The 57,671-nt window shown below is 60.3% G+C and carries 42 protein-coding genes (2 of these 42 only partly in view); 20 read left to right on the top strand and 22 right to left on the bottom strand.

Annotation, left to right across the window (positions count from 1 at the left end; genetic code table 11):
- The 3 genes from BUC36_RS14270 to glk form a co-directional block, all read right to left on the bottom strand.
- Positions 1-26 carry the 5' portion of a tryptophan halogenase family protein gene (locus BUC36_RS14270; RefSeq protein WP_073276605.1) on the bottom strand. Its footprint begins 1,483 nt before the window's first position, so only the first 26 of its 1,509 coding nucleotides appear in the window; its start codon is at positions 24-26; its stop codon lies off the left edge, out of view.
- Positions 27-162: 136 nt separating this feature from the next.
- A complete protein-coding gene (locus BUC36_RS14265) occupies positions 163-3,027 on the bottom strand; it encodes a TonB-dependent receptor (RefSeq protein ID WP_073276338.1) in 2,865 nt (954 codons plus the stop codon).
- 173 nt (positions 3,028-3,200) lie between these two features.
- Positions 3,201-4,163 carry a glucokinase gene (gene glk / locus BUC36_RS14260; protein WP_073276336.1) on the bottom strand — a complete coding sequence of 321 codons (963 nt, stop codon included), beginning with the start codon at positions 4,161-4,163 and terminating at the stop codon, positions 3,201-3,203.
- 547 nt (positions 4,164-4,710) lie between these two features.
- On the opposite strand from glk, the gene BUC36_RS14255 reads away from it, so the two are divergent.
- Complete coding sequence (locus BUC36_RS14255; RefSeq protein WP_200797286.1) at positions 4,711-6,831, top strand: TonB-dependent receptor; 2,121 nt, start codon at positions 4,711-4,713, stop codon at positions 6,829-6,831.
- 21 nt (positions 6,832-6,852) lie between these two features.
- Here the strand turns inward: BUC36_RS14255 and BUC36_RS14250 are convergent, their stop codons facing one another.
- The 4 genes from BUC36_RS14250 to BUC36_RS14230 form a co-directional block, all read right to left on the bottom strand.
- Positions 6,853-7,782 carry a sugar ABC transporter permease gene (locus BUC36_RS14250; RefSeq protein WP_084536116.1) on the bottom strand — a complete coding sequence of 310 codons (930 nt, stop codon included), beginning with the start codon at positions 7,780-7,782 and terminating at the stop codon, positions 6,853-6,855.
- 133 nt (positions 7,783-7,915) lie between these two features.
- The gene (locus tag BUC36_RS19060) at positions 7,916-10,126 is read right to left on the bottom strand and encodes an extracellular solute-binding protein (protein ID WP_200797285.1); all 2,211 of its coding nucleotides are present in this window, start codon (positions 10,124-10,126) and stop codon (positions 7,916-7,918) included.
- Between the two features lie 107 nt (positions 10,127-10,233).
- Positions 10,234-11,352, bottom strand: a complete 1,119-nt coding sequence (locus BUC36_RS14240; protein ID WP_200797284.1) for an ABC transporter ATP-binding protein — start codon at positions 11,350-11,352, stop codon at positions 10,234-10,236.
- Positions 11,353-11,548: 196 nt separating this feature from the next.
- Positions 11,549-11,878, bottom strand: a complete 330-nt coding sequence (locus BUC36_RS14230) for a tetratricopeptide repeat protein (RefSeq protein WP_073276332.1) — start codon at positions 11,876-11,878, stop codon at positions 11,549-11,551.
- A gap of 64 nt (positions 11,879-11,942) precedes the next feature.
- Here BUC36_RS14230 and BUC36_RS14225 point away from each other — a divergent pair, with 64 nt between their 5' ends.
- Positions 11,943-13,256, top strand: coding sequence for a M20 family metallopeptidase (locus tag BUC36_RS14225; RefSeq protein ID WP_073276330.1), 1,314 nt, complete (start codon positions 11,943-11,945; stop codon positions 13,254-13,256).
- Positions 13,257-13,346: 90 nt separating this feature from the next.
- Here BUC36_RS14225 and BUC36_RS14220 read toward each other — a convergent pair whose 3' ends face one another.
- The gene (locus BUC36_RS14220; protein WP_073276328.1) at positions 13,347-14,741 is read right to left on the bottom strand and encodes a DEAD/DEAH box helicase; all 1,395 of its coding nucleotides are present in this window, start codon (positions 14,739-14,741) and stop codon (positions 13,347-13,349) included.
- 489 nt (positions 14,742-15,230) lie between these two features.
- On the opposite strand from BUC36_RS14220, the gene BUC36_RS14215 reads away from it, so the two are divergent.
- The 4 genes from BUC36_RS14215 to BUC36_RS14200 all read left to right on the top strand — a co-directional run bounded on the left by BUC36_RS14215 (position 15,231) and on the right by BUC36_RS14200 (position 19,527).
- Positions 15,231-15,830 carry a GNAT family N-acetyltransferase gene (locus BUC36_RS14215; protein ID WP_159436025.1) on the top strand — a complete coding sequence of 200 codons (600 nt, stop codon included), beginning with the start codon at positions 15,231-15,233 and terminating at the stop codon, positions 15,828-15,830.
- 132 nt (positions 15,831-15,962) lie between these two features.
- Positions 15,963-17,474, top strand: a complete 1,512-nt coding sequence (locus BUC36_RS14210; protein WP_073276324.1) for a CoA-acylating methylmalonate-semialdehyde dehydrogenase — start codon at positions 15,963-15,965, stop codon at positions 17,472-17,474.
- 119 nt (positions 17,475-17,593) lie between these two features.
- Complete coding sequence (gene mmsB / locus BUC36_RS14205; protein ID WP_073276322.1) at positions 17,594-18,481, top strand: 3-hydroxyisobutyrate dehydrogenase; 888 nt, start codon at positions 17,594-17,596, stop codon at positions 18,479-18,481.
- A 269-nt stretch (positions 18,482-18,750) separates the two neighbouring features.
- The gene (locus BUC36_RS14200) at positions 18,751-19,527 is read left to right on the top strand and encodes a FadR/GntR family transcriptional regulator (RefSeq protein WP_073276320.1); all 777 of its coding nucleotides are present in this window, start codon (positions 18,751-18,753) and stop codon (positions 19,525-19,527) included.
- 295 nt (positions 19,528-19,822) lie between these two features.
- Here BUC36_RS14200 and BUC36_RS14195 read toward each other — a convergent pair whose 3' ends face one another.
- Positions 19,823-22,903, bottom strand: a complete 3,081-nt coding sequence (locus BUC36_RS14195) for a TonB-dependent receptor (protein ID WP_234995005.1) — start codon at positions 22,901-22,903, stop codon at positions 19,823-19,825.
- A gap of 434 nt (positions 22,904-23,337) precedes the next feature.
- On the opposite strand from BUC36_RS14195, the gene BUC36_RS14190 reads away from it, so the two are divergent.
- From BUC36_RS14190 to BUC36_RS14155, 8 genes are all read left to right on the top strand, one after another.
- The gene (locus BUC36_RS14190) at positions 23,338-25,608 is read left to right on the top strand and encodes a chondroitinase-B domain-containing protein (protein ID WP_084536084.1); all 2,271 of its coding nucleotides are present in this window, start codon (positions 23,338-23,340) and stop codon (positions 25,606-25,608) included.
- Positions 25,609-25,629: 21 nt separating this feature from the next.
- A complete protein-coding gene (locus BUC36_RS14185) occupies positions 25,630-27,873 on the top strand; it encodes an alginate lyase family protein (protein ID WP_084536082.1) in 2,244 nt (747 codons plus the stop codon).
- 20 nt (positions 27,874-27,893) lie between these two features.
- A complete protein-coding gene (locus BUC36_RS14180; protein WP_073276318.1) occupies positions 27,894-28,235 on the top strand; it encodes a cupin domain-containing protein in 342 nt (113 codons plus the stop codon).
- A 14-nt stretch (positions 28,236-28,249) separates the two neighbouring features.
- Entirely contained in the window at positions 28,250-29,548 is a 1,299-nt protein-coding gene (locus BUC36_RS14175) for an MFS transporter (protein ID WP_073276317.1), read from the top strand.
- 57 nt (positions 29,549-29,605) lie between these two features.
- Positions 29,606-30,355, top strand: coding sequence for an SDR family NAD(P)-dependent oxidoreductase (locus BUC36_RS14170; protein ID WP_073276315.1), 750 nt, complete (start codon positions 29,606-29,608; stop codon positions 30,353-30,355).
- A 37-nt stretch (positions 30,356-30,392) separates the two neighbouring features.
- Entirely contained in the window at positions 30,393-31,367 is a 975-nt protein-coding gene (locus BUC36_RS14165; protein ID WP_073276313.1) for a sugar kinase, read from the top strand.
- Positions 31,368-31,828: 461 nt separating this feature from the next.
- Positions 31,829-34,723 carry a TonB-dependent receptor gene (locus tag BUC36_RS14160; protein ID WP_073276311.1) on the top strand — a complete coding sequence of 965 codons (2,895 nt, stop codon included), beginning with the start codon at positions 31,829-31,831 and terminating at the stop codon, positions 34,721-34,723.
- Positions 34,724-34,935: 212 nt separating this feature from the next.
- Complete coding sequence (locus BUC36_RS14155) at positions 34,936-36,783, top strand: polysaccharide lyase family 7 protein (protein WP_234995004.1); 1,848 nt, start codon at positions 34,936-34,938, stop codon at positions 36,781-36,783.
- A gap of 372 nt (positions 36,784-37,155) precedes the next feature.
- On the opposite strand, the gene parE is transcribed toward BUC36_RS14155, so the two are convergent.
- The 6 genes from parE to BUC36_RS14125 form a co-directional block, all read right to left on the bottom strand.
- Positions 37,156-39,042 carry a DNA topoisomerase IV subunit B gene (gene parE / locus BUC36_RS14150; protein WP_073276307.1) on the bottom strand — a complete coding sequence of 629 codons (1,887 nt, stop codon included), beginning with the start codon at positions 39,040-39,042 and terminating at the stop codon, positions 37,156-37,158.
- A gap of 55 nt (positions 39,043-39,097) precedes the next feature.
- Positions 39,098-39,718 (bottom strand): YqiA/YcfP family alpha/beta fold hydrolase, encoded by a 621-nt coding sequence (locus BUC36_RS14145; protein ID WP_073276305.1) that lies wholly within the window; start codon positions 39,716-39,718, stop codon positions 39,098-39,100.
- 99 nt (positions 39,719-39,817) lie between these two features.
- Positions 39,818-40,519 carry a hypothetical protein gene (locus tag BUC36_RS14140; RefSeq protein ID WP_073276303.1) on the bottom strand — a complete coding sequence of 234 codons (702 nt, stop codon included), beginning with the start codon at positions 40,517-40,519 and terminating at the stop codon, positions 39,818-39,820.
- 132 nt (positions 40,520-40,651) lie between these two features.
- Complete coding sequence (locus BUC36_RS14135; RefSeq protein WP_234995003.1) at positions 40,652-41,479, bottom strand: phosphodiesterase; 828 nt, start codon at positions 41,477-41,479, stop codon at positions 40,652-40,654.
- Positions 41,480-41,520: 41 nt separating this feature from the next.
- Positions 41,521-42,042: a DUF1249 domain-containing protein gene (locus BUC36_RS14130; protein ID WP_073276301.1), complete on the bottom strand. Its 522-nt coding sequence runs from the start codon at positions 42,040-42,042 to the stop codon at positions 41,521-41,523.
- 87 nt (positions 42,043-42,129) lie between these two features.
- The gene (locus tag BUC36_RS14125) at positions 42,130-42,789 is read right to left on the bottom strand and encodes an NUDIX domain-containing protein (protein WP_073276299.1); all 660 of its coding nucleotides are present in this window, start codon (positions 42,787-42,789) and stop codon (positions 42,130-42,132) included.
- Positions 42,790-42,946: 157 nt separating this feature from the next.
- On the opposite strand from BUC36_RS14125, the gene BUC36_RS14120 reads away from it, so the two are divergent.
- Complete coding sequence (locus BUC36_RS14120) at positions 42,947-43,987, top strand: glycosyltransferase family protein (protein ID WP_073276297.1); 1,041 nt, start codon at positions 42,947-42,949, stop codon at positions 43,985-43,987.
- A gap of 36 nt (positions 43,988-44,023) precedes the next feature.
- A complete protein-coding gene (locus tag BUC36_RS14115; protein WP_073276295.1) occupies positions 44,024-45,076 on the top strand; it encodes a glycosyltransferase in 1,053 nt (350 codons plus the stop codon).
- Positions 45,077-45,138: 62 nt separating this feature from the next.
- On the opposite strand, the gene BUC36_RS14110 is transcribed toward BUC36_RS14115, so the two are convergent.
- From BUC36_RS14110 to BUC36_RS14090, 5 genes are all read right to left on the bottom strand, one after another.
- A complete protein-coding gene (locus tag BUC36_RS14110) occupies positions 45,139-45,609 on the bottom strand; it encodes a DUF4136 domain-containing protein (RefSeq protein WP_159436024.1) in 471 nt (156 codons plus the stop codon).
- A 227-nt stretch (positions 45,610-45,836) separates the two neighbouring features.
- Positions 45,837-46,385, bottom strand: a complete 549-nt coding sequence (locus tag BUC36_RS14105; protein WP_073276291.1) for a DUF4136 domain-containing protein — start codon at positions 46,383-46,385, stop codon at positions 45,837-45,839.
- A 24-nt stretch (positions 46,386-46,409) separates the two neighbouring features.
- A complete protein-coding gene (locus BUC36_RS14100; protein ID WP_084536076.1) occupies positions 46,410-48,794 on the bottom strand; it encodes a PqiB family protein in 2,385 nt (794 codons plus the stop codon).
- Complete coding sequence (locus BUC36_RS14095; RefSeq protein WP_234995002.1) at positions 48,787-49,395, bottom strand: paraquat-inducible protein A; 609 nt, start codon at positions 49,393-49,395, stop codon at positions 48,787-48,789. Before BUC36_RS14095 ends, BUC36_RS14100 begins: the two co-directional genes overlap by 8 nt.
- A 56-nt stretch (positions 49,396-49,451) precedes the next feature.
- A complete protein-coding gene (locus BUC36_RS14090; protein WP_073276289.1) occupies positions 49,452-50,120 on the bottom strand; it encodes a paraquat-inducible protein A in 669 nt (222 codons plus the stop codon).
- A gap of 629 nt (positions 50,121-50,749) precedes the next feature.
- Between BUC36_RS14090 and BUC36_RS14085 the strand changes: the two genes are divergently transcribed.
- Complete coding sequence (locus BUC36_RS14085) at positions 50,750-52,252, top strand: TolC family outer membrane protein (RefSeq protein ID WP_073276287.1); 1,503 nt, start codon at positions 50,750-50,752, stop codon at positions 52,250-52,252.
- Positions 52,253-52,297: 45 nt separating this feature from the next.
- Here BUC36_RS14085 and waaA read toward each other — a convergent pair whose 3' ends face one another.
- The gene (waaA, locus tag BUC36_RS14080; RefSeq protein ID WP_073276285.1) at positions 52,298-53,587 is read right to left on the bottom strand and encodes a lipid IV(A) 3-deoxy-D-manno-octulosonic acid transferase; all 1,290 of its coding nucleotides are present in this window, start codon (positions 53,585-53,587) and stop codon (positions 52,298-52,300) included.
- Between the two features lie 169 nt (positions 53,588-53,756).
- On the opposite strand from waaA, the gene BUC36_RS14075 reads away from it, so the two are divergent.
- Both BUC36_RS14075 and BUC36_RS14070 read left to right on the top strand, forming a co-directional pair.
- Positions 53,757-54,881, top strand: coding sequence for a glycosyltransferase family 4 protein (locus BUC36_RS14075; protein ID WP_234995017.1), 1,125 nt, complete (start codon positions 53,757-53,759; stop codon positions 54,879-54,881).
- Positions 54,874-55,545, top strand: a complete 672-nt coding sequence (locus BUC36_RS14070) for a YrbL family protein (RefSeq protein WP_073276584.1) — start codon at positions 54,874-54,876, stop codon at positions 55,543-55,545. The genes BUC36_RS14075 and BUC36_RS14070 overlap by 8 nt, the downstream gene beginning before the upstream one ends.
- A gap of 42 nt (positions 55,546-55,587) precedes the next feature.
- Here the strand turns inward: BUC36_RS14070 and BUC36_RS14065 are convergent, their stop codons facing one another.
- Positions 55,588-56,484, bottom strand: coding sequence for an ELM1/GtrOC1 family putative glycosyltransferase (locus BUC36_RS14065; protein ID WP_234995001.1), 897 nt, complete (start codon positions 56,482-56,484; stop codon positions 55,588-55,590).
- A 268-nt stretch (positions 56,485-56,752) separates the two neighbouring features.
- Between BUC36_RS14065 and BUC36_RS14060 the strand changes: the two genes are divergently transcribed.
- Positions 56,753-57,671 carry the 5' portion of a UDP-glucose dehydrogenase family protein gene (locus BUC36_RS14060; RefSeq protein ID WP_073276279.1) on the top strand. It continues 413 nt past the right edge of the window, so only the first 919 of its 1,332 coding nucleotides appear in the window; its start codon is at positions 56,753-56,755; the stop codon falls past the right edge of the window.

Raw genomic sequence — 57,671 nt, 5'->3', positions numbered from 1 at the left:
ACAACGCGTTTCTTATGATCGTTCATGGCACCTCGCAACATGTCTGCAGGCCGGAAATCCCAGCCAAAATATTTGTGCATCAAAAAAAACCGCCCGGCAAGCGGAGCTCGGCGGGCGGTTCCCTGTGAGACCCCGGGGAGCCCCGGGGAAAATCACTGACGCTTAGTACTTGTAGTTCACGCCCAGGTAGTACTGGCGGCCGAACTCGGTGTATTCGCCCAGGGTGCCATCGACACCATAGGCTTTTACGTCGCCCTCGTCCGTCAGGTTGTTGGCGGAGAAGACTACGTCGATACCGTTGTCGAAGCCGTAGGAAACCTGGGCATCAACCGTGGTGTAGTCCTGCGCCATAACCGGCGTGGAGCTGCCCGGAATCGGCATGTTCAGGATGAACTCATCGCGATAGCGGACGTTGATATGGGAGCTGAAGTTACCGATATCCCAGAATGCGGTGGTACTCCACACGTTCTCGGACAGGCCCGGCAGCGGCAGGCTTTGACCGTACAGGTTGCCGCCGGTTACTTCGGTCTCACTCTCGGTATAGGAGTAGCTGGCAGTCAGGCCCAGGCCGGCAAAGATGCCCGGCAGCTGGTCGAAAGTCTTGGTGCCGGCCAGTTCGATACCGCGGATGTAGCCACCCTTGTCGTTGTTGACGTAGGTCTCGAAGGCACCGGCCTCCAGGCCTGCCGGCAGTTCGATACCCAGCTGGTCAAACAGCGCGGTACGCTCGGCCTGGGTGTCGAGGTAGATGTACTGCTTCTCGACCAGGCTTTCGATGTCCTTCCAGAACAGCGCCGCGGTAACCGCACCACCGTCTTCGAAATAGTGCTCATAGGCCAGATCGATCTGGTTCGCGCGGAACGGATCCAGGTACGGAGAGCCCTTGGTCCATACGTTGTACTCGTCGTTGCCGTCGGAGTTCACGCTGTTCCAGGAACCGGCACCGCCTTTCAGCTGGCCGACCGGCGGGCGACCCAGGACCTTGGCGGCGGCGAAGCGGATGTAATCCTGCTCGGTCAGCTCAAAGTTCAGGTTCAGGGACGGCAGGGTATCGGTGAACTCAGGGCCGTAGGTTACGTAGTCGTAATTGTCCTGGGTCATACCCACGTCATCGGTGATCGAGATACCGTTGCCGCTGCCGACGTTCTGCAGGCCACTGGCCTTGATGTCGGTTTCGACAACGCGCACGCCGAAGTTACCGGTGACCGGAATGCCGCCCAGCTGGGTGTCGATGTTGGCCATCAGGTAGTAGGCGAACACGTCTTCGGTCACAGAACCGGACTCAACAAAGGTCCAGTCGCGGCTGAATACTTTCTTACCGTTATAGTTGCCGGCACCGAAAATGCTGGTGGCCAGGGCGTCCATATCGGTAATCACGAAGTGATCCGGCGCCCCGTCAACAGAACCAACCTTGACGAAACCATCCAGTTCCTGCGGCATACACTCGATATCGGACAGGTTGTCAGCGCAGTAACCGTTGTACTGGCCGTCGCGGCTGCCGTACAGGAAGGTTCCGCGGTCGGAATCGAAGGTGCGCTCGGAAGAACGGAAACCGGCTTCGATGGAGGCGATTGCACCCCATTCCAGGTCGAACTTGTAGTCAACCTTGAAGGCTTCCACTTCGTCGGTGTACTTGTGCGGGTACTCCTCGTAGCGGGACAGGCGCATGTTGCTCAGATCGGTGAAATCCACACCGTCGAACATCGCATTCGCAATACCGTCGCCATTGGCGGAGTAGGTGAAGCTCTGACCGGCGGCCTCTTCCCAGGCGACCAGGTTGCCATTGGCATCAGTCGTCAGGTCGTAGGCGTGCATGGACGCGATCTGGTCCTTGCGGGTCTTGGTGCCTTCACTGGTGGAGTAGTCGAATACCAGGGTGTTGCGGTCGTTGATATTCCACTCGAGGTTCAGGCCGATGCTGTCGGTGTCTGCCTGAGTGGACTGGTCTTCGGTACGGGCTTCGAACCAGGGGCTGGAATCCCACTCGGTCTTCGGATCGGTGATGCCGACGGTTGCGCCGGTGACCACGCCGCCGTTTACAGTGGCATCGGACAGGGCAAAGCTGCCGGTATTCTGAAGACCACCCACGGTGATGCCGTGGCGGGTGTCGATGCGCTCGAAATCGGACTTGAAGTAGTCCAGCTGCGCCTTCAGGTTGTCGGTGGGCTGGAACACCACGCTGGCCAGGTAGCCGTTGCGGGTATCGGTGCCGTTACCGGCCTGCCACTGGAAAGCGCGCGCGCGGGCATCGCTGGAACCGTCGCCATTGATATCGGCAGTGTTGTCGTAGCCGATCTGGCCGTCAGCGCCGGCGCGGTTCTTGGTGAAGCTGTTGGGCTGCTCCAGGTTGGAGTAGCCGAGAGATACGCCCAGTTTGTCGTCCATGAACTTGCCCATGTAGGACAGGGTCACGCGCTGGCCGAATTCGTCGGCACCGACGTCTTGTGCGCCGTCGTTATAGGACATGCGCACGTTGGCGTTGAAATTGTGCGGGTTGGCTGCGTCCAGCGGATTAGCGGTCTTCAGCTCGACAGAGCCGGCAACGCCACCCTCGATATGGGAAGCCTTCGGTGATTTGTACACTGCCGCCTGGCTGATCAGCTCGGCCGGGTACTGGTCGAAGGAGATCCAGCGGGTGCTCTCGGTGTAGCCGGCGGTGGACGCCTGCTCGCGACCATTCAGGGTGGTCTGCAGGAAATCGCCGTTCATACCGCGGATATTCAGCTGTGAGGACTGACCGGAATCGCGCACGGTGGTTACGCCGGGCAGTCGGCCCAGGGCGTCGGCGATGGACTGGTCGGGCAGCGATGCCAGGGCACCGGCGTCAACCACGTCGGCAACGACGTCGGCGTTGCGCTTGGCTTCTACGGAATCCAGCACACTGGTGCGGATGCCGGTAACGGTTACCTCTTCCAGTGCCTCCTGCTCCTGCGCGTACACCCCAAAAGAGGCGGTCACAGAAGCCGCGATGGCAGCTGACAGCAAAGTGGGCTTAAAGGCCCCTTTACCTTTGTTGGATAGACTCATCATCTTCTCCCTGGACTTATCGTTATGGTGAGACCTTGCATCCTAGGCCTGCCCCTCATCCATAACATCCTCCCCCGAGGGGGGAGGAGGCGGGAGAATCCGTGGCGCCCTGTGAGGGGGCACCGTAAAACACCTTAACTCTTTGTTTTACTTAAATTTTTTCGCGGACCGACTCAGCTTTCCAGATGCGCCGCGGCACCGATCAGGGCCTGATAGCCGGCGTTGAGGGCGTAGAGCGGAACCGTCTCCATCCACGTCTCCACCCTGCCCTTGTTGAGGAAGCGCTGTTCGAATTCACTTTCCGGCAGCAGCTCCGCAATGCGTGGCAGTATACCACCACCGAGGAAAACTCCGCCGCGCGCCCCGAGATAAAGGGCCGCATCGCCGGCGGCGCTGCCGAGGAAATTAAGGAAATCCAGCAACGTCTCGCGGCACATGGGATCCGAGCCCTCCAGTCCGCGGGCGCTGACATCCGGTGGGGTCAGGTCTTCCGGCTGGCGGCCGTTCAGTTCGCACACCGCGCGGTAGAGGTTGACCAGCCCGCTGCCGGACAATACCCACTCGTTGAACACCGGCTGGCGGGTCTTGATCAGTATTCGCAGCAGGTCCAGCTCGCGCTCGGTTGCCGCGGCCAGGTTGGCGTGGCCACCCTCGCCGGCCAGCACGTGGTAGCGGCCGTTGTCCACGGCGAGCCCCGCCACCCCCAGGCCGGTGCCCGGGCCGAGCACCGCCATGGCGGCATCCGGAGTACGCGGCGCATCGCGCAATACCTGGTAATCGTCCTCAGAAAGCCGCGGCAGCGACAGCGCCAGCGCGGCGAAGTCGTTGATCAGTTCCAGCCTGGGGAAAGCGAACTCTTTGCGCAGCGACTCGGTGGTAATGGTCCAGCCCAGGTTGGTCATATAGACACGCCCGCCCATAGCAGTTTTCTCCAGCGGGCCGGCCGCGGCGATACACACTTTCTCCGGCCGCGGCTGATCCAGCCCCTCCAGCCAGTGCTGCAGCGCCGCCTCGAATCCATCAAAGCGTTTGCAGTCGACCACCTTCAGCGATTCCAGCTTGTAACCGCCCGCCACCGGCCTGGCAATGGCGAAGCGCGCATTGGTGCCGCCGATATCCGCTACGATACTTGTCATCTTTGTCCCTGTTACATACCCCAAAAAACGGCGGTATAAGGTAAGGTGTTGAGCAAAATAAAACCAGTCCTCTACCACTTCCCAATCGTCCCCGCCCCGCGCCGAGGGGAGGACAAAGCGCCGACGCCGCGCATGGCAGCCGCTTGAAGCTCATGACATCCGGCTTACTCGCGCCGAACAGGTCTGTCGGACCGCAGCCCTGGAGTTCCTCCCCAATCCCAATTTGATTGCCGGTGGAACCCTCTCCCCCTCCACCACATCAGCTTCCTTGCTGCGGGAGACGTCAACTCTGCGGAAGCCGGACAGGATGGTGCCATTTGCCGCCCACTCATTACGCCATGGCGCGGCCGGCGGGCCCTGCTCCACATTGAGAACCGGCGGAAGTAGCCCGATCCCGGGTTGGTTTCACGGAAATTGGAGCAAATAGCGGTAAGACCGCAGCCAACACCATTTACAAAACTTAACGATAATCGTTATTATTCGCGCCGCGCGCGGCACCTCGCCCTGCACTCGAAAACTCCCTTTCACTATCAATCGGAAGAAAACCATGGAAATGCGCTCACTGGCACTGGCCGTGGCCGCGGTCGCCTGCACCGCCGCCCAGGCCCAGGAAACGGACAACCGGGAAATGGAGCAGGTGATCGTCACCGGCAGCCGCTTTGTCGAAAGCATCGACGAAGTTCCCGTCTCGGTCACCGTCATCGACCGGGAGACTATCGAGCGGCAGCTGCAGGTCAGCGCCGAACTGCAGAACCTGTTGGCCATCCAGGTGCCCGGACTGGCCACTGGCAACGGTTCCACCAGCAACTTCGGCACCACCCTGCGCGGCCGCGCTCCGCTGGTGATGATCGACGGCGTGCCCCAGTCCACCCCCCTGCGCAACGGCGGCCTGGGTATGCGCAGCCTGGATCCGGACGTGATCGAGCGCATCGAAGTGGTCAAGGGAGCCACCTCCATCTATGGCAATGGCGCCGCCGGCGGCATCATCAACTACATCACCAAGAGCGCGGCGGACAGCGAGTTTGCCGGCCAGGCCTCTGTGTCGAGCCGCTTCAGCGCGGTCAAATTCGAGGACAGCGCCGGCGTCCGCACCCAGGGCTCGGTCAGCGGCACCCGCGACCAGTTCAGCTTTGTCGCCGGCGCCTCCCGCGACGAGCGGGGCGTGGAGCGGGACGCGGAGGGCGACATCATGGGCACCATCTACGGCCTGTCCGAGAGCGTGACCCAGAACTTTTTCACCAAGCTGGGCTACCGACTGGACGGGGATAAGTCCCTGCAGTTCACCTACAACTACTTCGAAGGCCAGCAGAACGCCGACCTGGTGGATGTGCTTGGCTCGGTCAACGACGGCACCAAGACTTACGCGGTGAAGGATGACGGCGATAGCGGACACGGCGATCCCCAGGGCCCGCGGGGCAACCACAATTTTATGCTGAAGTATGTGGACAACAGCCTGACCGACAACACCGCGATGACCGTCGACGCCTACGGCCAGGTAATCGAGAACGTGTTTTTCTTCTCCCCCACCCTGTCGAATCCTGAGGAGGGTTACGACGGCGGCCAGTCGATGATCAAATCCGAGAAGCGCGGCCTGCGCTTCAACTTCAACACCCAACTGGACTGGGAAGATGTCGACGCCACCCTGACTTACGGCCTGGATGCGCTCAACGACGTCACCTCCCAGCCACTGCTGGACGGCCGCATGTGGGTGCCGGAGATGGATATGGACAGCCTGGCCGGCTACCTGCAGAGCAAGTGGATCATCGGCAACGACTGGATACTCAAGGCCGGCGTGCGCCACGAAAGCATCGACCTGCTGGTGGACGACTACCGCACCCTGAAACTGTGCCGCGACGCCGACACCTGTTCGGTGCCGATGGATGTGAAGGGGGATGAGCTCAGCTACGAGGCCACCACCTACAACCTGGCACTGCGCTACCATATCAACGACCATTTCAGCCCCTTTGCCAACTACTCGCAGGGCGCTGACATCTCCGACATGGGGCGCCTGCTGCGCACCGCCACGGTAAACGATATCGGGTTGATCCAGACAGAGGCATCCATTGTCGACAGCTACGAAATCGGCCTCGATACCCACTTCGACGACTTCGACTTCAGCATCGCCGCCTTCGAGAGCACTTCGGAGCTGGGCACCGCCAACGCCTACAACCCGGACACCGGCATCTACGAGCCGGTGCGCTCGCCGCACAAAATGTGGGGCTACGAGGCCGCGCTCACATACCGCTTCTCCGACCGCCTCAGCGCCGGTGCCAACTACAGCTGGGTGGAGGGCGAGGACGAGGACACGGGCGAGTACCTGGATGCGCGCATCATCTCGCCGCCCAAGTTCGTCGCCCAGCTGGACTGGCGCCCACTGGACAACGCCAGCCTGGCACTGACCTACTACCACGTGGGGGACAGGAAGCGCTTCGAACCGGACGCGGACGGCAACTGGAGCGGCGCCTATGCCCCGGTCAGCGCCTACGATGTGGTCAACCTCAGCGGCAATTACGCCATGGACAACTGGCGCTTCTTCGCCGGTATCGAGAACCTGCTGAACGAGGAATACTTCTCGGCCCGCGCCCAGGCCTTCACGTACAGCGGCGGCGCCTATCACAGCATGGGGCTCGGAACCACGGTCAACGCCGGGGTGAACTACACCTTCTAACGCCGTCGGCCAGGGATGGCCTCAGCCCTTGACCGCCCCGGCCGACAGGCCGGAGACCAGGAAGCGCTGCAGCGCGAGGAACAGCAGTATCACCGGAATGGAAACCAGTATCGAACCGGCGGCGAAGAAGCCCCACTCCGACGCGTAGTCACTGACGAAGAAGCGCAGCCCCACCGGCACCGTGTACCTGGATTCATCGTCCATAAAGATGGAGGCGAGTATGAATTCATTCCAGGCAGTCATAAACGAGAAGAGCCCGGTCACGGCGATGGCCGGGCGCGCCAGTGGCAGGATGATTTTGTAGAAGATGGTAAAGCGCGAGGCGCCCTCCAGCAGCGCGGACTCTTCGATCTCGTAAGGCAACGTGTCGAAGTAACCCTTCAACATCCACACACAGAACGGCAACGCGGTGATCGCATACACCAGCACCAGCCCCAGCCAGGTATTGCCGAGCCCCAGCCACTGCACGACGATCACGTACAGCGGGATCAGCATCAGTACCGCCGGGAACATCTGCGAGATCAGGAACAGCATCAGGCCGCGCTCGCGCCCGGGGAACTTGAAGCGCGAGAAGGCGTAGGCGGCGGTGCAGGACAGGCCCAACCCCACCACCGTAGTGCTGAGCGCGACCACCAGGCTGTTAAACAGCCAGCGCATAAACGGCTGCTCGGTGAGCACCGCGCGGAAGTTGTCCAGCGACCACTGCTGCGGCAGCGGTACCAGTGCGGCCAACTGCTGCCAGAAACCCGCGCCCTCCGGCAGTTCAACCAGCTGCAGCGCCTGCTGGCCGGAAAAGGCCAGGCTGACGACCCACAGCAGCGGGTAAATCACAATCAGGCCGGCAAACAGCAACAGCGCGAAGCGCCAGCTGCAGATATCCCGCAGTATTCTGCCGACACGGGTGGGCCTGATGGGCACGCTGCGCTTTGCCCATCCTACGATGGCATTCATGGCGTCACCCTTTGCGTAGGATGGGCACAAATCGGCAGGACTACCGATTTGGACGCCGAAGGCGCCCGCGAAGCGGGTGAGCGCCATGGACGGCGCGAGTCAAAGCGCAGCGTGCCCATCATTTGAGCCCCTCTCATCGCGCTGCCTCCATGGTTCTGGAGATTCGCGTCTGCAACAGCGCGTAGCAGAACAGCAGCGCCAGGATCACCACCGAGTAGGCGGCGGCGTAGGCGTACTGGTATTTCTCGAAGCCGATGCGGAAAGCCTTGGTGATCAGGATATCGTTGGCCCCCGCCGGCGCACCGCCGCTGACCAGGTAGATCACATTGAACATATTGAAGGTCCAGACCACCGACAGGATGATGGCCGGGATCAGCACCGGCTTCAGCAGCGGCAGGGTGATGGCGCGGAACTGGAACCAGCGCCCGGCGCCCTCGACCCGGGCCGCCTCGTACAATTCGCGCGGTATCGACTGCAGGCCGCCGAGGATCACCACCATCATGAACGGGATCGACAGCCACACATTGGTGACCAGGCCGGTAAAGAAACTCGCCCCGACCGAATCGAACCAGGCCACCGGCGCAAAACCGAAGATCTGCAGCGCCTGGTTGATCACGCCGAACTGCGGGTGAAACATGCCCTTCCACACCAGCGCGGTGATGTAGTTGGGGATCGCCCACGGCAGTATCAGCAGCACCCGGAACCAGGCGCGACCGAAGATCGGCTTGTTCAGTGCCAGTGCCAGCAGCAGCGCCAGGCCGACGGCGAGCAGCACATTGCTGGCGGTCCAGCAAACGGTGACCAGCAGCGTCCAGTAGAAGTTGTCGAAGTTGATGCTGCGCTCGACGCCCTCGCCGTACCAGAGATTCCAGTCGCCGAGAATGCCGACATAGTTGTCGAGCCCCAGCCAGCGGGACGCCAGCGGCGTGTTCTCGTTCAGCAGGGTCGTATCGGTAAAGGACAGCAGCAATCCGTACAGCAGCGGGAAGAACACCAGCAGCAGCATGCCGAGCATCGCCGGCAGGATATACAGGTACGCGGTTCTGTTGTCGCGCCAGGTTGCGGCGATACGCCGGCGCATCCTCAGCAGCGCCGTCGCGGCGGCCAGCACCAGCAACAGCGCCAGGCCCCACAGCCAGGCCGGTATCTGTGTCGGTGCGGCATCCCGGCTCCGCGACGCCTGCAATGCGGCGATATCCCGCTGCAGGTCGCGCTGCAGGCGCTGCAAGGCCGCCGCCGGCTGTGCAGCACCCTTCACCACTTTTTTCAGGGTGATTTCCAGCGGTTTCCACAGCAGCGTCATTTCCGGCAGGTTCGGAATCGGCACCGCGGTCTCCAGCTGCTCGCGGAAGGCCATGGCGACATCGTTGGTCGCGATCTGCGGGTGCTCGAAGGCGGCCAGGTTGGCCGGCAGCTGGCCGCCGGCGATGGCCATCTGCTCGGCGGATTCCCGCGCGGTCAGATACTCCATCAGCCCATAGGCAGCGGTCTTGCGCTTCGACCAGGGCGACAGGAACAGCCCCTCCACCGCCACCCAGGGGGACAGCGGTTTGCCCGAGGCGTTTAAACGCGGCAGCGGCGCCACGGCATAATCGATCTGCGGATCTATTTCACCGAGCATCCAGGGCCCGCTGATCACCATTGCCGCGCGGCCCTGGTTGAACAGGTTGGTGACCAGGGTGCTGTTGGGCTCCTCCGGCAGCACCCCATCCTTTCTGACCCAGTCCACCAGCAACTGCACGGACTGGATATTGGCATCGCTGTCCAGCGCCAGGCGGTTCTGGGTATCGAAAGGGCCGCTGCCCCAGGCGTTCATCAGGGCACCGTGAAAAAAGGGTTCCGTGTAGCTGTAGGCGAGGCCGAAGCGGCCGTGTTGCCGATCGGTGTGCGCCCGGGCCAGCGCGATCATTTCCTCGGCGCTATGCGGAGGTGTATCGACCAGGGCGCGGTTGAAGATCAGTGCGGTGCTTTTGAAGTTGAACGGCAGACCGTAGAGGCTGCCATGATAGCGCATGGCACTCAGCAGGTTGTGCGGGAAACGGCTCAACACCTGCGGCCGCACGAATTCGTCGATCGGTGCGATGGTGTGACCGGCACTGGCCCAGCCGCCGATGCGATCGTGGGCGAAGATAAACAGGTCCGGGCCCTGCCCGCGCGGCAGTGCCGCGGACAACTTGTCGGCATAGCTGCCGAACGGCACCGCCAGCGCACGCACACGCACCTGATCCTGGCTGCGGTTGTAATCGTCCAGCAGCCACTCCAAAGCCTGGCGCTCTGCGCCGCGGTAGCCGTGCCACAGCAGCAGCTCTTCCGCCGCGAAGGACCTGGCCGCGCCGAGGCACAACAGCAGAAAAAGGACACCCTGTAGGAGCCTGCTTGCAGGCGAAAACCACAGAGCTCGACGGCAATCCCGCTGTTCGCCTGCAAGCAGGCTCCTACAGGGTGAGGTTCTTAACACGGCTCCGCCACCGCAATGGGTTGCACGGCGCGAATGCGTCGCTGGTTCTGTGTGTCGAACAGGTAGATCGCGTCCGGATCCAGCGCCAGCTCGAGGGTCTGCCCTGGAGTGAGCAGTTGCAAACCCGGCAGCCGCGCAATCATGCGCTCGCGGCCGTCGCCCAGGTGTACCAGCATCTCGGCGCCGAGGGTCTCGACCATTTCGACGGCGGCGCGCAGACGCGGCCAGTGATCGGGCGCGCCGACCGCGGGGCACAGCTTCTCCGGGCGGATACCGAGCAACAGCTCGCCGGCCAGCCCATCGAGGTCGGTGCGCGGCAGATCGAGGAGAGAGTTCTTCAGGCCCACTCCTCGGTTCTGCACCGGCACTATGTTCATCGGTGGCGAACCCATAAAGCCGGCCACGAACACATTGTCGGGATCGTTGTACAGCTCCATCGGCGTGCCCACCTGCATCAGCTCGCCGCGGTTCAGGATCGCGATGCGCGCACCCAGGGTCATGGCCTCGACCTGGTCGTGAGTTACGTAGACGGAAGTGGTGGCGAATTCGCGGTGCAGGCGGCCGATATTGCCGCGCATCTGCACGCGCAATTCCGCGTCCAGATTGGAGAGAGGTTCGTCGAACAGGAATACCTGCGGGTCACGCACTATCGCGCGCCCCAGCGCCACCCGCTGGCACTGGCCGCCGGACAGCTGGCCAGGCTTGCGCCCGAGCAGATCGGCGAGACCGAGGGTCTCCGCCGCCTGTTCCACCTTGGATTTGATCAGGGATTCCGGCTGCTTGCGCACCCGCAGCCCAAACGCCATGTTGTCGAATACGGTCATGTGCGGGTAGAGGGCGTAATTCTGGAACACCATCGCCACGTCGCGGGCCGCCGGCGGCAGGTCATTGACCAGGCGGTCGCCGATCCACAGCTCGCCGCTGGTCACCGATTCCAGCCCGGCGATCATGCGCAGCGTGGTGGATTTGCCACAGCCGGACGGGCCCACCAGCACCATGAACTCGCCGTCGCGGATATGCAGATCGAGCCCCGGCACGGTGGGCGGGCTGTCGGCGTAGCGCTTCTCTACTCGCTTGAATTCAATGCTGGCCACGGCGGCACCCTTGGTCATTGCTGGCGCCGGGCGAACAGGTTCGGCTGGCTTCTGTCATCGACGCACTACTTGGCAATCTTGTTATTATCCGCACCACTGTAGGGGTGGAGTCGGGCAGCCTGGCATTCTCGCTCAGCCCCCGGCGCGCGGACATCAGCCCCGCGCAGGGCGTAGGCGAACAAGAATCGAACAATAATTGATCAACCCCGAAAGATCAATTGCCTGCCAGCTTGTCGAGCTTCTTGAGGAAGACCTCTATCTCCCGCTCCACCTGCTTGTCACCCCTGGCGCGGGCCACCTCCAAGCCGCTGGCAAAGGCCCGGCGCGCGCCGTCGTAGTCGCCCAGCGCCAGTAGGCTGCGGCCGAGCAGTTTCCAGGCCGCGGAGTGATCCGGCATCTGCTCGACGCACAGCTGCAGGTGCTCGGCCGCCTCTCCGTAGGATTTTTCATTAAACAATGCACTGCCGAGACCGAAACGCAGCAGCGGCGAATCCCGCCCCTGATCCAGCTGGGCGCGCAGGCGGGCGATGATCGGATTGGTCATGGGAGTCTCCGGCGGGCACGCGTTAGAATCGGCCGACGATAACGACAAACAAAGGAAATCAGCCGTGAAACGATTATTCCTGCCCCTCGCCATAGGCGCAACGCTGTTGGGCGGCATTCCGCTTGGCGCCAACCCGGCCACTGCCGCCGACCCGGACCAGCTGCTGAAGAACACCGAATCCAAAGTAATCGAGTGGCGCCGCCACCTGCACCAGAACCCGGAGCTGGGCAACCGCGAATTCGAAACGGCCAAATATATTGAACAGCACCTGAAAGCCCTCGGCATACAGGTGGAGACCGGTGTGGCCCACACCGGCGTGATCGGCCTGCTGAAGGGCGGCAAGCCGGGCCCGACCGTGGCGCTGCGCGCGGATATGGACGCACTGCCGGTCACCGAGCAGATGGACCTGCCGTTCGCTTCCAAGGTGAAAACCACCTACCAGGGCAAGGATGTGGGCGTGATGCACGCCTGTGGTCACGACACCCACGTAGCCATGCTGATGGGCGCCGCGGAAGTGCTGGCCGGCATGCGCGACGAGCTGGCCGGCAATGTGCTGTTTATCTTCCAGCCCGCCGAAGAGGGCGCGCCGGATGGCGAGGAAGGCGGTGCCGAGCTGATGCTGAAGGAGGGACTGTTCAAGAAATACAAGCCGGATGTGGCCTTCGGTCAGCACGTGACCTCCACCCTGCCCGTCGGCGTGATCGGTTACCGCTCGGGCCCACTGATGGCCAGCTCCGACGAATTCCGCATTACCGTGGATGGTCGCCAGACCCACGGCTCGCGCCCCTGGGGCGGCGTGGATCCGATCACCGCGGCCGCACAGATAGTGCTCGGCACCCAGACCATCGTCAGCCGCCAGATCGACATCACCAAGGAACCGGCGGTGGTGTCTTTCGGCAAGATCGACGGCGGCGTGCGCAACAATATCATTCCGGACAGCGTGTTTATGAACGGCACCATCCGCAATTTCGATATGGACAACCGCCAGCAGATCTTCGCCAAGCTGAAGACCACCGCGGAACTGATCGCCGAGAGCGCCGGTGCCAAGGCCAAGGTGGAGATCATCGAGGGTTACCCGGTCACCGTGAACAACCCGGCGCTGACGGATAAGGTCATACCGGTGATGAAGGCGGTCGCCGGCGACAAGAACGTCATCGTCGTACCGAAGATCACCGGTGCCGAGGACTTCTCCTACTTCGCCAACGAAGTACCCGGCTTTTACTATTTCCTCGGTGTAACTCCGAAGAGCAAAGACCCGGCAACGGCCGCCAGCAACCACTCGCCGCGCTTCTACGTGGACGAGAGCGCGCTGAAAGTGGGTACCGAGGCCATTACCCAGCTGACGCTGGACTACATGGCCAACAATCCCAAAAACTGATCGAAACGAAAAAGGGCGATCGTAATGATCGCCCTTTCCATTCGCCATCCCGGCGCAAGCCGGAATGGCCAACAGCATTTACGCAGAAAGTCAGGCAGTTTCGGTGCTGCGCGCCGGACGTCTGCGGCGGCGCGGACGCTGCGCGTCACTGCGCGGGGCCTGATCGCCGCGGCCTTCCCCGCGAGGCTGTCCATTGCGAGTCTGGCCATTCCGACTCTGGCCGCTGCTTCCCTGACCGTTGCCCTGGCCACCGCGACGCTGACTGTTTCCGCGGGAATTACCGCTCGGCTTCTGGCCTTCACCGCGGCGGGTCTGCAAGCCGCGCGACTGGCCGCCGGATTCCGGCAGCTGGTGTTCGGGCTCAAATCCCTCAATCTCTTCCCGCGGTACCGGCTTCTTGATCAGCCGTTCGATATCCCGCAGTTGTTTGATCTCGTCCGCACTTACCAGTGACACCGCCTGGCCGCGGGCGCCGGCGCGGCCGGTGCGGCCGATGCGGTGCACATAGTCTTCCGGCACATTGGGCAAATCGAAATTCACCACCTGCGGCAGCTGGTCGATATCGATACCGCGCGCGGCGATATCCGTTGCCACCAGTATCTGTACCTTGCCGTTCTTGAAATCTGCCAAAGCTTTTGTGCGCGCGTTCTGGCTCTTGTTGCCGTGAATCGCCGCCGCGCGGATCTTATCCGCCTCCAGCTGCTTCACCAGTTTGTTGGCGCCGTGCTTAGTGCGGCTGAAAACCAGTGCCTGGTGCCAGTCGTTCTCGCGGATCAGGTGGCTCAGCAGCTTCTGCTTGCGTGCCTTGTCCACCGGGTGCAGCTTCTGGAGCACGGTTTCCGTGGTGGTGTTGCGCGGGCTGACATCGATCTCCAGCGGATCCTTGACCAGCCCCTTGGCGAGGGCGCGGATCTCCGGCGAGAAGGTTGCCGAGAACAGCAGGTTCTGGCGCCGTGCCGGCAGGACTTTCAGGATGCGCTTGATATCGTGGATAAAGCCCATGTCCAGCATGCGGTCGGCTTCATCCAGTACCAGTGCCTCCAGTTTGTCGAAGCGGATGGCACGCTGGTTGTAGAGATCCAGCAGGCGACCGGGAGTCGCCACCAGAATGTCCGCACCGCCGCGCAGGCGCATCATCTGCGGATTGATTTTGACTCCGCCAAACACCACGGAGTGACGCAGCGGCAGGTATTTGCTGTAACCCTGCACATTGTCGAATACCTGCGCCGCCAGCTCGCGGGTCGGCGTCAATACCAGTGCGCGCACCTGGTTGTTGCGCGCGCGCTCGCCCTGGGACAGACGGTGCAGCAGCGGCAGGGTAAAGCCGGCGGTCTTGCCGGTGCCGGTCTGCGCGGCCGCCATAATATCGCCGCCTTTCATCACGGCGGGAATCGCCTGCGCCTGGATCGGCGTGGGTTGGCTGTAGCCCTGTTCCGCCACGGCGCGGGCAATTTCCTGGGCCAGGCCCAGATCTTCAAACAACATAGAAAAACCTCAGATTGAGCCTCGGGCACAATCGAAATACGTTCGCCCGTTGTGGACGAAGAAAAAAAATCGGAGTGGGTAAACCCGCGCTAGGACGCTCGGTTTGCACAGCCGTCAAGTAACCGGGAAACAACACCGGTATGGCGCGGCATTCAGTAGAGGGTTCCGGGAAGAATTCTGGGAAAAAATTCCGGGGAGGCTGCCGGCAATCGACCGGCCTACAGATGACGCAGCTGATAAGGATCAGCGGCGGCACTATAACACAAGGTTTCTGACTGTATAGTTTTATTTTGCAGATGCGATTCCGTTCTAGTGAGGCCACCTGTTAAACGAATTACATCAATGACCGGCACCGCATTGGGATCCACAGTCAGTCACCGTAGCATAGCAATACGGTTGCACAAGCGATCGCGGGCTCTGTGGAAATTAAATTTCTGTTGAGGAACTTTAAAGAAACAACTGCGAAAAGCAGTCAGGAGGTAGATGAATATGTCTACCTACAACAGTATCTGCAAAAATTACGAAGCGGAAACGGTAACCTTGGGCAACGGACGCAGGGTACTAATCCGTCCTGTGTGCCGGAATGACGGCCAGCTTGAAAAAGATTTGATTGAGGGGTTGTCACCCGAGACGCGCCGAGACCGTTTTATTGGCGGTAGCTGTAAGGCCAGCGAACAGCTGATCGAACTGTTGACCGACAACGATCACCAGCGACATGAGGCTTTTATTGCGGTGGCCAACAGCAACCATTCGCAGCGGGCAGTAGCGGTAGCCCACTATGCACGGGATGACGATGGACACGGCTGTGAATGTGCGGTGGTCGTCAGCGATGACTGGCAGGGACTGGGCCTTGGCAGCCTGATGCTGGAGCGGTTGATCGACTCCGCACGCGAGCATCATCTCGAACGGATCTACTCCATCGAATCCGCCGATAACGTGCGCGTGAAGAGCTTCGCCAAATCCATGGGCTTTACGTGCAAGGCGGATCCGCGCGACTACACGCTGCTGACTTATACACTCGACCTGCAGCGGCCGGCTTTCGGACCGACCAAGGCCGCAGCGCAGAGGGTCGCCGCCCGCGCCCATTAACCGGGCGCGTACAGCGGCACTAACTCCAGGGAGGCTACTCGCGGCGCGCCTGCGAAAACAGGCGCGCCACTTTGCTAGCCCGATTGCCACCTGCACCTAAACTGTTCATGCATCGCTATCCGGGTGAACCGCATGGACAAAACAATTCCCGCCAAGCTGCCGCTTTACCTGCACGGCAGCTGGGTGCAATCCCACAGTCACGAATGGCTGGATGTAACCAACCCCGCCACCGGTGAAGTGCTGACGCAGGCGCCCTATACCACCGAAGACGAACTGCAGCGCGCCATCGACTCGGCGAGTGAGGCCTTCCAGAGCTGGCGCCAGACGCCGGTGCCGGCCCGCGCGCGACTGATGCTCAGGTACCAGGAGCTGCTGAAGCAGCACCAGGAGGAACTGGCGCAGATTCTCTGTGAAGAGACCGGCAAGACCTTCGAGGATGCCAAGGGCGATATCTGGCGCGGCATCGAAGTGGTGGAGCAGGCGGCCAATATCGCCGCGCTGATGATGGGCGAGACGGTGGAGAATGTGGCAACCGCCATCGACTGCTATTCGTATCTGCAGCCGCTGGGTGTCTGCGCCGGCATTACCCCATTCAACTTCCCGGCGATGATTCCGCTGTGGATGTTTCCGATGGCAATCGCCTGCGGCAATACCTTTGTGCTGAAGCCCTCCGAACAGGACCCGATTACACCCTGCAAGCTGGCGGAACTGTTCGAGGAAGCCGGAGCGCCCAAGGGCCTGCTACAGGTGGTGCACGGCGGCAGGGACCAGGTGGACTTCCTGCTCAAGCACCCGGACATCAAGACCATTTCCTTTGTCGGCTCGGTACCGGTGGGCCAGCATATTTACCGCACCGGCACCGACCACCTGAAACGGGTTCAGGCATTTGCCGGCGCCAAGAATCATATGGTGGTGATGCCGGACGCCAACAAGCAGGCCGTGCTAAACAACGTCGTCGGCTCCTCGGTCGGCGCCGCCGGACAGCGCTGCATGGCCATCTCCGTGGTGGTGCTGGTGGGCGAGGCGCAGCAGTGGATTCCGGAGATTCGCGACACCATGGCGAAGGTACGCCCCGGCGTGTGGAAGGATCCGAAGGCGGACTTCGGCCCGCTGATTTCGCCCGCCGCGCGCGAGCGGGTGCAGAGCTATATCGCCAAGGGCAAGGCCGAGGGCGCCAACTGCCTGCTGGACGGCTCAGCGGTAACCGTGGACGGCTATCCCGATGGCAACTGGCTGGGCCCGACGCTGTTTGCCGACGTCACGCCTGAGATGTCGATCTATACGGACGAAATCTTTGGGCCGGTTTTGTGCCTGGTGAACGCCGACACACTCGACGATGCCATCCAACTGATCAACGACTGCCCCTACGGCAACGGCACCTCGATCTTTACCTCGAGCGGTGCCGCGGCGCGCAAATACCAGCACGACATTTTAGTCGGCCAGGTGGGCATCAACGTCCCCATTCCGGTGCCGCTGCCGTTCTTCAGCTTTACCGGCTGGCGCGCCTCCTTCTACGGCGACCAGCACGCCTACGGCAAACAGGCGGTGCGCTTCTATACCGAAACCAAGACGATCACCGCGCGCTGGTTCGATGCGGATATCGAACACGCGGAACACCCGAACATGACCATTCACCTGAAATAAATCGCAGCTGGATATCCATGTAGGATGGGCAAAGCGAAGCGTGCCCATCAACTCCGTGGAAGATGGGCACGTCGCTGCGCTCCTTTGCCCATCCTACGGCTTGAAGGCGGGAAAAAGATATGAGCAAGACAGTCGCATTCTTCGGCCTCGGCCATATGGGGGGACCCATGGCCGCCAACCTGGTCAAGGCGGGCTTTAAGGTAAAGGGCTTCGATCCGGTGGCCGCATTGCAGGATATCGCTACCAGCCGCGGGATCGGCAAGGCATCCTCACCCGTCGAAGCCGTAGCCGGCGCGGACTACGTATTGAGCATGCTGCCGAATGGTGAAGATGTCGAAGCGCTGTATATCGACCGGGAAAAACTGCTCGACCATATCGCCGACACGACACTGGTCATCGACTGTTCCACCGTCGCCGCCAGCAGCTCCAGGCGCCTGATCACAGAGGCGCAGCTGCGCGGGCTGAACGCCATCGAGGCACCGGTGTCCGGCGGCGTCGCCGGCGCTGCCGCCGGCACGCTCAGTTTTATGTGCGGTGGCGACGCCGCCAATGTCGAGCGCGCGCGGGAAGTGCTGCAGCATATGGGCAGCAATGTCTTCCACGCCGGCCCAGCCGGCGCCGGCCAGACCGCAAAGATGTGCAACAATATGCTGCTCGCCATCCACATGATCGGCACCGCCGAGGCACTGCAGCTGGGCGTCGACAACGGCCTCGACCCGAAAGTGCTGTCGGAAATCATGCTGAAAAGCTCCGGCGCCAACTGGTCCCTGGAGAAATACAATCCCTATCCAGGCGTCATGGAGAGTGTGCCAGCCAGTAACAACTATGAAGGCGGCTTTATGGTGAAGCTGATGTGCAAGGATCTGGGGCTGGCGCAGCAGGCGGCGACCGCAAGCAGGTCTTACACGCCCCTGGGTTCTCTGGCACGCAATCTGTACGGCTTGCACAGTTTGGCGGGAAATGAGGAGCTGGATTTTTCCAGTATCCAGAAACTGATCGGCAAATAGGCGGGGCGACCATCAGCGTGCGGCCCCGGCCAGGCACAGCCCCCGGCTTGCGATTCGCCCGATCCAGCAGGCTTCCCGGACGATAAAGGCCCCTCTAACCCCGGAACCCATCAGCCCCAGCCATCATACCAATACCTATTGCCTGTAAGACCAATTGTGATACCATCCCCCATTGCAAGTTCGGGCTTCCGACAGGTATTCCTGCGACTTCATGGAAGTCCGGAATAATAGACTTCTGGAGGCCTATATCTCGTAGCCGGAGAGATTTAATGAAGCTCGACCATACGCCTAGTGGCCGCCGTATATACCAGCAGGTTGTGGAAAAGATGCTGGCATTGCTGGATCGAGGTGAGTTCCCGCCCGGTGTAAGATTGCCCTCTGAGCGTGAGCTGTCGGAAATGTTCGAAGTGAGCCGCCCGAGCATCCGCGAAGCAATCATCGCCCTTGAAGTAATGGGAAGGGTAGCCGTGCGAACCGGGTCCGGTGTTTACGTCATCGAGCCGGTTAACGCCTATGCAGACAGCAAAGATTTCAGCCCGTTCGAACTCACCGAAGCCCGCGTGCTGGTAGAAGGTGAAGCGGCCGCGCTGGCCGCCACCATGATCACCGAGGAGCAGCTGGAAGACCTGCGCAATGCCTACCGGGATATGGTGCGCGAAAACGAGGAGGGCAACCTGACCTCCGAGCGCGCGGACCGGAAGTTTCACGAAGTGATATCCCGCGCGACCAACAATCGAGTTCTGATGAGCTCTATCAACAGGCTCTGGGATATTCAAGAACACTCTCCGGATATTCAGTCAGTGCACAAGTCCGTGTGCAAAAAAGATGGCCAGAAACGCCTCGCCGAACACAAGGCCATTTTGCAGGCGCTGGAAAATCGCGACGCCTGTGCGGCGCGCCGCGCTATGCGCCTGCACTTCAGCCGATCACTAAACGCCCTGCACGATGCTTCCGAGGCAAAGGCCGTTGAGGTCGTACGCAAGGAAGTTTCCGAGCGGCGCAAGCGCTTTTCCATCGACCGTCTGGGAGAAGGCGCCGGCATTTAATCTCCAGTCCGCCCCCTAAAAGACCATCCGGCTGTTTTTACAAATACAGCCCGATGGTTTTTTTATTGCCCTCACCACAACACACCGACGCAAAAAAGCCCGCATGGGGCGGGCATAAAGTTTCGGGCGGGGAAGCCCATCTCTGGAGAAGAGACAATCAAACAAACTGAGCTGGCAGGCCTTTGCAAACTCGCTTAGGCCCGCATTCATTGTGGGGAGGGGATTGCATACAACGCCCCTCCCCTGTTGAAACGCACTGACGGGCAGTACGCTTCAACAACCAGGCAGACGCTGTTTAGAACTTCGCTTTTAGCCCCAGGAAGACGCGCGGACCGTAGCTGTTCAGCTCACCCAGGTTATCGCGGGTAAAAAAGTACTGCTTCTTAGGCTCGTCAAACAGATTGATAGCTTCGAGACTCAACTTCACATTGTCGGTGAGCTGGTAGGATGCGCGCGCTTCCCAGACACCTACGTCACCCACGTAGCGCAGGCGGGTGCCATTGCCGGTGTAGGGCTGGAAGTACTCGCTGCGGTACTTGTAGATCAGGCTCGTGTCGAGATCGCCGATCTGGTAATACAGTTGACCGGAGAATACATTCTCGGAAAAGCCGGGGATATTGCCCGGAGCAATGATGCCGATTTTCTCGGACACCGCATTACCGCTTTCATCCAGCACTACAGAGTCGCCGTACAGGCTGTCTTCAAACTCGAAGTCCGAGTCGGCGTAGTTGTAGCTCGCTTTCACACCCAGGCCGCTCAGGTAACCCGGCAGATAGGAGAAACGGTGGGTGCCAGTTACTTCAAAGCCGGTCAACTTGCTAGTATCATCATCGGTGCGCGTGATGGCAAAATCAGCCGGAATGGTTTGGCCGTCTACCTGGAAAGTCTCGGTAACCAGCGCGGTTTCGAAGCCACCCTGGAAGCGCTTGTGGTACACGCCAAACGCCAGCATGGTGTCGTCATTCGGGTACCACTCGATGGCGGTATCGAAGTTCCATGAAGTCAGCGGCTGCATGTTTGGGTTGCCGTCACCATCCACACCATCCAGCAGATCGGCGATATCGACGATATCGTCGGAGCCATTGGTGTCGAATGCGCGCTTGTAGCCCAGGTCAGACGGATCCGGGCGGGACAGGCCGCGATAGACTGCGCCGCGCACCAATACGTCTTCCGCCACATCGGCGACCAGGTTCAAACTCGGCAGTACTTCGGTGTAGTCACCGCCGGCAGTTACACGCTCAAGATCCGCACCTTCGATCTCATCCATGGAGTAAGTGCCATCATCGTTGGTGGTGATGGTGTAGGGCGTACGGTAGCCCACGGACTCCACTTCGGTCTGCACCACGCGCACACCAACATTACCGTGTACCGGGGTACCAGCCAGGGAGCTGTCGAAGTCCGCCATTACATAGGCAGCTGTGGTGGTTTCGGTCACATCCGTGACGCCTGCACTCACGTCTTCCAGTTCCGGATATGCAAAACCTTCTCCCGCATAAGCCAGGATCATGTCGGTTACACACTGGGTATCGAAGGTGGCCCACTCGTTAGTTCTGCCGGTCACGTTACCATTCTCGTCCACCATGGTGACGAGGCTACCGCTGCTCTCGGCGCTCATGAAATCGCTTTCCGGGAAAGCAACCGCACAACTGTTGTTGATTTCGGCAATAGCAGCAGCACCCGCCTCGGAACCACGGCTGATGCTGAATTCATCACGTGCCGCACCCAGATCTACGTATTCCAGCTCGGAGAAACGCAGACCACCGCGAACGGCGGTAATCAAGTCGCCGTCCAGGCGCAGATCGAAATCGGTGCGGAAAGCTTCATTGCTATTGCGACGATCTACATCGTTATCGATACGAGTACGGTAAGAGTCGGAGAACAGGGTGCGATCGGTTACGTCAAAATCGGCAACCGTGTACTGGCGGATTCCGGAGTCCATATCCCACTGAACCATGGGACGGTAGTTGGAATCCTCACCGAAAATATCGTCGTTGTCAGACTGAGTACGCACTGAAATCTGCAGCTCTTCGCGTGTCGTCTCAGAGAAAGAGTAGTCCGCGGAAACGGTCAGGTTGTCGGTGAAAGCGTAGGAAACATTCAACCCGTAGCCCAGATAGTCCTCTGTGCGGGAATACAACTCACTGTTGGATTCGATCGCGGTCTCACCAGCCCAGTTCAGTACGGTACCGGTGTCGGACACCACCAAGGATTCAGCGGTAACACCCGGGGTCACGCGCTTCATATTGGCGAAGTTCAGATCGTGGCGCTGCTCCGCCTGCACACGCTCGGACTGCTGCAGGTCGAAATTGATATCGGTCCTGTCGTTGGGCTGGAATTGCAGCGCCACGAATATGGAATCGCGCTCGTCGGAAGTGTCGTTCTGGCGATAGCCATTGGAGCTAGGCGCAAACGCAAAGGCGGTGCCATCACTAACTGCTTTTCCAGTATCGGGATCTACGCTTGTGATGTAACCCTGATTGCTGGAGCCATCGATCTGATCCTCACAATCACCGCTGGAACCGCGGTAAAAACCTTCATTGGTATTGCTCGGATCATTCAAACACGCGTAGAGGGAAGTGCCACTGGGGCTGGAGGAACGCATCTCGGATTCCGGCTGGGAGATGTCGCTCTTCTGGTAACCCAGGGAGACACCGAACGCCATGCCATTATCAAACTCAAACTGGTCCACATAGCTGGCTGTGCCACGGAAACCGAGATCACCGGCCATGGGATCGTCGATATTAGACTGGTTCGGGTTGAAGTTGGCCTTGGTATCAATCTGGATGCGCTGCTGGCCATACTCCAGCGGCTTCAGGGTCTCCAGCTCGATCAAACCGGCCACACCTCCTTCAATCAGGCTGGCGTCCTGAGTCTTGCGGATAGCGACCTTGTTCATCAGCTCGGAGGGGAACTGGGAGAAGTTTACCGAGCGGTCGCCACTACCGTTGGTGGCGGAACGACCATTAAAAGTGGTTGCGCTCAGGTAGGGACCCATGCCGCGGATGGAGATTTCGGTAGCACCGCCATTTTCGCGATGGGATGAGGCACCGGTGACGGACTCCAAGGCTTCACCGATGGACAGCGCCGGCAGCTCACCAATTTCGCTGGCGGAAAGGCCGTCGACGATGGTAACGGAATTACGCTTGATATCGATGGTGGATTGAATGGTGGCGCGGGTACCGGTAACAACGACCTCTTCCACCCCCCCTGCAGCTTCGTTGCCGCCCGTTTCCTGTGCATGCGCGACACCCATATATGACACCGCCGCTATCGCACTTACCAGAAGTGACTTTTTGAAGCCTTTTTCGGCAAAGCCACCCTCTTTAGAGCTTCTCTCCAACGCCATTACATCTACGCCTTTATTATTATTACGCATGATTACCCCCAAGGAAGTCTGCGCATATTGATATTAACAAGGCGCACCCCCTTGTGGCGCACCTTTCTTTTCTCACATCGCGGTTTTTCTTATCAGCTATTTGACCAGTGACAACCGAATTGGCCGGCTGCCCGCGATCTGGCCAGCACAAACTCTCACCCACCAACCATACAGTCAACCAATTTTCAGAAAATCTTCACATTTTGGACTGACCCCTGATCACTTTTTGTGCATCACCGCAAGCCAACCCCCTTTTTGCACCAAATTGGAACATCTTTCACGACAACTGGTTAGTCAAATTGGTTGACACAGCCTTTTTACCAATTTACGCTGCCCCTACAATAAATCCTCGGCACCTTATATGCGCCTTTTTGGTGCTTTGAGTTGCACAAGCCGCGGCACAAAAAATCCCAGCGAGAACAGTCCAAGTGATCATGAGAGCTTCAGGAATCCACCGCCTACTGGCCGCAACTCTGCTCACATGCGGGCAGGCCTCCATTTTCTGTACCCAGGCCATGGCCGAGGAATACCTGGTCGGAGACCAAAAGGAATACGCCGAGGTGGCGAAAAGTCTCGAGGCTGGGGATACGGTGGTGCTGGCCAACGGGGTGTGGCGCGACTTTGAAATTTTGTTCGCTGGAAAAGGGGAAAAAGAAAACCCAATCACGCTGAAAGCGCAGGACAAAGGCAAAGTGATTCTGTCCGGCCAGTCAAACCTGCGGCTCGCCGGAGAGTATCTGATCGTTTCCGGACTGGTATTCAAAGATGGTTACTCGCCCAGTAGCGAGGTGGTGGCCTTCCGCCGCAACAAACAGCATCTGGCCAACAATTCCCGAGTGACCGAAATTGTTATCGAGGACTTCAGCAAGCCCGAACGTATGGAGTCCGACTACTGGGTGGGCATTTACGGCAAGAACAACCGCTTCGATCACAGCCATCTGTCCGGCAAGCGCAACAAGGGTGTGACCCTCGCCGTTCGCCTGGACAGCGAGGAAAGCCGCGAAAATCACCACCGCATCGATCACAACTATTTCGGTCCGCGCCCAACACTGGGTTCCAACGGTGGCGAATCACTGCGTATCGGCACCAGCCATTATTCCCTGACCGATTCCATGACCGTGGTCGAAAACAACTTCTTCGATCGCCGCGACGGTGAAGTGGAAATCATTTCCGTCAAGTCCGGCAAGAATATCCTGCGCAATAACACTTTCTATGAGTCCCGCGGCACCCTGACTCTGCGTCACGGCAACGGCAATCTGATTGAAGGCAACGTATTTCTGGGCAACGGTGTGGATCACACCGGCGGTATCCGCGTGATCAACGCAGACCAGATCGTGCGCAATAACTATCTCGAAGGTCTCACAGGCTATCGATTTGGGAGCGGGTTCACCGTAATGAATGGTGTCCCCAACTCTCCCATCAATCGCTACCACCGGGTGGTGAATGCGAGAATCGACAACAATAGTTTTATTAATGTGGACCATATCCACCTGGCCGCCGGTAGTGACCAGGAGCGCAGTGCCGTACCACAAGACTCCATCGTTTCCGGTAATATTTTCTATACCGAGAACGGCCAGTCTCCCTTTTCCGTGTTCGACGATATTTCCGGTATTACCTTCAAAGGCAACCTGTCCAATGGGTTTGTGGATCGGAAGATCCACGACGGAATCGACGAGGGTATCGGAAAGCTGCGCCGCGCCGAGAACGGCCTGCTCTACCCGGTCGATAAAGCGGCGGCGAAAAAAGGCGCAAGCAAGGATTTGCGTGTAACCACTAAGGAAATGACTGGCGTTTCCTGGTATCCCAAGTCCGAACTCACAACTCCGTTCAATAGCGGCGAAACCATAAACGTGCGGCCTGGTGAAGACGCCCTGTTCGACGCCATCGCCAGCGCTTCCGATGGCGATACCCTGGTTCTGGAGAAGGGTACCTACAACGCGCGCAAGCGCCTGCAAATCGACAAAACCCTGACCATCAAGGCGAAAAAAGCGGGCCAGGTTACCCTGACCGGTGAGCGCCCGGTGATGTTCGAAATTGTGGATGGCGGCAGCCTGTCCCTGGATGGCCTGGTGATTTCCGGGGCCAACAGCCCGGACAACGCGGGCAACACCCTGATCCGTACCGCGGTATGGGGCATGCTGAAAAACTACCGTTTTTCCATGACGAACAGCCGCGTGGAAAACCTGGATACCAATCACTCCTACCACTTTTTTGATTCCGGCAACCGTGCGTTCGCCGACGACATCACGATCAAAAGCAATACTTTTGAAAATATCACCGGCGATTTCCTGCGCCTCAATAAAGAGCAGGATGACCTGGGTATCTACAACGCGGAGTACGTGACCGTCTCCGGAAATAGCTTCAACAAGGTGCAGGGTGCACTGGTGGATCTTTACCGGGGCGGCACCGATGAAAGCACTTTCGGCCCGCATCTTGAATTCAGCCACAACAGTGTACATGCGTCCGGCGAAGGCAAGCGCAACAAGGCGCAGGCGCTGATCAAGCTGCACGGTGTACAGGTGACCGATATCCGAGACAATCGGATCGAAAACAGCGCAGGCATCGTGGTGGTGCATACCGTCGGCGAGCCGATTACCCGTATCGCCAGGAATCAGTTTTTCAAGACGCCGCTTCCGGGCGTCAAGGAGCTGGTAGCCGAAGGCCCGCACACCGCGGTGCTTGCCAACAACGAAGTCAAAAACTGATAAAAACGTAGAACCATTATCATGTTCGGCAATCCTGTCCCCCAAAAACGCAGCGCACTCGCGACATGTATAGCGCTGGCGGCCGGCGTATCGGCCGCCGCCCTGACCGTGAAGCCGCTGTCTGTATTCGCCGCAGAACACCCCAATCTGGTGATCAGTGCGGCAGATATCGACGCTATGCAGGGAGCGGTAGAAAAACCCGGGCGGTTTCGCGCAGCATTCCTGTCCACACAATCCTCCGTGGATCTGGCATTACAGGCGCCGATTGCAGTTCCCGTACCCGCGGATGCGGGTGGCGGCTACACGCACGAACAGCATAAGAAAAACTACCAGCTGATGTACAACGCCGGCGTGCTTTATCAAATTACCGAAAATCCGAAGTACGCCGAACGGGTGCGGGATATGCTGCTGGCCTATGCAGATTTATATCCCACCCTGCCACTGCATCCCAAGCGCCGCCCGGGAGCCAAAAACCCCGGAAAATTGTTCTGGCAAAGCCTGAACGAGGCAGTATGGCTGGTCTACACCATTCAAGCCTACGATCTGATCCGCCCCTCACTGACTGATGCGGAAGCGGAAAAAATTGAGCGGGGCGCGCTGCGTCCGGTGGTGAAGTTTCTCTCCGTTGAATCTCCGGAGACCTTCAACAAGGTACACAACCACGGCACCTGGCTCACCGCCGGCGTGGGTATGGCCGGTTACGTGCTGGACGAGCCGGAGTGGGTGGAGCAGGCGCTGCTGGATCTGGATAAATCCGGCAGGGGCGGTTTCCTGCGCCAGTTGAGCACGCTGTTCTCCCCGGACGGTTATTACAATGAAGGCCCCTATTACCAGCGCTACGCGCTGATGCCCTTTGTGACCTTTGCCAAGGCCATCGACAATAACGAGCCGGAGCGGGGGATTTTCGAGTACCGCGATAGCATAGTGATGAAGGCCATCGATACCACCATCCAGCTCAGCTACAACGGTCTGTTCTTCCCGATCAATGACGCAATAAAGAGCAAGGGCATCGATACCTCGGAGTTGGTTCTGGGTGTCGCCACTGCCTACGGGGAGTCGGGAAATGCCCAGCTGCTGGAAATCGCGGCACAGCAGGACCGGATTCTGCTGACAGGCGACGGTCTGAAAGTGGCCCAGGACCTGGACGCCGGCAAACAGCAGCCGTATCAGTTCAAGTCCATGGCCTTCCGCGACGGCAAGGACGGCAATGAAGGTGCGCTTGTGGTCATGCGACAGCAGCTGGATGGCGACCAGGCTCTGATATTCAAGCCCGCCGCCCAGGGCATGGGGCACGGCCATTTCGACAAACTCAGCTGGCAGTTTTACGACCGCGGTGCAGAGATCGTTACCGACTACGGCGCCGCGCGATTCCTGAACGTTGAATCCAAGAACGGTGGCCGTTATCTGCCGGAAAACGAGACCTGGGCAAAACAGACGGTAGCGCATAACACGGTAGTGGTCGATGAGACCTCTCACTTCGACAACGATTTGAAGTCCGCCAACAGGCATCACCCGAAACTGCAGTTTTTCCACGCTGATAACCAGGTGAAAATCAGTGCGGCGAACATTGATTCCGCCTACCCCGGCGTAACCCTGACCCGCACCATGGCACTGGTTAACAGTCCGGGCGATGGCAGCACTTTTGCCATTGACCTGTTTGATGTTAAGTCAGAAAAACCACACCAACTGGACCTGCCGGTACACTATAACGGGCAACTGGTAGACACCAGTTTTGACCTGCGCGGATTTACCGACAGTATTTCCGCCCTGGGCAAAGGCAACGGCTACCAGCACCTGTGGCTAAAGGCACGCAGCAAACCGGATTCCGGTCTTACCCAGATTACCTGGCTCAATGACAACGGCCGCTTCTACACCCAGTCCAGCCTGGTAGATGGCAACACCGAAATTCTGTTTACTGAACTCGGCGCCAACGACCCCCACTTCAACCTGCGCGCAGAGAAATCCTTTATCGCCCGACGCAACAAGGTGCGCGAGCACACCTTTGTCAGTGTCTTGGAGCCCCACGGCGAGTACAACCCCGCACAGGAATTCACACTTGAGGCGGAAAGTAAGGTGCGCGAGCTGGACCACAAAAAGATTGGCGATATCGAACTGGTGGCGATCGAAAGCAACGCTGGTGCCACGCAACTGCTGGCATTCAACCGCAATCCAGTTGCCTCAGCATCGACAGAAAGTTCGTTCGAATACCGCGGCATTAACTACGCCTTTAGCGGCCGGGCCAAACTTTTTCTAATTACCAATTAATTGATTCTGTGGAGTAATTCATGCCTGCAACCGATGCTTTTGTGCAGTCCCATGATATCGAGGTCGAGGATCTCGGCGGCGGCATAAAACGCCAGATCCTCGGCCACGATGACAACCTGATGGTTGTTCGTGTGTGGTTTGAAGAAGGCAGTATCGGCTATGTGCACCAACACCGGCACACCCAGGTAAGTTACGTGGAAAGCGGCGAGTTCGAAGTGCAGGTAGGCAACCGCAAAAAACTACTTAAAGCGGGAGATAGCTTTTACATAGCACCGCATGTAGAGCACGGTGCTGTGTGCAAAAAGTCCGGCGTATTGATCGACACTTTCAGCCCATACCGGGAAGATTTTCTAGAAGCCTGAGCAGGATAATAATAATGAGAAATTTACGTTGGACCATTGTGTCCCTGGTGGCGCTGGCCACCATTATCAACTACATCGACCGAACTGCACTTTCAGTGATGTGGCCGGGCATTGCCGATGATCTCGGCATGGACAGCCGCGACTACGCCGACATCATGAGTGTTTTCCTGATCGCCTATGCTATTGGCCAGGCGGTGTTCGGGCGAATTTTCGATGCGATCGGCACTCGTATCGGCTTTATGTTGTCTATTGTGGTCTGGTCGATCTCCATCGCGATGCACTCCCTGGCAACGTCCGTGGCGAGTTTCAGCATTTTCCGTACCCTGCTGGGATTCGGCGAGGCGGGTAACTGGCCCGGCGCCACCAAGGCGAATGCGGAATGGTTTCCGGCCAAAGAACGTGCCCTGGCGCAGGGAATCTTTGGCGCCGGCGCCTCCGCGGGCAGCATCATCGCGCCGCCGCTCGTGGCCTTTCTCTATGCATTCCTGGGCTGGCAGGCGACTTTCGTTGTGATTGCGCTGCTCGGATTTATCTGGCTGGTACCCTGGCTGATCATTTACAAAAGTGGTCCGGACGCACATCCGTGGATTACTCCGGAAGAGCGTGAGCTGATCCTTTCCGGGCAGATTACCGCCGAAAAAGATGAAGACGAATATGTCCCCTCCCTGCCGGAACTGCTTTCCCACCGCCAGAGCTGGAGCGTCATTTGTGCACGCTTCTTTATCGAGCCTATCTGGTGGTTGTTTGTGGCCTGGCTGCCGCTGTATCTCAATGACAAATTCGGCTTCGACGTAAAGGCGATTGGCGCATCCGCTTGGATCCCGTACTGCGGCGCCGCGGCGGGCGCCCTGTTCGGTGGCTGGCTGTCCGGTAAGCTGATCAGCAGTGGCTGGAGCGTCAATAAATCCCGAAAGTTTGCCGTAGTCTTAGGCGGAGCCTGTATGTTACCCGCGCTACTGGCAACGACCGTGGCAGCAACACCGGCGACGGCGCTGGCGTTGATTACCGTGATCCTGTTCGGCTTCCAGGCGGCCATCAACAATATCCAGACCCTGCCCAGTGACTATTTCTCGGGCAAGAGTGTGGCCAGCCTGGCGGGTATCAGTGGCGCCGTCGGAGTTATCAGCGTCATTACCGCCATCCAGCTGGTTCCCGTCATTACTAATGATGGCACCTATTACCCACCCTTCTTCATTCTCGGTGCTTCCCTGGTGCCGTTGATGTTGATCTCGGTCCTGTTTGTTGGGGGGCGTATCGCACCGGTGCGCAGCAAGCGGGAAAAAAAGCAATTCGCTGAAGCGGCAAACTCGTAAAACTTCAGAAGATACCTCGATAACAATTCGATTTTAAAAATATAGTTTGGAGTCAATATGAAACTGGCAAATAAAGTAGCAATCGTCAGCGGTGGGGCACGGGATATCGGCAAGGCGGTATCTCTGAAACTGGCGGCGGAAGGCGCAAAAGTGGTAGTGAACTACTACAGCAATATCCAGACTGCGGATGAAACGCTGGCGGAAATAGAAGCTGCCGGTGGCGAAGCCATCATCGTTCAGGGAGATATGACCAAGCAGGCGGACGTTGACCGCGTCGTGGCTGCAGCCCAGAAAGCTTACGGGTCCACCATTGATATTCTGGTCAACGTTGCTGGGGGCCTGGTTGAGCGCAAAACACTTGCTGAAATGGATGAAAATTTCTTCAACCAAGTAATCGCCCTGAACCTGAACAGCACCTTCCTGCTGACCAAGGCCGTCGTACCGTATATGGACGGCGGTGCCATCGTAAACCTGGCATCCCAGGCCGGTCGTGACGGCGGCGGCCCGGGCGCGTCCGCCTACGCCACTTCGAAAGGTGCAGTGATGACCTTTACCCGTGCCATGGCGAAAGAGCTTGGCCCGCAGAATATCCGCGTGAACTCCCTGTGTCCGGGTATGATCAGCACCACTTTCCACGATGTATTTACCAAAGACGCAGTGCGTGAGAATGTGGCCAACGCCACCCCGCTGAAGCGCGAGGGTAAGGCCTGTGAAGTAGCGGAAGCTGTTGCCTACCTGGCTTCTGATGAAGCGTCTTTTATTACCGGTACCAACATCGATATCAACGGCGGCCTGTTTTTCTCCTGATCATCAGGAAAATCCCGAGGTAGAAAGGCGGATCACCATGCACGAGCGCATCGCAATTATTGGCGAATGTATGCTGGAAATGAACCTGGACAGCGACTATCGCAATCACCACGACGAACCCCGCCTCGCGGCGGGACTGTCGTTCGGGGGCGACACGCTGAACACGGCACTTTATATGTCGCGCCTCGGAGCGGAGGTCGACTATGTGACGGCACTGGGCAATGACCATCTGAGCGACTGGATGATTCGCCAGTGGAAGGCCGAAGGAATCGGTTGCGATCTCGTAATGCGCGTGGAAAATTCAACCCCTGGACTTTACCTGATCGAAACCGATGACAGTGGCGAGCGCACCTTCCACTACTGGCGTGATCGCTCGCCGGCACGCCGGCTATTGGATAACGCGTCTGTGGCGCACGAGCTGTTCGAGAAGTTACGGGAAGTGCAAGCGATCTACCTTTCGGGTATATCCCTCGCCATTTTCTCTCCCTATGCGCGGGAGTGTCTGTTCAACTTCCTGGCAGAGTATCGTCGTACCGGGGGGAAGGTCATCTTCGATGGCAACTACCGTCCACGGCTATGGGGAAGTGAAACACTGACCCGCATAGCGTACGAAAAGGTCTACAGCCTCACGGATATCGCGCTGCCCACGCTGGAGGACGAGCTGGCACTATTCGGAAGCGAAGCCGACGACGACAGTGTTGCCGCGGATAAGATTATCGAGCGGCTACAGCACTGGGGCGTAGCCGAGGTGGTACTCAAAATGGGTGCGGACGGCTGCCTTGTGGCGGCCAGGAACAGCGATCCAAAACTGATTCCATCACACCAAGTGACGCCGGTGGATACTACTGCGGCAGGCGACTCATTCAATGCGGGCTTCCTCGCCAGCAAACTAGCCGGCGATTCCCTGGAGCAGGCAGCGGTGGAGGGACATCAATTGGCAGCTGCTGTCATCCAGCACCGGGGAGCCATTATTCCGCGCACCGCGATGCCCGCGCGGGAAGCTTCAAACTAATCCTCGGAGCTTTAGCTAATTTCCTATTCGATGCCGGTAGCTTCTAGAGAAAGCAGGCCGGCTGCTTGCTTCTACCTCCACTTTCCCCTGTCACGTCCCGTGGAAGTTCACGGCATGTTTTTCAATTCGCGTCCTGCACTTCATCGCCGGCTCCCCACATCTCTGATCACGACACCTAGCCCACACCCGCCCGGCATGGCAGCGCACAGTGTCATACCAATATAATTTACCAATTTTCGATAGCACGAATAAAAGCGCAAAAATATACCGTCAGTTGAAATAGCCGCCAAAATATTAACCAAGAATAAACCTTTAAAAACAACAACTTATTAGGATGCTCCAAACCTATCTTACCAGTTGATTAACCAGTATTGTTGACAGCTTTTCCGGGATTGGTTTAACTCCGTGTGCTTTTACCAATAAAAACAAAATCATTCTTACGATGAGAGGAAACCTAGCCGATGAACAACAAAAAGAAATTCACCCGGCAGTATGCGATGAGGGATCTTGGTGTATTGATGCTTTCCGCGTCCGCAACTCTGCTAGCACCCACAATTCTGGCCCAGAGCAGCTCCGAGCAGATGGAGGAAGTGGTCGCGATCGGAATTCGCCACAGCCTCGAAGCCGCCGCTGATGCCAAGCGCGATGACGCACGTGTCGTCGACGCGGTAGTAGCGGAAGATATTGGCAAATTGCCTGACAACAACATCGCCGAAGCCCTGCAGCGCGTTACCGGTGTTTCCATCAACCGCGATTTTGGTGTCGGCTCCGAGGTATCCATCCGCGGTCTCCCGCAGAACCGCGTAGAAGTGAATGGCCGCTCCACCCTGGGTGATGGCCGCAATGGGGTTAACTTCCAGGACTTCCCCGCAGACTTCCTGTCCAAAGTAGAAGTCATCAAGTCACCGACGCCGGAAATGATCGAAGGCGCCCTCGGCGGCACCATCAGCCTGGTTACCGCTCGCCCGCTGGACCTGAATGCGCCGCTAGCGTCCATTTCCGTCCAGGGCGAGTACGCGGATAAAGCGGACAACTGGGCGCCGATCATCAGCTCATCTGTGGGCGATAGTTGGGACCTGGGTGAAGCCGGTACCTTCGGCGCCATGGCATCCCTGTCCTACCAGGACCGCACACTGCGCCGCGATGAATCGCTGGTTCAGCTTCAAGTAGGCCCGGTGGACTTCAACAACGACGGCACCATTGATGCCGCCGACAATGCCAAGAACACGCCGAGCGGCAACTATGTATACGGCCGCGAGCACACCTATAACCCACGCACTGAAGAACGTGAGCGCACCGCGTTTAACGTTTCCTTCCAGTGGGCACCAGCTTCCGAACAGGGCCAGTTCTACCTGGACCTGAACGCCACCGAGCGCAGCGGCAGCCAGGGAACCTTCTCACTGCTGCACGTAGGCGGCACACCGGTAGCCACACCGGGAGTGACCTACGAAGACGGCAATGGTCAGCTGCAGAACTTCACCTACGATTCCATTCAGCCGCTACAAACCGCAGGTTCCAGCTTCCGCAATACCGAAGCCTACAGCCACGCATTCGGCGGCGAATGGAACTTCACCGATAAGCTGACCGTTAGCGGCGAATATTCCACAGCGGAATCCGACAGCTATACGCCCTTCTCCGAATTCCGCTTCCGCGGTACCGATCGCGCACTCGAAGGCGACGGTCATGCGGACGAAAACAAGTGGCTGATCCCGGTTAGATTTGTAAACAGCAACAGCGGTGCGCCGGTCGTCGACTTTGCCGATGGCTATGTGTTTACCGACCAGCAAAACCAGGCATTCCGCCGTTACGAAGATACCCGCACCTACATCGTCAACCAAGAAGACGCTCTGCGTTTTGACCTGGAATACGCCGAGCCCTTCGGGCTGGAGTGGTTATCCGCGGTCAAGACCGGCGTACGCGTAACCAGCCGTGAGTACGAGCAGAATCAGTACCAGTTCCGCATCACCAATATCTTCAAAAACCTCACCGATGCCGACGGCAACCCGGACATTATCTGGATGGAAGATATTGCCGCTCAGTTTCCGAATGCGATTACCGAGTACGACTTCTCCGGCGATGGGTTTGAGCACACCGGCATGAGCGGTGCTTACGATCTGGCGAAAGTTACTGGTTACGATGTCGGCCTGCTGCAAAACCAGCAGGCGACCTTTGACATCGTCAAGCAGCTGCTTGCCGGCACCAATATGCAGGTCGACGGAAGCCTCAGCGACAACCTCGAGTATCAGGAAGGCGCATACTCCGCAATTGGTGAAGACACCTCTGCCATGTATCTGCAGGCCAACCTGGACTTCGGCAATGTGCGCGCCGTAGTGGGTGGTCGCTATGTGTCAACCGATCTGGAAACCAGCGCCTACCAGAGCGTGGATGGTGTTTACGAAAAAGTGAGCGCCGACACCAGTTACAACGACTTTCTGCCCAGCCTGAATGTGACCTGGGATGTAACCGAAGACACCCTGATGCGCTTCGCCGCGGCCAAGGTAATGCGCCGCGCCGACTTCTCCGAGCTGAGTCCGGCGTACGCATTCCGCGATGCCTACATCGCCGCCAGCCGCGGCAACCCGGAGCTGGAACCCTACCGCGCCACCCAGTACGACATTTCCGCCGAGCACTACTGGGACGGCAATATGGTTTCCGCCACCCTCTTCTACAAGGATGTAGCCTCTTTCACGGAGCGCACCTACGAGTGTGAGAATCTGCCTGAGATCGTCGGCACACTAACCAACACCTCAGATTTCGACAAGATCTGCCTGTGGCAGGCGAATGGCATTCAGTACGCCAACGCCAGCACGCCGACTTCTGCCATGGGAATATTGACCGACAGGGTTACCAACGGCGAAGACGGCAAGGTTCAGGGGCTCGAACTGGGTTACCAGCAGGCCTTCGACTTCCTACCGGGCCGCTGGTCTGGCCTGGGTATCAGCGCCAATTACACCTACGCGGACAGTACGACACCCGATGGCGTGCCGATGGTAGATATCTCCAAAAACACCTTTAACACTCAGCTGTACTACGAGTACGAGGGTTTCGGCATTCGCCTGGCGTACACCTTCCGCGATCGCTTCCTGGACGAGGCGGAAACAAAGCGTGTACTCCCGCTGGGCGAGCTGGTGGAAGGTGCCGGTTCCGACGATCCGACACTGGGGAACGACTACCGCGAAGATCTGGCGCAACTGGACCTCTCTGCCAGCTACGACGTGACCGAAGACATTACCGTCATTGCCAACGTCACCAACCTGACCGCAGAGCCCACCATCAATACCGGCACCAACGGCACCGCCTTCCAGATCATGGAAAACGACCGTCGCTTTGTAATGGGCGTGCGCGCCAAGTTCTGATCCACACCGGGAGAGCCGGCGGTGTTGCACCGCCGGTTCTCCAATCCGGCGCCCGCTCATTTTTTCTTTCTTTTTCCAGCAGTACGGATAGCTCCGGATATTCCCGCGACCCAGTCGCGGGCAGCGTTTTCACGCAAAAGCAGCAGTCAGCGTTCGCTGCCCCCCCATGACCTACAACCCGACAAAAAAATGAGGGTCCAATGAAACGTTCGATGAAGACTTTAGCGATGAAAATCAGTTGCGCGGCAGCATTGTCTGCCTGCATGGCCAGTGCCAGCGCGGCCATTCAAAACCCCGGTTTCGAAAGCGACTGGGACAGCTGGAATGACACCGATCCCTCGGCCATTTCCGGCGTTGCCCACAGCGGCAGCAAGTCCGCGAAGATTTCCGGAAGCGGCAGCCGCGTGGAACAGCAGGTATCTGTGAACGCCGATACCAATTATCGACTCACTGCCTACGTGCGCGGTGCCGGCACCTTGGGTGCGCAGGTGGGTGATAGCACCATTAACGCCAGTGCGGAAAGTTCCGACTGGCAGCAGGTATCTGTTGAATTCAATTCCGGCAGCGCCAGCAGCATCACCGTGTTTGGTGCCTACAACGGCGACGAAGGGCGCTTCGACAGTTTCGCGCTGGAAAACCTGGGCTCCGGCTCCGGCAGTTCCTCCGGCGGCTCTTCAAGTTCCGGCGGCAGCGCCTGCACTCCCGACAGCAACCTGTCGGTAGCTTCAGCCTCCGACGACGGCAGCAACGATGGCCACGGCCCGGGCAATGTACTCGATGGCAGCCTGGCTGACGAATCCCGCTGGTCGTCCCAGGGTGTCAAATGGATCACCCTGGACCTCGGCAGTATACAGCCGGTAAAAGGCGTCGACATCGCCTGGTACAAAGGCGATCAGCGCAGCAGTTTTTTCACCATCGAATCCTCCGCGGATAGCAGCAACTGGATCACGGTACTGAGCGACGGTGAGTCCAGCGGCAATTCCGCGGACTTGGAGCGCTACGACGTTACCGATTCGGATGCACGCTATGTGCGCGTGACCGGCAGTGGCAATTCTGCCAATAACTGGAACAGCATCCTGGAAATCGATGTAATCGGTTGTGATGACGGCGACAGCTCTTCCGGCTCCAGCGGCGGTTCCGGCTCCGGCGGCTCCAGCAGTTCAGGCAGTTCCAGCTCCGGTGGTTCTAGTTCCGGCGGCAGCTCCGGCGGCGACCTCGACCCAGGCCTGCCCCCGTCCAGCAACTTCGACCTCGCCGACTGGTACCTGAGTGTACCCAGTGACAACGACGGTAACGGCAAAGCGGACGACATCAAGGAAGCGGAGTTGAACAGCGGCTACGCCAACAGCAGCTACTTCTATACCGCTGGTGACGGTGGCATGGTGTTCCGCTGCCCCATCGACGGCTACAAGACATCTTCCGGCACTTCCTATACCCGCACCGAGCTGCGTGAAATGCTGCGTCGCGGCGACACCAGCATCAGCACCCAGGGTGTGAACAAAAACAACTGGGTATTCGGTTCCGCGCCCGCTTCTGCACGCGAAGCCGCCGGCGGCGTAGATGGTGTGCTGCGCGCGACGCTTGCGGTAAACCACGTCACCACTACCGGTGACAGCAGTCAGGTAGGGCGCGTCATTGTCGGCCAGATTCACGCCAACAACGACGAACCACTGCGCCTCTACTACCGCAAACTGCCCGGCAACAGTAAAGGCTCCATCTACATCGCCCACGAGCCAAACGGAGGTAGCGACAGCTGGTATGAAATGATCGGTAGCCGCTCAAACACGGCCTCCGACCCGGCCGACGGCATCGTCTTGAACGAAGTGTTCGACTATGAGATCAAGGTAGTAGGCAATACTCTCACCGTCACTATCTCGCGTGACGGCAAACCGGATGTAGTTCAGTCAGTGGATATGAGTAACAGCGGCTACGACGTCAGCGATCAGTATCACTACTTTAAAGCCGGCGTGTACAACCAGAATAACACTGGTAACGATAGCGACTATGTGCAGGTAACTTTCTATTCACTGGTAAACAGTCACGATGGCTATAGTTACTAAGTGATTCCCGGTAGACAGGGCAGTCGAGAACCCCGACCGATGGTTGCGGGGTTCTCGACTGCCCTGTCGCTCAGCGTTTATCGTCCGCTCTTCAGCGATTACAACTGCCAAGCGGTCTTACACACCCATGGATTCTCTGGCACGCAATCTGTACGACTTACACAGTTTGGTGGGGAACGAGGAGCTGGATTTTTCCAGTATCCAGAAACTGCTTAGCGAGAGTGAAAGCTCATAAGCCTTGCAGAAAATACTGGCCAAAGCTTCTAACAAATTTACTAAACAATGAAGATCAATCTAAATCATGCCTGAAACGAATCGGGCAAAACAAAAAAAAGCCCCGCGATTGCGGGGCTCTTTGTTGAGTTCGGGCTGTTATCCGACTTCCGCCAGATTGCCTTTACTCTCCAGCCACTGCTTGCGATCACCGGCGCGCTTCTTCGCCAGCAGCATATCCAGCAGCTGGTTGCTGTCGTCGCCGGCATCGATGTAGAGCTGCACCAACCTGCGCGCATCCGGATCCATGGTGGTCTCGCGCAGCTGCAGCGGGTTCATTTCGCCGAGGCCCTTAAAGCGGGTGACCTGCACCTTGCCCTTTTTCTTCTCCGCGGTGATGCGGTCGAGGATGCCCTGTTTTTCCGCCTCATCCAGCGCGTAGTAGACATCCTTGCCGATATCGATACGGAACAGCGGCGGCATGGCGACGTAGACGTGGCCGTTGGTGACTAGCGGGCGGAAGTGGCGCAGGAACAGCGCGCACAGCAGGGTGGCGATGTGCAGGCCGTCGGAGTCGGCGTCGGCGAGGATGCAGATCTTGTTGTAGCGCAGCCCCTCCAGGTTGTCGCTGCCCGGATCAACGCCGAGAGCCACGGCAATATCGTGCACTTCCTGGCTGGCGAGAATCTCGGCCGAGTCCACCTCCCAGGTGTTCAGGATCTTGCCGCGCAGTGGCATGATGGCCTGAAATTCGCGGTCGCGGGCCTGTTTGGCGGAGCCGCCGGCAGAATCCCCTTCCACCAGGAAGAGTTCGGAACGGGACGTGTCGCCGCTGGAACAGTCCGCCAGTTTGCCCGGCAGCGCCGGCCCCTGGGTGACTTTCTTGCGCGCGACTTTTTTCGCCGAGCGCACGCGCTTCTGCGCATTGCTGATACACAATTCCGCGAGGCGATCGCCCTCTTCCGTGTGCTGGTTCAGCCACAGGCTGAACGCATCCTTGGCCACGCCGGAAATAAATGCGGTGGCCTCGCGGGAGGACAGCCGCTCCTTGGTCTGGCCGGAGAACTGCGGATCGGCCAGCTTGGCCGACAGCACGTAGGAACACTGAACCCAGATATCCTCCGGCCCGAGCTTGATACCGCGCGGCAGCAGGTTGCGGATTTCGCAGTAGTCGCGCATCGCCTCCAGCAGGCCGGAGCGCAGGCCGTTGACGTGGGTGCCGCCCTGCGCGGTCGGAATCAGGTTCACGTAGGATTCGGCGGTGATCTCACCGCCCTCCGGCAGCCACTGCACCGCCCAGTCGGCGGCTTCGGTCTGCGCGGAGAAGCTGCCGACAAACGGCTCGGCCGGCAGCACTTCCCAGCCCTGGTTGGCGGCCGCCAGATAGTCCTTCAGGCCATCTTCATAGAACCACTGATCGGATTCGCCGTCCTGCTCGTTGATAAAGGTCACGGTCAGGCCGGGGCAGAGTACGGCCTTGGCACGCAACAGGTGACGCAGGCGCGGCACGGAGAACTTGGCGGAGTCGAAGTATTTCGGATCCGGCATAAAGCGCACACTGGTGCCGGTGGTGCGCTTGGCGCAGTCGCCGATCACTTCCAGGTCCGAGGCCTTGTCACCGTTCTGGAAGCCGATACGGTGCACATGCCCGTCGCGCTGGATAGTGACTTCCAGCACCTTGGACAGGGCGTTCACCACCGATACACCGACACCGTGCAGGCCGCCGGAGAACTGGTAGTTCTTGTTGGAAAACTTGCCGCCGGCGTGCAGCGTGGACAGGATTACTTCCACCCCGGGGCGGCCCTGCTCCGGGTGGATGTCCACCGGCATGCCGCGGCCGTCGTCGCTGACCGACAGCGAGTGATCCTTGTGCAGCACCACTTCGATCTTCTTGGCGTGGCCGGCGAGGGCCTCGTCGACACTGTTGTCGATCACCTCCTGCGCCAGGTGGTTGGGGCGCGCGGTATCCGTGTACATGCCCGGGCGCTTGCGCACCGGATCCAGCCCCGTGAGTACCTCGATATCTTCGGCGGAATAGTTGGCCATATTCTTATTTACTACTCGTTAACAAAATCCGCAGACTTCGCCTGCAAGCAGGCTCCTACAGGTTAAAAAGAAATTCGACAATGGGCGCGCAGTAGCGCGCGAAGCCCTGGAAGCCGTGATCGCCCCCGTCCTCGATGGTCTGGCGCTGTCCGCGGTAGAACGCTTCCGCTTCGCGGTAATCGAGCGTCTCGTCGCCGCGCTGCGCCAGCAGCCAGTAACGGCCCCGCAATGGCTGTCGCAGCTCCGAGTCCAGTTGGCACATGGTATCAACGTCTGCCTGGGTTAGGCGATACTCCTGCGGCTCACCGCTGTAGGGCTTCAGTACCTGCCCGACGTAGGTCGGCATAAAACGCGACGGGTGCACCGCCGGGTTCACCAGCACCGCCGGCAGCCCGTAGCGCTCTGCCAGGTAACTGGACCAGAAACCGCCCATGGAGCTGCCCACCAGCCCGATGGGGCCGCACTCGCCGCTGTTCAGGAAGCGTTCCACCAGCGCGACCAGAGACTGTTGCGCGATGGCCGGATAGGGCGAAACCTGTGGCGCACAGAAGACGATACGCGGGTGTTCGGCGGCAACGCGCTCGCGCATCAGCTGGCACTTGTAGGATTGCGGCGAGGACAGAAAGCCGTGCAGGTAGATCAGCAACGGCCGCTTATTGTGTTCGATTGCAGACATGGGCGGGAATTATAACGCCCACAGCGGCGGGATTGGCGAGTTATGGCGGTAACCGCCGGCGGATCCCCTATTTACGGGGCGCCGCCTCAGCAGTTCTTCCTAGCGCAGGGATCTATCCAGGCTACTAAACGCGCGGCGCAGGTCCATGCGCATGTCCCCCCAGAATGCCGGCGGTGAGAAGCGCTGCAGGCGCTCGCCGCCGGAGCCGGTAAAGGTATCTCCGAACTCGCGGCGATCGCGGAACTGCAGCACGGCCTTGCCCCTGCGGTCATAAAGGGTACCGGCCAGGGTGCCGTAGGCAACACTCTCGGAGAACACCTGTCGCAGCCGGGTTGTCTGCTCCAGTGGGGCGGGAAGGTAAAAGTTGTCCAGACGCAGCCTCAGCGTGTAGTCGGCGGCACCGCTACTGGCAGCCAGCCGGCCGCCCCGCGGTGCGAGAAAGTTTTCGGCAAACGCCTGCGCCATCGTTTGTTGCAGGCGGGCGCGCTCACTGTCATTCAGTGTGCGGTTGCGAAATCCCAGTGGCTGGATACTGGAGGCATCCTGGCTGCGGTAGTCGATTTCGAGTGGCGCCACGTACACGGAGGCACCGCTGAGGTTCAGGGCCGGCGCGGCCGCCACTGCATCCAGGCCGCTGCGGCGCGGCACCAGGCCCTCCCCGCCGGCCTCAGAGCGAATCGCAGCGTGGGCACCGGCGCCGCTCGCGGACAATGCACTGCCTGAACTCCGCGGCTGCTGAGTGCACGCAGGCAAAAACAATAAGGCAATGCTCAGGATTACCGGCAGAGGACTTCTACTCATTTCGACACCACTTCCTGTCACCAGCTTCAACATTCATTGTAAGGCCGGCTGCCAGCAAAGACAGGTCAAAAAGAGGAGATGAGCCAGCGGCGGACTTGCGCTGACCAGATATTCACGGGAAAAGATCGATAACTAGTAGCCCGCGGAGGCCAGATCCACGCTGTATTCGGAGACGATAACCCGCTCAACACCGGTTTCGTAGCTGCCGTCATCGCGCAGCTCGAACCAGCGATAGCCCGGCATTTCTTCATCGACGGCGAAGGGCCCGCTGCCCGGCGTAAACTGCACCGAGGTCGAGGGTGTCGCGTGCAGGCCCACACTTCCAAGGCCGGGGCGGCCGAGCTGGCTGTCGAACTGCTGGTGCACATGGCCCCACACCAGCGCCTTCACTTGCGGTGCATCGCCGACCAGCTGCAGAAAGCGCTCGCCACCCTGGCGCAGCATATGGCCGTCGATCCAGTCACTGCCCACCGGCACCGGCTGGTGATGCATCAGGATCATCACCGGGTGTTCGCGACACTCCGCCAGCAGCTGCTGCAGGCGCTCGAGCTGCTCGTCGCTCAGCCCGCCGCAAATTTGACCTTCCAGACTGGTGTCGAGCAGCAGCAAGCGCCAATTGCCGAGCGCGACCAATTCCGCACAGCGGCCCGGGGCAAACTGCCGCATGCGCGCAGCGTCGTCGTGGTTGCCCGGCAGCCAGTACCAGGGCGTGCGCACGGGCTGCATTTTCTGCAGGAAGCGGCGGTACGCGGCCTCGGAGCCGTTCGCGCTGATATCACCGGTGGCGACCAGCAAATCTGCACCCGGCTGCTGGGCACCGATCGCCCGCAGCACCTCATCCAGGGTGTGGCCAGTGTCCAGCCCCAGCAACTGGTAGTCAGGCCGACCGCCGATATGGGGGTCGGTAAACTGAACCAGGCGCCGTACGGACCCGATTGACTCTTTGCGCTCGCGACTCACTTGTTCACCTTGTAATCACATCCCTGTGCGACCCGGCATCGCTAAAATCGCCGGCCATCCAGCACTAATTCAAATTCCACCTGACCGTTCGCGAGACAGTGGCCCAGCCATTCGCCGAGAAACCGATTGGCCTGCTCTCGTTCATCTGCCGGCTGCATACGCGGGTTCGGGTAGGCGTGATCAACTCCATTGCCACCCACCGGCCCGCGGCCATCCACGGCGACCACCTCCGCCATTCGCGCATCGTGGTAGAGCCGCACCCTGATCTGTGGCGGGGCCAACCAGCGGCGTTCGCTGTCGTCGGCCGCGGCACTCAGGCACACCTCGGTGGTGTACCTGGAGCGCTCCACTACCGACAGCTCCAGGTAACCGTGGGGCATCCTGTAGCGCCAGTGCTGCCTGCTGGCCAGCTCTGGCAGCAACTTGCACAGGCGCAGATAGTTGGCATCGCAGTCGGCGTGATAGGACGGCAAATCGACTCGATAAGTCGAATTGCGCTTGTCTTTTCGCGACAGACCCGCACCACTGCGCGCCTTTGCCCCGGTCTCGGTCAGTAGGGCCATTATCGACACTCCAATTCTATTGTCGCCGTGACTTAGATCTCAGTTTGCGCGCCGAGCGGGCAAATGAACGAATTCTACGGTGACTGGTTAGACCTCCGACGTTCCAGTCACCAGCTGTTCACGATTCAACTGCAGCCACTGCATGCAAATGATGGTCGCCGCATTGTCGATCGGACAGCCATCCGGGCCGCTCTCCGCCATCGCCTGCAGTACCTTCGAGCGCGGGAACACACGCAGGCGAATATCCTCGTTTTCGTGCTCCAGCCCGAAATGGCCCTCGGCCGCACTCAGGTCCACCTGGGCGCAGTAGAGGTGCAATCGCTCCGAACTGCCGCCGGGGCTGGGCATATAACTGCGAACGAAGTGCAGCGCCCCCACCGCCACACCGGCCTCTTCCAGCACTTCGCGCCTGGCCACTTCCTCCAGGGGCTCACCCTCTTCCACCATACCCGCGACCACCTCCAGGCACCAGGGGCCACCGGGTCGCTCGAGCGCACCGACCCGGAACTGCTCGGTGAGCCCCACCAGATCCCGCTCGGGGTCATACAGCAGCACGCCCACCGCCGGACCGCGCACGAAGAGTTCGCGCTCGAACTCTCCGCTCCAGCCACCGCGAAACAGCCGGTGACGCAGGCGCAGGCGCAGCATGGTGAAAAACCCCCGGAAAACCGCCGTGCGGGATATAACGTCCACCGCACCGCGGGTAAACATCGGGGACAAATCGTTTTTACTTTCGTCCGTTTCCATTATCGCATCTCTTCAGCGGGGCGACGCCGCGGCGCCCTCCCATTTGCGGGGCTATATCGCTGCCGGGCAGCTGTTATACTCTGCGCCCACTGAAATCGCCCCTGACTCAGCGGCCACACAATCACCTTCCCCCAGGATATCCAGAGAACGCACCGTTATGAGAGTGCTCAACATCGCATACCAGCAACTGCGGCGCTACGGCAAGACTCGGGTCAGCTGGGCACAGAAGCTGACCTTCGGACTGATCAAGAACGATCACTATACTCAGGTTTTCAGCGATCGCGACGTGGCCGCCTTCGAAGCGCCGCTCGGTATTCGCGATCTCGGGGTAAAAAAGGCCAATCGGCGCCTGCTGGAAACCGTCGAGGCATTCGAGCCCGACCTGGTGATCGCCGGTCACTGCGACATGATCAGTAACGAGACTCTGAAAGAGATCAAACAGCGGCAGCCGCACTGCGTGATCGCCCACTGCAACAACGATCCGCTGTTCGTACCCAGCAACGTCGAGCGCATCAAGTACCGCGCCGAAGTTGCCGATGCCGTGTTCGTGTCCACCGGTCGCCGCGAACTGAACATCTTTGAAGGCTTCGGGGCACGCGTCTACCACATGCCCAATCCGGTCGATCCGTCGATCGAGAACCTGGACAACTCCCAGCGTAGCGACCTGTCCATCGATTTGCTGTTCTGCAGCAACAGCAACAATTTCACCAAGCGCCTGCAGATGGTCAAAAACCTGAAGGATGCACTCGGCGACTCACTGAATTTCAAAACCTACGGCAGCTTCGGCGAGGCACCGGTGTGGGGGCGCGACTACGACCGCGCCCTGGCGCAGACCAAGATGGGGCTGAACTTCAATCGCCAGGACACGCACTACTGGTATTCGTCCGCGCGCATGGCGCAGCTCGCCGGCAACGGTATTCTGCAGTTCACCAGTGACAAACTGAATTTCGACGAACTGTTGCCGCCGGAAAGCGTGGTCTACTTCAATGAAGAGCAGGACCTGCTGGAAAAAATTCGCGAATTCCACGGCGACGACGCCAAGCGCCGCGCCTGGGCCGCGCGTGCGCGGGATTTCTTCCAGACGGAAATGAATTCGAAACTCTACGCGCAGTACATCGTCGAAGCCACGACGATGCAGCCCTTCAGCCACGACTACGTCTGGGCGCGCGATATCAATCTGGACGGCTCGCTCAGGTAGCGTGCCCCGGGCTATAGACACTGAATATTATTGCTTATGAGTAACAAGCCAATTCGAGTGGCACAGGTTCTGGCCGGCGCGGAACACGGCGGTGCGGAAAACTTTTTTGTGCGTCTGGTCAGCGGCCTCAACGAGCGCCCGCAACTGCTCGAGAAAGCCTTTATCCGCAATCACGATCATCGCGTGCAGGCACTGCGCAACAACGGCGTGGAAACCGAGGGTTTTAAATTCGGCGGCAAGCTGGATTTCCGCGGTCGCAAGATCTACCGACAGGCACTCAAAGAGTACCAACCGGACATCGTCATGACCTGGATGGGCCGCGCCACCATCATCACCCCCAATTCCAGCGACTACCTGCTGGTCAGCCGGCTGGGGCACTACTACAACCTGAAGTACTACCGCCACGCGGATTACTGGATCGGTATCAGCAAGGGTATCTGCCAGCACATGATCGACGGCGGCATCCCGAAAGAGCGGATTTTCCATATCCCCAACTTCGCCGATGAAACACCGGTGGAAGCGCTTCCCAGGGACAGTTTCAACACGCCGGAAGACAAGCCGCTGATCCTCGCGGCCGGCCGCCTGCATGTGAACAAGGCGTTCGATGTGCTGCTGCACTCCCTGGCGCAGATCCCAGATGCGGTTTTGTGGCTCGCCGGCACCGGGCCGGAAGAGAAAAAGCTCAAGGCCCTGTGCCACAAGCTCGGTCTCGACGAGCGGGTGCGCTTTCTCGGCTGGCGCACCGATGTCACCGCGCTGATGCGCACCGCAGACCTGTTCGTATGCCCGTCGCGGCACGAGGGGCTCGGTTCTATCGTGATGGAATCCTGGGCCCACGGCTGCCCGATCGTGGCGACCAACTCCCAGGGACCGGGCGAGGCCATTACCGACGGAGAGAGCGGCCTGATCACGCCCATTGACGACGCCGACGCACTGGCCAGGGCCATTAAATCGGTACTGGACAACGCGGATTTGCGCCAGAGCCTGATCGAGGGCGCGACGGAAGTGTATGCGAAGGGTTACTCAAGAAAGCACATCGTCGACTCCTATGTCGAACTGTATCAGCAGCTGATGGCAAAGCGCGGCTGAGTCGATTCGATGCACTGCAGCGGGCGCGGACAGTCCCTGTTCGCCCGCCCGCGAACTCAAACTCAATAGGGCGGGAAGCGGTTGAGCATCAGCGCCAGTTCCTCACGCAGCTGCTGCTGACTCTGCGCCGGATCGGCGTGGCGGGCCGCCGCGGACGGCGTGCTGGCGCGCCACAGGGGTGAACTCTGCGGCGACAGCACATCCAGCACCAGATAGTTTTCCCGGTACGGCCTGACCTCGAGCGGTGCCCGCCAACCAAAACCCCAGTAGTGATAGCCGCCGTAGAGCGCGAAGCTGTCGTCGTAGACCGCAACCTTCTCCACCGAGTTCAGCTGTAACCGCACCAGGAAATCCGCACTGTCGGCGCTCTGTGCCGGTTGATAGCGCATGCGCAACAGTCCTTCCAGCGCCTGTGTTGCGCGCTTTATTTCCAGCGGTGAAACGGGACCGGTAGCGAGGGGATCGAGCAGATAGTAGGTCTGCAGGCTGGTGAAATCCGCCTGGGGGTCGTAATCCACCGCGATTGGCGGCACAGAGGCGCACCCGGCCAGCATTAAAACGGTCAGGGCCAAAAATCGTAAACGCGAAGCGAGAGCCCGCAAGATGGCAAGCATGCCTTTCTCCTACTGCACAATTGCTGAAGAATCGGCATCCGTACCGATATGAACATTTATCCGAATGAGATGTTACCCGGCGCGGATGGCATCAGGCCGGGCATTTTGCGGCGAGCTTATAGCACGGCGCCGGAATGTGCGAATCATCAGTAAGCCGCCGGCAGATCCCGCAACAGCTCGCGCACCGCGGCACCGATAATGCGCTGGCGCTCCGCTTCGCTCTCAGGCCGGGTCAGCAGCTTGGTGGCGCTGCCACCCCAAATAGGCGCGTCGCCGGCGCGGCCGATACCCAGGCTCAGGATGACCCGCGGCGCGCCGGTGCGCGCGGGCAATTCAACCACCCCTGCGGTGGCGTTGCTGTCGAACTGGGCATCCCAGGTGGGATCCGTCGGATCGCCGGAAAACTGCTCTTCGACGACCGCCACCTGGTAGTCAATCAACATATCGGCGCGTGCGGCCTCGTTCACCTCCCGATAACCGCGCGCGCGCATCTCGCCGGCCACCGCCGCGCGCATTTCCTCATCCAGTTCCACTAGCTGTGCGGAGGCTTCCGGCGCTTCACTGAGCGCCGCCTCACCCCAGGCATAAGTGGAGAATGCCACCGGCGCCACGCGCGGTTCGACGCGCTCCACCTGTATGTCCTGGCAGCCAGCCAACATCAACGTTGCGAACAGGCCAATCAGTGTCTTGCGCATAACGACTTCCCTTCTTCCTTTGCTTTATTTGGCCGGCTCGACGGCTCCGCATATTTCAATTTTAGGACTCCAGGTGAACCACTCGGGCTGCGACTCGGGGTAGAGCGGATAGTGACTGCCCGACTCCACTTCCAGCCCCATCTGCGGCGGCTCGGGCGTTGCGAAGGCAACACCGCCGGCCAGCAGTGCCTGGGTGGACTCGGTATTGATCTGCAGCCCCGTCTTCAGGCCGAAATTCACTTCCACGCCGCTGGCGTTCCAGAACACCGTATGTTCGCGCACGAGCGCGCGATAGCAAGGCTCGATATGTACATAGATGTAAACTCGGTCCGCCAGTTCCCCAAGGGCAAAACCGGTGACTTCGCCGACCTGGACCTGCCGGTAGTAAACGGGGCTACCCGCCACCAGCGAGCCCCGGCGCGACGCGTCGAGAATGACCGCCAGCCCGGGGCGGCTCATGGTTTCCGCCAGGTCCTCGCGCGGCGGCTCGGGCAGCGCGGTGAATTCTGTCTGCAGCGCGCCGCCACCGGGCTCCAGCGCCAGATACCGGCCGGTGATCAGGGTGTCCAGATTCGCCACTTTGCTGATGCCGATCTGCGGTGACACCACCCAGATGCGCGTGCCGTCGCGGGCAAAATGCTCGCCGCGATGAAACAGTTTGGCCGTGGCGCGAACCGAGCCGAGATCGGGCTCGAGCCGCATGCGGGTGATCTCGCCCACCTGGATGCCCCGGTAGCGCAACGGCGCTCCCTCCTTGAGTCCCTCGGCGTCGGGCAGCCTGATCTGAATCGCCACGCCCTCTTCCAGCGCCGCCTCGCGACTGCTGTACAGGGGAAAGCGGTCACCATTTTTCGCCGCGGCGGCATTCTCCCGCGCGCGCGGCGGGCTGCCGAAGGCGATGCCACCCCTGACCATGGACAGCAGCGAATCCGCTTCCACCTCGATACCGTTCAGGCTGGCAGTGGCACGCAGCCCACTGATATTCCAGAAACGGCTCTCGTCGTTGACGAGGTTTGCATAGCGCGGCTCGATCACCACGTAGACTTCTACTCCGTCGCCGCCCTTGCGCAGCTCCATGCCCTGCACCTTGCCCACTTCGATACGCCGGTAGTAAACGGACGCACCGCGCTGCAGGGAGCCGGGATTGCGCGCCGTCAGGCGCAAGTGCAGGCCGGGCGCGCGCGGGTCCATCGGCGGTGCCGACGAACGCGCCTGGAATGTGCGCAGGGAGCGCTGACCGCGGCGCAAATCCACTTCGATACGATTGCCCTTGAGCAGGTCGTTGAGGCCGCCGGCAAAGTCGAGTGTCGGCGGTGCCAGCCAGAAAATGGTATTTTCACTCAGCAGGTCGTCGGTGATCGGATCCATCAACAGGCGCACTTCCATGCCGTCGATATTGCGGCTGGCCTTGACCGCGCTCACCTTGCCCACCTGTATGCCCTGGTAGTACACCAGGGTGCTGCCGGGCGTGACATTGACGCCGCGATCGAAGTTCAGCGTGACCGAGATGCCGGCATCGGCAGCGGCGAAACTGTTGTACAACTTGAACTCTGTGCCGTTGACCGCCAACGGCGACTGCTGCTGCGCCTCGGGGGTATGGAAACTGACGCCGCCGGCCACCAGTGCCGCCAGCGACTCCAGATTGACGGTGAGACCGCCGATACCGCCCTCCACAGAGATGCCGGAGCTGTTCCAGAAACGGCTGCCCCTATGTACCAGGTGGGCGAATTCACGGCGGATAAACAGGTCGATTTCCACCTCGCTGTCATCCTGGTCCAGGTGGTAGTCCTCCACCTGGCCGACCCGCAGCTGCCGGTAGTAAACGGGCGAGCCCCGGTTCAGCGACCCCAGGCGCGCCGACTTGAGCACGACGCGGAGACCGTCGCCGCGCACGAACGCCGGCGGCCGGTCCAGAGCGACAAACTTGCGCTTGCGACCGCCGCTGCCCGGCTCGACGGCGATATAGTTGCCGGACACCAGGGTTTCCAGACCGCGCACACCGGTAATGGAAAACTCCGGTTTCACCACCCAGAAATCGGTGCCCGCCACCAACAGGTGCTCGGCACTGCGATTGAAGTCAACCTCGGCCAGCACGCCATCGGCGCCGTCCAGCTCCGGGGCCTTCGGCGCCAGGCGAAAATCCCGCACCACGCCGATATCGACGCCGGAGTACTTCACCACCGTCTTGCCCGCAACAAGGCCGTCTCCGGAGTGAAACAGGATGGTGGCCTTTATGTCCCCCTCGGTGACATCCCGGTACAACAGCCACACGGCGATCAGTGCGGCAATCAACGGCAACAACCACACCAGCGGCAGGCCGCGGCTGCTGCGCACCACACCGCGCTGCGGTCCATCGTTGCTGAAACTCGAATCCCGAGAGCTGTTGTCCGGGGGAAAATCGTCAGCCATTCCCCGCAACTCCCTTTTTGTCGTTTTCGGTATTCACGCTTTGGCGCTGATCGTACACATCCCAGATGAGGCGCGGGTCGAAGCTGCGCGCCGCCAGCATCGTCACCACCACCACGGTGGCGAAAGCGGTACTGCCCGGACCAGCCGCCACCTGGGCGATGGCTCCCATATCGACCAGCGCCACCAGGATCGAGATCATAAACAGATCCAGTAGCGACCAGCGGCCGATACCCGACACCACCCGGTAGAGCTTCATCGCCTGCCGCGGGATCAGCGGCAGGCGAAACTGTATCTGCACCAGCAGCAGCGCCAGCCCCACCAGTTTCATCACCGGCACAGCAATACTGGCGACGAAGACAATCAGTGCGATGCCCCAGAGGCCGGCGTGATACAGCTGCATCACACCGCTGATGATTGTGCTGGGTTCACCTGAGGCCAGGTAGATGACCGTCATGACCGGTAGAATATTGGCCGGCAGCAGCAACAGCGCACCGGTGATAGTGAGCGCCCAGGTCAGCATCAGGCTGCCGTCGATACGGCCGTGGACGCGGGCGCCACAGCGCGGGCACTGGCAGCGACCGCCCGCGGGCAGCTCGACCAACTGGTGGCAACAGAGGCAAGTGGCTAGCCCATGCTGGAGCGCTCTCTGCGGGCGATTCACGACGATTCCCCCGCGCCGGCGGCCCGCAGTCGCCGCTCGCGACGGCGCCCCATGCGGTCCCAGACCGCCTGCGGATCAAAACTCAGGGTGGTCAGGTTCGCCACCAGCATCATCGCGACAAAACAGTAGAGCCCGGGCTCCACTTCCATCTTGCCCAAATCGCTCATCTTGATCAGCGCCACCAGGATGCCGAGCATATAGACATCCAGCATGCCCCACTCTTTCAGGTGCTGATACCAGCGCACTGCCGCACCCACCGGACGGTCGAGGAAAGCCCAGCCGCTACCCCAGCAGATAAAGGCCAACAGCAGGAATTTTCCCAGCGGCGCCAACACACTGCAGAACAGCACCAGTGTGGATAGCCAGATATAACCGGCGTCGAACAGGGACAGAACGCCGTTTACCAGCGTGTTTTCGGCACCGAAAGCAAAAATGGAAAAATGCAGCAGCGGCAGGCTCGCCGTGGGGATAAACAGCACAAGGCCCGTCAGGCTCAGGGCCGCCGTATAGCGAATACTGTTTTTGGCATTGCGGTGCAGGGTGGCGTTGCAGCGCGGGCACAACAGTTTCTGACCGGGCGGTGCCAGCCGCCCCGTCAGCAGCAGATCGCATTCATGGCAGGCGCGCTGCCAGTGCGTCGGCGTCTTGTCTCGCCCGTGTTGCATTTGTGCGGAGATCCTTGCCTGTTTCTGCACGATGTTTGCCGCATCCAAAAAGGCTGCGGGCGCGTCTATTGAAATGTTGCGCGGCGGCTCTATTAATAGCCGCGGCGTAATTGCCGAGTACAGGGTCTGTTCACACGAAATTCGATAGCCGCGTTGCCGCCCCAAAACGGGCCAGGCAAGGCGCGAGGAGCGTGGTTTAGCGTGCTAAATAAGCGACGAGCAACGCCGCTTGGCCCGTTTTGGGGCGCAACCCGAAGGGACGGGGCCGTTTTCCCGCAACGCTGCGTTGCAGCTCGCTTATGTGGCGAGCCACACGGCGCTCACTGCGCCTTGCCTTGCGGAAAAACGGCTTCCGTCGCGGCAATCGAATTTCGTGTGAACAGACCCAAGCCAGTAACCGCACATTCGCGTCGGTTTAACGAAGATATACCAAAAAGCCGCGACCGTCGCCTCGACGCTCCCGCTGGCCACGGGTACACTCTCGCCACTGCTTATGGGGAGACTGGCAGCACTACTCACAATAAGAGTTCAAATGGGGGGCCTCTTCGCTATCCAGCCCGACTGGGCTGTCACCCCGAACTCCAAAGTAGAAGCTTTAAGACCGCACCCGCCACAGGAAGTTGAAACAGATGAAAAGAAGTGATTGCACCGAAACGCGAGGCAGCCACCGGCGCCCGCTGAAGACTCATATCCTCGCCGCGCTGAAGGCGCCACTCGCCGCCGCCGTGCTGGGTCTGGGCGCCATGCAAGCCCAGGCCGATACCCTGTGGGAAATCTATCTGCAGGCGCTGGACAACGACCAGCAGCTGGCCGCCGACCGCGCCGCCTACCATGCCGGCCTGGAAGCCAAGAACCTCGGTCGCTCGGCGCTGTTGCCACAGATCAACGGCAGTGCCGAAGCCAGCCGTACCCGTTCCGATGCAACGCAGTTCAGCTACACCTTCATTGCGGATCAGGTCATTGCCACGCCCAACCGTACGGACTCCGATACGGATGAGCGCGTCTACTCCGCGCGCCTCGACCAGGCCATCTTCGACCTGCCGGCCTGGTTTGGCTACCAGCAGGGCAAAAAGGCAACGGACCAGGCCGTGGCTGAATTCAGCGCCAACCAGCAGGAAATGATGCTGCGTGTGGCCACTGCCTACTTCGACGTACTGCGCGCCTACGACGTACTGGAAGCCGCCCGCGCCGAAGAGGAAGCCCTGGCCAAGCAGCTGGAACAGACCCAGCAGCGCTTCGAGGTGGGACTTACCGCCATCACCGACGTCTACGATTCCCAGGCGGCCTACGACAACTCCGTGGCGCGACGGCTGACCGCGCAGGACAACCTGCTGAGCAATTTCGATGCGCTGTCTGTACTCACGGGCACGTACCACGATTCCGTCGCATCGCTAGCGGAAAACTTCAATGTGGCACCACCGGAGCCGGTGGAGCGCAGCGCCTGGGTCGACTTCGCGCTGGCCAACAATTTCGACCTCAAGGCCGCGCGCCTGGCCGCCGATGCGGCCCGCTATGGCGCCCGCGCCGCCGCCAGCGAGCATTTGCCGACCCTGAGCGGTTCGCTGAGCTATCAGAAGTACTACCAGGATGGCGACGCCGACACCTCGGTGCCGGGCGAGGCGCCGGTCACCCTGCCCATCGATACAGATCGCGAAACCAAAATCGCCGCGCTGACTCTGAATGTGCCGATCTATTCCGGCGGCCGCCTCAGCGCCAGCCGCCGCGAGGCGCGCAACCTCGCCTTCCAGGCCGAGGACCTGCGCAACCTGGCGGAGCGCAATACCGTGCAGAACACGCGCACCCTGCACCGCGCGGTGGTCACCGATGTTTCCCGCGTGGAGGCGCGCCAGCAGGCGGTGATATCCGCCCAGAGCGCCCTGGCCGCCACCCAGGCCGGCTACGAGGTGGGCACGCGCAATATCGTCGACGTACTGCTGGCCCAGCGCACGCTGTTCCAGTCCCAGACTGACTTCGCCAACGCCCTTTACGACTACATCCTCAACACCCTGAACCTCAAGCGGGTGGCAGGATTGCTGGCACCGGACGATCTGCAGCAGCTGGAAGCCAAGCTGAATCCGGCACAGCCGATCGCCCGGGTCGCCGAAGCCCTCGTCGCACCGGCGTCCAAGTAACGACCGCGACGGCAGGTGGGTCATCGACCCGCCTGCCGATACCCCTCACAACCCTTCGCCCAATTCCTCAATCTCACTCAGCAGGCGCTGCAGGGCACCGCTGTTCTCCTCCGCCACCGCACGGCCGCACTCGCCGACACGCCGCCGCCGGCTGTCATTGCCGAGCCACTCCTTGAGCTGTGATGCCAGCTGCTCGGCGTCACTCACCACCGCCATACCGCCCGCGGCGCGCAGCAGCTCCGCCACCGTGGCAAAATTGTGCAGGTGCGGGCCGCAAACAACCGGCACACCCCAGGCGGCCGGTTCGATCATGTTATGCCCGCCCACCGGCACCAGGCTGCCACCGACAAATGCCGTGTCGCAGGCGCCGTAGAAGCGCAGCAGTTCGCCCATGGTGTCGCCGAGCAATATCTGGTGTTCCGGCCCCGGCAGGCCGCCGTCGCTGCGGCGCAGCAGTTTGTATCCGCGCTCGCGGCACAAGCGCGCGATACCGTCGAAACGCTGTGGGTGACGGGGCACGAGAACCAGCAGTAAATCGCCGAAATCCTTGCGCAACTCCGCGAAGGCGTCGAGGACGATTTCTTCCTCGCCGGCGTGGGTACTGGCCGCCAGCCAGACTTTGCGCCCCGTCCGGCCGCGCCACTGGTGCGCCAGCGCCTGGGCTTCACTCTCGAGCCCCAGATCGATATTCAGGTCGAACTTGATATTGCCGCTGGCAGCCACGCGCTCCGGTGGCAGGCCGAGTGCCACGAAACGCTGGGCATCCGCGGAATACTGGGCCACGACCCGGGTCAGATTGTCGAGCATGGCGCGGGTCAGCCGCGAAAAACGCCCGTAACCCCGCGCAGATTTCTCACTGAGCCGCGCATTGGCCAGCAGCGTGGGAATATTGCGCGCCTTGCAGGCCGCGAGCAGATTCGGCCACAGCTCCGTCTCGATGATTACCAGCATGTCCGGTCGCAGCGCGTCGAGGAAGGGCGCCAGGCACTCGGGCAGGTCGTAGGGCAGGTAGTAGTGCAACAGCCTGCCGCCGAGCAACGGCCGCAGTGCCGCGCGCACGCGCTCGGAGCCGGTCGGTGTGGTGGTGGTTACCAGCCACTGCCAGTGCGGGTGCCGCGCCGCCAGCTGCTCGATTACCGGTACCGCCGCCAGCGTCTCGCCGACGGAAACCGAGTGCACCCACACCAGCGGCGCGCGGCTGGCGCGCGCCGGCACGCGACCGATGCGCTCGCGCCACCGCTCACGGTATTCCGGCTGCACCCGGCCGCGCCACCAGAGGCGCAGCAGGACCAGGGGAATAGCGGCTCGAAATAACCAGGTATACAGTGTGCGCATCGACGGGTATGACTAAAACTCAATCAGTTAATGGCAGAGCCGCCGCCTGTACGGGATGCGGCTCCGCTGCCTATAATGGGCGCCCTGTCCGGCCGCCCGAGTCCGGGCCCATCATATCACCGACGGGAAAATTTCCTCTTCTGCAATCGGAGTTGAGCCTTTGAAGGTAGTGCAACTGCTGCCCGCCTTGAATTCGGGCGGGGTTGAGCGCGGCACCGTGGATTTTGCCCGCGCCCTGGTAGCCGCCGGACACGAGTCCATCGTCATTTCCAGTGGCGGCCGCATGGTCGAACAGCTGCAGCGCGAAGGCACGCGGCATATTGTGATGCCGATCCACAAGAAATCCCTGTCCAGCCTGTGGCAGGTTCGCCCACTGCGCAAACTGCTGATGGAACTGGATGCGGACATTCTGCATGTGCGCTCCCGTGTGCCCGCCTGGCTCACCTACCTGGCCTGGAAAAAAATGCCCGCCGCCAGCCGCCCGAGGCTGGTCAGCACCGCGCACGGACTCTATTCGATCAACCGCTACAGCGCCATCATGGCAAAAACCGAGCAGGTGATCGCCATCTCCGAGTGCGTGTGCGACTACCTGCTGCAGAATTACCCGCAGGATTTGCAGCGCCCACCGCAGATCGTCTATCGCGGTGTGGACACGCAGGAATTTTATCCCGAACTGCAGCTGCCGGCCGGCTGGCTGGAAAACACCTGCAAGGATTTTCCACAGCTGCGCGACAAGCGCTGGCTGCTGCTGCCCGGGCGCCTGACGCGCTGGAAAGGCCAGGAGGATTTTATCGACCTGATGGCGCGTCTCTCGCGAGACTACGGCGATGTTCACGGCGTCATTCTCGGCGGCAGCGAACCGAACAAGGCGCACTACGAGGAAGAGTTGAAACAGCGCGTGCGCGATCGCGGCATCGAGGATCGCGTAAGTTTTGTCGGCCACCGCGCGGATATCCGCTACTGGTACAAGCAGTCGGCCATGGTCTTCAACCTGTCGAAGCGGCCCGAACCCTTCGGCCGCACGGTCATCGAGGCCGCCGCGATCGGCACGCCGCTGGTCGGTTACGATATTGGCGGCCCGGCGGAGTCCCTGCGCGCCTGCTTTCCCCAGGGGCTGGTCGAAAAATCTAACCAGGAAGCCCTTTTCCAAAAAGTCTGCGCGCTGCTCGACGCCCCGGCGGCGAGATCCAGTCTGACTGCGGAATTTACCCTGGAAAAACAGGCGCAGCACACCATCGAGATCTACCAGTCACTGCTGGCCGAAGGCGGCGCGGGAGAGAATGCGCGTGATTGATCTGAGCCACGGCGAGCCGTTCGCCAGCGGCGGCAACCGCTTCTGTTACCGCCACCCGGAAAATCCACAGCTCTGTGTCAAAGTGATGCGCCCGGGGCGCACAGCAGAACTGCTCGGCCGCGCCCCCTGGTACAAGCGCTGGCGCGGCGAGGAATATTTCGACGACAACCTGCGCGAACTGGAAGGCTATTCGCAGCGTGCGCTGCAGCGCGATACCGCGGGATTGTGGCAGCACCTGCCGCGCTGGTATGGCATACAGGAAACGAGCCTCGGCCCCGCGGCGGTCACCGATATGATTCTGGATGAGACCGGCGCGCCGGCCCCCACCCTGCGCCAGTACCTGAACAAGCACGGCCTGGATACCGAGGTGCGTGCGGCATTGCAGCGCTTCGCGGATTGGCTGCTGCAATACGGAGTGCTGACCAAAAACCTGATTGCCCACAACCTGGTGTTGCGCGAGGAACGCGGACAGCTGGAACTCTATCTGATCGACGGCCTCGGCAGCGCCGCCTTCCTGCCACTGCCGGAAGTTTCCGACTTTTTTGCCGAGCGCTATATCCAGCGACGGATCGAGCGCATGTGGCTGCGTGTGGACTGGGAAATTTCCGACAAAAAAATTCCCTGGCGCAAGTTCGAAGCGCGCGGACTGAAGCGTCAGCGCTGATTTACTTTGCGCGATACAAAAGCGGGGGATGAGCTCCCTGAGTCAGGTAACCGGCAGGCCGCAGCGGTGCAGCAGCGCGCGCGCACAGACCAGGTACTGGTTGAGCGGCTCGCGTGAGCGCTCCAAGGGTGCGACCACATCCTCCACCCGGTCGGTGACCACCCCCTGATCCACCAACCGCTGTACGGCGGCGCGCACCTTGTTTGCGCGCCCCCTGCTGGAGGTGCGGATAATGCCGACCCGCGCCCGGCTCTGCAGGGATTCGAACACCATGGAAATGCTGTCCTCGCTGACCCAGATCTGCTCCGCCGCGGCCATCTGCTCCTGCACCCAGCCCGGCGGGCAATCGCGCCAGTCGACGACCTGTGCGTTGGCCGCGGCAAACTGCTCGAGCGTGCCCGCCGGCGTGCGCCGGCTGTCCGATATTTGCCACTCCAGCGGTGCATCCAGCAACCGCTGAACCTGTTGCCGAATGGACGGCGCGTCCCACTCGAAGTGCTTGCTGGGCCCGCCCAGCAGGATCAGTCCCCGTCCCGGTTGCATCTTGTCCTGCGGCAGCGGCTCGGTCAGCGCTCCCTGGCTCAGGATAACGTTTTGCAACGGCGGCGGCCGATCGTGCTCCGGCACTATGGCGAAATCAAACCAGCGAAACGGCAACAGCGGCAGGTTGATCGCCACCGCGCGGCCGCCGAAATGGCGGCGGGCGGCCAGCATCGGCAGCCGACTGCGGCGGCCGGTGCCAATCAGCAGATCCGGTTTTGGCAGGTCGCGCAGTTCCTGCGGCTCGCCGCGCCACAGCTGCGCTGCCGAAACCGAACTGGGAATATCGAAGCCTTTCACGGCCCCGGCAAAAGTGCTGCGCAGCCCCTCCAGCAGCGCCGCGCTCTGTTTCTCGTGGGCTCGATTCCCGTCGAGGAAGCGCCAGACCGTCAATTGCAAGGGAAATAGCCTCTAACTATTGGAAAGGGTGGGAAGCATAGCCCAGCTTAGCCTCGCTGTTGAAGGGCCGGGCCGGCACAGTATAATGCCCGCCCCGGCGAAATTGCCGCGCAAGCTCGGGGCGCCGGCGCTGCGACACTATAGTCCTGCCACCGATGAACAGTTCCCATCCCAGTCACTGCACTATTATCGGGTACAATGCCGGCGGCCTTGCCGCGGTGTCAGGCCGATCGCCCCTATCCTTATCGACAGAAGTTGAGACTCGCGAATGAATGTAAGTGTATTTGGCACCGGCTATGTCGGCCTGGTTCAAGCAGCGGTGCTGGCCGAAGCCGGCCACAAAGTCTTTTGTATCGATATCGATGAGGCCAAGATCGAGGCGCTGAAACAGGGCCAGGTACCGATTTACGAACCGGGCCTGGAACCGCTGGTCGAGCGCAACCTCGCCACTGAGAACCTGCAATTCACCACCGATGCCAAGACCGGCGTCGAGCACGGTGAAATTATCTTTATCGCTGTGGGCACGCCGCCCGACGAGGACGGCTCCGCGGACCTGCGCCATGTGCTGACGGTTGCCAGGACCATCGCCGAACATATGAGCGAGCCGAAAATCGTCATCAACAAGTCGACGGTACCCGTCGGCACCGCCGACAAGGTGCAGGAAACCATCCGAGGCGAGCTCGACAAGCGCGGCGCCAGTGACCTGACTTTCAACGTGGTTTCCAATCCGGAATTCCTGAAGGAGGGCTCCGCCGTCGCCGACTGCATGCGTCCGGATCGCATCATCGTCGGCACCGACAGCAAGGAGGCGGAAGAAGCCCTGCGCCTGCTGTACGCGCCCTTCAACCGCAATCACGAAAAAATCATGGCCATGGACGTGCGCAGCGCCGAGCTGGCGAAGTACGCGGCCAACTGTATGCTGGCAACCAAGATCAGCTTTATGAACGAGATGGCGGAAATCGCCGATCTGGTCGGCGCCGATATCGAGCAGGTGCGCCAGGGTATCGGCTCGGATCCGCGCATCGGCTATCAATTCATTTACGCCGGCATCGGCTACGGCGGTTCCTGTTTCCCGAAAGACGTCAAGGCGCTGATCACCACCGCCGGCAAGCTGGGCATCGCCCCGGGCATCCTGACCTCAGTGGAAGAGCGCAACCAGCGGCAAAAACACTACCTCGTGGACAAGA

The organism is Microbulbifer donghaiensis, assembly GCF_900129095.1.
In the GTDB taxonomy this organism is placed as follows: domain Bacteria; phylum Pseudomonadota; class Gammaproteobacteria; order Pseudomonadales; family Cellvibrionaceae; genus Microbulbifer; species Microbulbifer donghaiensis.
The sequence above is the reverse complement of the archived record's forward strand: the minus strand, read 5'-3'. Positions and strand labels throughout refer to the sequence as shown.

What these genes read in the sequence shown, in the direction of transcription:
- BUC36_RS14265 (WP_073276338.1), bottom strand. Translation starts at nt 3,027, where the DNA reads ATGAGTCTATCCAACAAAGGTAAAGGGGCCTTTAAGCCCACTTTGCTG.
- glk (WP_073276336.1), bottom strand. Translation starts at nt 4,163, where the DNA reads ATGACAAGTATCGTAGCGGATATCGGCGGCACCAATGCGCGCTTCGCC.
- BUC36_RS14255 (WP_200797286.1), top strand. Translation starts at nt 4,711, where the DNA reads ATGGAAATGCGCTCACTGGCACTGGCCGTGGCCGCGGTCGCCTGCACC.
- BUC36_RS14250 (WP_084536116.1), bottom strand. Translation starts at nt 7,782, where the DNA reads ATGAATGCCATCGTAGGATGGGCAAAGCGCAGCGTGCCCATCAGGCCC.
- BUC36_RS14240 (WP_200797284.1), bottom strand. Translation starts at nt 11,352, where the DNA reads ATGACCAAGGGTGCCGCCGTGGCCAGCATTGAATTCAAGCGAGTAGAG.
- BUC36_RS14230 (WP_073276332.1), bottom strand. Translation starts at nt 11,878, where the DNA reads ATGACCAATCCGATCATCGCCCGCCTGCGCGCCCAGCTGGATCAGGGG.
- BUC36_RS14220 (WP_073276328.1), bottom strand. Translation starts at nt 14,741, where the DNA reads ATGTTGTTTGAAGATCTGGGCCTGGCCCAGGAAATTGCCCGCGCCGTG.
- BUC36_RS14215 (WP_159436025.1), top strand. Translation starts at nt 15,231, where the DNA reads ATGTCTACCTACAACAGTATCTGCAAAAATTACGAAGCGGAAACGGTA.
- BUC36_RS14210 (WP_073276324.1), top strand. Translation starts at nt 15,963, where the DNA reads ATGGACAAAACAATTCCCGCCAAGCTGCCGCTTTACCTGCACGGCAGC.
- mmsB (WP_073276322.1), top strand. Translation starts at nt 17,594, where the DNA reads ATGAGCAAGACAGTCGCATTCTTCGGCCTCGGCCATATGGGGGGACCC.
- BUC36_RS14200 (WP_073276320.1), top strand. Translation starts at nt 18,751, where the DNA reads ATGAAGCTCGACCATACGCCTAGTGGCCGCCGTATATACCAGCAGGTT.
- BUC36_RS14195 (WP_234995005.1), bottom strand. Translation starts at nt 22,903, where the DNA reads ATGCGTAATAATAATAAAGGCGTAGATGTAATGGCGTTGGAGAGAAGC.
- BUC36_RS14190 (WP_084536084.1), top strand. Translation starts at nt 23,338, where the DNA reads ATGAGAGCTTCAGGAATCCACCGCCTACTGGCCGCAACTCTGCTCACA.
- BUC36_RS14185 (WP_084536082.1), top strand. Translation starts at nt 25,630, where the DNA reads ATGTTCGGCAATCCTGTCCCCCAAAAACGCAGCGCACTCGCGACATGT.
- BUC36_RS14180 (WP_073276318.1), top strand. Translation starts at nt 27,894, where the DNA reads ATGCCTGCAACCGATGCTTTTGTGCAGTCCCATGATATCGAGGTCGAG.
- BUC36_RS14175 (WP_073276317.1), top strand. Translation starts at nt 28,250, where the DNA reads ATGAGAAATTTACGTTGGACCATTGTGTCCCTGGTGGCGCTGGCCACC.
- BUC36_RS14170 (WP_073276315.1), top strand. Translation starts at nt 29,606, where the DNA reads ATGAAACTGGCAAATAAAGTAGCAATCGTCAGCGGTGGGGCACGGGAT.
- BUC36_RS14165 (WP_073276313.1), top strand. Translation starts at nt 30,393, where the DNA reads ATGCACGAGCGCATCGCAATTATTGGCGAATGTATGCTGGAAATGAAC.
- BUC36_RS14160 (WP_073276311.1), top strand. Translation starts at nt 31,829, where the DNA reads ATGAACAACAAAAAGAAATTCACCCGGCAGTATGCGATGAGGGATCTT.
- BUC36_RS14155 (WP_234995004.1), top strand. Translation starts at nt 34,936, where the DNA reads ATGAAGACTTTAGCGATGAAAATCAGTTGCGCGGCAGCATTGTCTGCC.
- parE (WP_073276307.1), bottom strand. Translation starts at nt 39,042, where the DNA reads ATGGCCAACTATTCCGCCGAAGATATCGAGGTACTCACGGGGCTGGAT.
- BUC36_RS14145 (WP_073276305.1), bottom strand. Translation starts at nt 39,718, where the DNA reads ATGTCTGCAATCGAACACAATAAGCGGCCGTTGCTGATCTACCTGCAC.
- BUC36_RS14140 (WP_073276303.1), bottom strand. Translation starts at nt 40,519, where the DNA reads ATGAGTAGAAGTCCTCTGCCGGTAATCCTGAGCATTGCCTTATTGTTT.
- BUC36_RS14130 (WP_073276301.1), bottom strand. Translation starts at nt 42,042, where the DNA reads ATGGCCCTACTGACCGAGACCGGGGCAAAGGCGCGCAGTGGTGCGGGT.
- BUC36_RS14125 (WP_073276299.1), bottom strand. Translation starts at nt 42,789, where the DNA reads ATGGAAACGGACGAAAGTAAAAACGATTTGTCCCCGATGTTTACCCGC.
- BUC36_RS14120 (WP_073276297.1), top strand. Translation starts at nt 42,947, where the DNA reads ATGAGAGTGCTCAACATCGCATACCAGCAACTGCGGCGCTACGGCAAG.
- BUC36_RS14115 (WP_073276295.1), top strand. Translation starts at nt 44,024, where the DNA reads ATGAGTAACAAGCCAATTCGAGTGGCACAGGTTCTGGCCGGCGCGGAA.
- BUC36_RS14105 (WP_073276291.1), bottom strand. Translation starts at nt 46,385, where the DNA reads ATGCGCAAGACACTGATTGGCCTGTTCGCAACGTTGATGTTGGCTGGC.
- BUC36_RS14100 (WP_084536076.1), bottom strand. Translation starts at nt 48,794, where the DNA reads ATGGCTGACGATTTTCCCCCGGACAACAGCTCTCGGGATTCGAGTTTC.
- BUC36_RS14090 (WP_073276289.1), bottom strand. Translation starts at nt 50,120, where the DNA reads ATGCAACACGGGCGAGACAAGACGCCGACGCACTGGCAGCGCGCCTGC.
- BUC36_RS14085 (WP_073276287.1), top strand. Translation starts at nt 50,750, where the DNA reads ATGAAAAGAAGTGATTGCACCGAAACGCGAGGCAGCCACCGGCGCCCG.
- waaA (WP_073276285.1), bottom strand. Translation starts at nt 53,587, where the DNA reads ATGCGCACACTGTATACCTGGTTATTTCGAGCCGCTATTCCCCTGGTC.